Genomic DNA, 53,216 nt, shown 5'->3' on the forward strand with positions numbered 1-53,216 from the left:
GGGTCTCCTCAAGAATCGCCATAGCGAATATTTTTCTGGTCGTGGTGGACTTCGGTTACCAACTGCTTGAAAACCTCTTCTGCTTCTTTCTTTTCAAGGCCGAATTGACGCACCATAAACTCAATAATTTCTGGATGGCTTTTCTTGAAAATTATTTGGTGCTTGATGATTTTTAAATCGTCACTGCATAGTTTTTCGTTCATGCCACATCCTCTTTTTCAAATTCGTTTTCATCAGCGTTCTGAAACGGCTCACACGATGAAGTGCAGCCGTCGCCGTCGTCAGGGTTGGTTTTAGTCAGATAGATAAGCCGTTGCCGGTCTTCAAGCTGTGCATCGGCCATAAGCTGATCGGTATCGCGCTTACGCCGCCACCATGTGTGTCCGCTGACGGCCTTCACCATGCCGAACTTCTGCTCCATCTCCCGATTCCATGCGAACCACTCCGGATGTTCATGGGCGATCAGGTACAGCTTTGCATCGCTCTTCTTGAAGCAAGTAAGGCAGTTTCCATGGTGGGGTGGGATGTTCAGCTTGAACGGCATGGCGTCCCAGAAGTCGTTCACGTCCTGCTTGTCGAATCCGCCCCAGTGGCAGAGCGGATAAACAAGGTTGTAGCGTTTCGTTGATGCCTTATCCATATCGGCCCGCTGAGGCTCATCAGCACGCATACCGATCGCCGTCTTTGCAGACCAGCCGCGGCGAGCCAGGCCAACTTCACGCATCCATGACCTGATCGTCTGGGTTTTCAGATAATCGCTGCACTTCTGCCGAGACACATTGGGGATACCTTCGACGCTGATCAACTGCTCGAATGGTTCGCCGTTCCGCGCTGCGGTTTCGAATGTCACGGTATTATGCCTAACGCCTTTGCCGTGCTCACTAGTAACCACAGCTTCCAGCCAACGTAGATTAAGCTTGAAATGCCTATCGCAAGCATCAACAAAAGAAAGAGTCTCGTCATGTTCGCGTCCTGTATTGGCAAAGACAAAATGGAATTCATAGTCATCGGCATAGTTCTGCAGCAGGAAGTCGCACATGAACGCCGACGACTGGCCGCCGGAGAAGCTGACGACCATCGGCTCTTTTGGCTTCAGTTCATTTGCTGGCATCACGCACCTCCACCCTGTCCATGAATACCGCGCGCGATGGCGACCAGTCGCAATATGTGTCAGTTTCAACGTGGCCGAAAATTGCCTTGCACCGGCGAATATGCGCACAGTCTCCGCACGTCTTGCCAGAAGGGAGTTTCATCTTGTTCGGATCGGTTGGGTCAAAGTTGAGCTCTTTCATTTGGCCTCCGTCTCTACATCCGCCAATCGCATTTTAATGACGGGAATCAGAGCACGATAAATTTGACCATCAACGCTATCGCTATGACGCTCATTAACCGCAGATTCAAATTCATCGATCGTGCCGGAGAAACAACCGCGGCAAACCACAATGGAGTTGTCGCGCTGTCTGAATGCGGTAAGCATTCCGTTTTCAGAGCCGATTGGGCCGATAGTAATAAAGTGCGCATCGCCGGACACCCACGCATCGCCGGACACCCACGCATTGCCGTACACCCGCGCATTGCCGGACACCCGCGCATCGCCGTACACCCACGCATCGCCGGACACCCACGCATTGCCGGACACCCGCGCATTGCCGTACACCCACGCATCGCCGGACACCCACGCATTGCCGGACACCCACGCATTGCCGTACACCCGCGCATTGCCGGACACCCGCGCATCGCCGTACACCCACGCATTGCCGGACACCCGCGCATTGCCGTACACCCGCGCATCGCCGTACACCCGCGCATTGCCGGACACCCGCGCATCGCCGTACACCCACGCATTGCCGGACACCCGCGCATTGCCGTACACCCACGCATCGCCGGACACCCACGCATTGCCGGACACCCGCGCATTGCCGTACACCCGCGCATCGCCGTACACCCGCGCATTGCCGGACACCCACGCATTGCCGGACTGATCCAGAGACTCCTCCTTTTCTATCCAGCCGCCCAAATCACCTTTCTCTACATCACCAAAAGAAATGAGAGCGCGAATGCGGAATAATTTTTTACCGAAAAACTCTTTTGTCATTTCGGCTACAAGTTCAAATTTTTTCATTTTATTTTCCATTATTTGGCCTCACGCAGCTCAGTGGTGATATAGCAGCGAGCCATCATCTCTGCTGCGCTCATGCAGCTTTTAGTCCGACTGTCTGATGTGTCGATGGCGCGTTGATGCATCACATCAGCGAAACGCTCAATTGTCCGTAACTCTATAGCGGCAAGTGCTGCGGAGGTGGCTGGGGTTTCGAGTTCACGAACGGCCTCATTGACCAGTGCTGATATCGGGTTAGGGTACGTGTTGCGGTTACCAGTGGATTCCATTAGCCCGCGATGCAGCGCCGGGCTGTGATATCCGGCGGAGAACACGTCATTGCAGGTTTCCAGTGCATTCTTTGCAAGAGTCTCGCGCGACAGCTTCAACGCCGCATTCTCGACAGTCAGCGCATCGCGCTCAGCCTTCAGGGCTTCATAGGTCAATACTTCTGTCATAGGTCATCCTTAGCCCGCACCACAGCATCAACTGGCAGGCATTCGTAAGAAGAGGGGAGTTTTTGCGCGGCGATGTCAGCAGTGCAGTTCTGGTAATCCGGGTAGATGTAGCCAGCAGATTGATAGCTGCAGATATCCGCGCCGGTAGTGCAGATGAGAAGAAATAGTCCGAACATGATGCTTCCTATTCAGTTTCGCTAAAGCGCCATTTCTGATGCCTTTCAAGCGACATGCCGAGCGCCTTGGCCTTCTGGTCAGCTTTCCAAAAATCAGGGATTCTCTGGCCGTCTGGGAACTCCCAGCAGCTTCCGACGATGCGAACTACCGATATGGTTTTGGTGTTTTTATCCATCTTCGTTTTCTCACTGGCAGGTCGAAGTTCAGGCAATAAAAAAGCCGCGTTTTTAGCGGCTGTCCTGGTCATCATCTTGTTGGAGCGTTCGTGAGTTTCTCCGCGCTTTAGGCTGTCAAAAGCCGCAAGGCATCCCGCGACTATTTCCGCGTATTGTTCTTTCATGAGTGGTTACCTGCGGCTTTGAGTTACCTAGAAGGGAATATCGTCGTCGAATTCCATAGAGTGTTCGCTATCCTGCTTATGCTGTTGTGTCTGGCTATTTTGTTGCTTTGGTTGGCTATCTCGTTCGCGCTTTCCTCCTATCATTTGCATCGTGCCTCCAACGCCAACCAGAACCTCTGTAGAGTACCTCTCGACTCCTGACTGATCTGTCCATTTGCGAGTGCGCAACTTTCCTTCCAAATAAACCTCAGAGCCTTTCCGCAGGTACTCGCCGGCAATCTCTGCCAGCTTCCCACTCAGTACGATACGATGCCATTCTGTATGCTCTTTCTGCTCTCCTGTTTGCTTATCTCGCCATTGCTCTGATGTGGCAACTGTAAGGTTGGCAAACGCAGCGCCAGAAGGCGCATAGCGCACTTCCGGATCCTGACCTAATCGACCTACGATGATTGCCTTATTAACGCCTTTGCTGCTCATGCTGTTTGCTCCAGTTCTGCTTTTCTTAATTGGTAAACGTGTTTCGCTTTATCGTGCTCCGGGTGGCCCAGGAGGCGTCGATCTGCGCTTTTCCAGTATCTCTCCAGCGCGCCAAGGTCGGCTTCAGCTATTGCTGAAGTAAAGCCGTTCAAAATCTCTTCGCTAGGGTTAATTCCGGATTCCAGCCAGTCGAGAAGCATTTTTCCGGTCGATTCGCTGATAACCAGCGGGTCTGAATTGGAGAACAGCTTTGTACGGTCTTTACTTGCGATCGCATGATGCGTTTCATGGGCAATATCCAGCACGGTGGTGAACTCATATTCAACGCCGTCACGCTGCTCAGACTTCATGCCAAGTTTCGCGACCTTCTTACGGCCGTTCTCTTCTACCTGTGCCGTTTCAGTCTTACTGCGCATGGTTGCAATGATGTGCATAGGCGAACGTAAAATTGCGTCGAGGAACAAGCGGTGGCGAGGGTTGATTTCACTCCATGCAGACCAGCTGTTGCCGCGGTATTTTGCCTTTGCGATGGTATCGACCAGTTCCAGGCACCCGCCGACACCGCCCCATTCGTGGGTGATACTATCGATGATCAACGTCTCATACCCGGCATCCTCGGCTGCCTGGATAGCCTCAATGAAGCGCTCAGGTGAAAAGGGTGGCTCCAGCTCCAAAACGTCAAACTCTGCGATGTCAGAATAGAGCGAGGCGCTACCCTTTTCGGTATCAATAACAGCTATCTTGCCGCCGATCCCCTTTGCAATTAGGAGAGCGCTGTATGTTTTTCCTGAACCGCTCGGCCCGGTAAGTGCCAGCCGTAGCTTGGCTTTCTTTCTCATGGCTTTTTCAAATTTCATAATTGCCTCTTAGCTAAAGTTTCCTGCAAATTCATCCCAAGTAACGGATGGGCTTTGACGATCCGAACCGTTCCAGCGAGTGTCTGTCTGCGCCTGTGATTCGGTGAGTTGTCTCTCCAGTTCTGACGTCATGTGAGAGATAAATTTCTCATCGCTATCAAGCACTGCGCTGCTCATGCGACCGCCTTATTTTCTGTGACCGTATATCCATTCTCTGCAAGCCACTCGAACACAGGTTTGAGGTCGAGTTGGTTCATGATCTGCTTCTCATCGACATGACCGAACAAAGCGACGCCGTCCGCCTCAATGCGAACCTCACCTTGTCGCTGTCCGGCCTTGGCGTGATACTCGGTGCATACGAATGTCATCTTCATTTCATCCCCCGATAGAAAAGGTGGTTAGAAACCTGGAACAGGTCTTTGTCGCCTAGCCTCACTGACTCGCGGGCTAGCAGGCTGATAACATGCTGCAGCTGTGTCATGCGAATGCCTCCCGATTTGGCTTTGCGCCAGCGATTAAATATTGATGGATGCGGTCGAGCAGTGTTTTTGCGACGCCAATAGCGCCGCCGATAGCTTTTGCCATTGGCGTTTTCCTGTTGATTGATAGGTATTCATTGCTGAACCAACTCGTAAATTGGCTTAGCGATGGGAATAAAAAAGCCGCACTTAGGCGGCTGATATAAACTTGACGTCCGCAGGAAGAAACTCCCTGATGGTTCCATCTTCTAGCTCGACAATGGCTACGGAGTAATTCCCCGGACCATTATCAAATTCCTCATAGCAACAGCCCCACTGATGGAAAATTCCTGAAAAAACCTCCTTTGTTTCTTTTCTGGTTCCATTTTCGTATGAGTACTTAGTGGGCGTGCATTCAACTTTTCGCATAGATACTCCGGTTAAAAAAATGGCCGCACAATGGCGGCCTAAAGGGTGTCGAGGCTTCTCTAAACATCATCAAGCTCACTGTGTAATGAGCTTTGTGATGGTCAGTTACCTAACGCTTTTTTGATTGCTTTCTCTGCCATTACATGAACCCTGTCGTATTCCTTCACGCTTTCAGGCGAGAGGAAACCGCCTTCAGGCTTTGTTGTATCCCACAACCTTCCATAGAGGCGGCTGAACTCATGAAGAGCCTCAAGAAGCTCTGGCGCAGCAGCTATCAGCTTGGCATTGGCAATTCTTACGTCATAGCCAAGTTCAGTGTAATCTCCTGCCCATTTAGTCAATCCAACTGCACAGTCACAGATTTGCCAACCATCGGTTTCGTCTGCGAATGCCCCATCACCGCTATCCCCGCCAAGCTGGCTAAATACATCGGTTGAGTTCATTACCTCCCAAGGCCCCGGAGTTCCTTTAAATCCTTCCATCACATAACCCTCATAAATCCAATAACCCCGCCACACCAGAAGAGGGCGCATGAAACCAACATACAAAACCAAATCTTTCCTCTGAAGCTCATGATCGCCTCCAAAAATAAAGGCCGCGTTATGCAGCCTCTTCGGTTTCGGGCTCGTTAACCCATTCGGGGTGCTCACCAGCGCCAAGATAAAAATCGATAATTTTCAGCAGGCGCGGATAGAATTTCAGCGCCTTCTTGCCGTCCATTTCTGCGATTTCTCGTTTGGTGAATTTGCGCCATTGTTCAACGGTGTGGTTTTGGCAGCCTGCGCGAACATATTCGCCGTTCGAAATCTGCAGATAGTAGGGCTCACCCATGATTACGAATGTGTGATCAGGAAGGTTGGCACCGCACAGGTTGGCATCGCGCAGGTTGGCACCGCGCAGGTCGGCACCGCACAGGTTGGCATCGCGCAGGTTGGCACCGCGCAGGTTGGCATCGCGCAGGTCGGCATCGCACAGGTTGGCACCGCGCAGGTTGGCATCGCACAGGTCGGCATCGCACAGGTTGGCACCGCGCAGGTTGGCATCGCACAGGTTGGCATCGCGCAGGTCGGCATCGCACAGGTTGGCACCGCGCAGGTTGGCATCGCACAGGTTGGCATCGCGCAGGTTGGCACCGCGCAGGTCGGCACCGCACAGGTTGGCATCGCGCAGGTTGGCATCGCACAGGTTGGCACCGCGCAGGTTGGCACCGCGCAGGTTGGCACCGCGCAGGTTGGCACCGCGCAGGTTGGCTCTTGATCCGCTTTCGCGTAACGACGTTACCCAGACCTTGTGAAGTGACAATATTTCTTTCAACTCAGTTGTGTTCATATACACCCCGTATTTTTAAATTCACCATGTAAAATTTCTGAATATTTTGAGTGCGCTTCAATTGCCGCTATCTTTTCCTCAAACAAGCCAATGGTCTTCCTTACACCGTTAGCGCATATATCAACTCGCCACTTCTTAGCCCTCTTGCTCCAGCTAACTCCTTTAAATCCAGATGTGTTATTTTTGGGTTTTTTCCTATTCATCTGATTTTGCGAATGAGTGGCTATTCTTAAGTTACTTATTCTATTGTCATGCTTAACTCCATTAATGTGGTCAATTTCAACCCCATCTACGGAACCATTCACATATATCCATGCGAGACGATGTGCGTAATATCTCTTCCCACTGATAACCATCGAGTGGTAACCAGACCGGCCAACACTTCCTGCGATATCCCCAGAAACTCCGGTAGGACTAACAGTCTTGACCCATCTGAAGTCTCCAGATAGTTCGTCGTACTCAAGAATCTTGCGTAAATCAGTGGCGTTCATATTGACCTCAATAAAAAAGCCGCCGAAGCAGCTTGATGAAAAAGAAAAGCCTCCGAAGGGGCTTTGTGTTTGCGCTTTCCCCAGACATAACATCCGTGTTAATCGACTATGTGCACTTGATTTGATCTTTTGAAATCTGGTTTAGCTTGTTAAAAACATCTCGGAAAATTGGATATTCTTCTTTAGGTACCTTGCTCAAATATCGGTGAGCAATAAGTCCTGTCTTTTCATCCAGAACTATTCGACCACTAGTGACGCCGGTTACGAAGAAGAAGCGCGGAAACTTTCTCCACTGTGTTATCAGTCCGTCGCTTATTGCCGACTGGATGTAGTCAGGCAGACTCACAGATTCAACTAGCGTGATTTTTAATTCTTCGCGCTCTATAGCCTCTTTGGTCCTTTTGATGCTGCTGTCCAGCGCTCGAAGAGAATCGCTTTGCTTATCCCACTTATCGAGAGTGGCGCGGCCGTTGCGCTTATCATTAAGGGGCTGTCCGTTGGCCTGAGCTACGGTATCGAAATGATGCTGTAGCTTTTCATTAAACAGAGCCTCTTTCTTGGATAACGACACCCTAAGTATTTCAAGTCGGCGACTCATCACTCACCCCTTCATAACGTGATATGGATGCTCGTATTTCTCGCTGCGATGCCCGGCTGCGAACATCGCAACTTCTGGCAAGCACATCGCACCTCCTTTGTCTGACTCGTGAACCGGCCGAGGACATGCTTTGTTTTCAATGAGTGAAAGCGCCTTGGCAACTCGTGCATTCCCAACCAGTGCCGAGGCCACATTGCGAGCCAGGCTGATGTCTTTGTTGCGCTCTGCCCGATGTGCGATTGCACGAGCCAGCTTCTTACGTTCTTTGCTGTTCATGTGGATTTCTCCGTTAGTTAGCTTTGGCGTCGCCGTCGCCTTGCGTGGGCGCCATAAGACGCCTGCTGCCTAGCTTCCGTGTCCGAACTAACGCTTGTCGGAAACAGCGACCCAAAGCCAACTTCACTTTGGTGAGACCGAATCAGTCTCAATCTTGATTGTTAAAGAAGCAGCCTGACTTCATGTCTGGCGCGGCTGGTTGTTCCGGTTGCCGCATCGATGTTTCGTTTCGATGGGGTAAGAATACTCAAGGTATTTATTATTGTAAATACCCAGAGTATTTATTTTTAATGGAATTTATGATGCCTATGATTTTTCTAGGTATTTATTTTCACTATCCTCCACCCACAACCCATCGCACCTAGCCAAAAGCAGGTATTCGGGCGTAAAGTTGGATGAAATTCAAACGGAGGTTGATATGGAAAAGACAGATGAGTTTTTCGAACAGGCGCACCCGCACGTAGTTTCGGTACTGGGAACAGCGCTCATGCAGTTGTTGGTCGAGGAAAGGGAGTTATCGAGAGAGGCGTTAGTAGAGATGATTCAGGTGCTGTATCAGGATGATGATTTTGACTTAGCGGCTGAGTTGGCTATCGATGTGCTGAGGTTGCCGAAAGAGGGTGGTTAACGATGTCACCAATGGTTAACGGTTTTCCAGAAGTGATGCCGTTAACCAGGTGCGGTGTCTATCAAGCCTATAGATAGACATAGTGTCGATGGTGTCGGTCATGGTGACCGGTAGACACAAAAAACCCGGCTCGGTGGCCGGGTTTGTGGGTTAATCCTTTGATATTGTCGAGGCATTACCTTTCTCTATGACGCCAGCGCGAATTGTATAACTTCCCAATATCCTCACGGATTTGTTTTCTTTCATGGCATCGAACAACAACGAAATTTCATCTTTGTCATCGATAAACGATGTGTCGACGGAGACAGGGAAGCTTTCATCACTTGATGGCTCTCGACAGCTAAGAGTTAATTTTTCTGATGTCCTCTTGATGCTATCAATAACTACTTCGAGATTCCGTTCTTCCTTCTTTGCTTTTTCGATGGGGTTTTTAATAAGTTCATGGACATCCTTTTGAGAAAGGTTAACCTTGGTCGCGCCTTCAATTTCGATTCTATCAGCATCACTAGCTGATTTTAGCACGCCAGTATAGGCTTTGGTCACATGCTCTTGAATGCCCTCAGCTCTCTCAATGGTATCTACGCCAGCATTTTCGCGCATGGACTGAAGCATGCCGTCTTTAAGGATGGTTAGTCTCTCATTCTCAGATTTAATCTTGGCTTCTTGTTGTTTTGTCTCTTCTTTTTTTACAGCGATTTCAGTCTCTGAGTTTAGATATGACGTGCCAGCCCATGCTCCGCCAAATAGAGCTATGGCAAAGAGAAAGCATGTTGTCTTCTGGGTTGGGCTCATCCCTTGCGTCACCTTGTCAAATGCATTGCCACAAGCCTTGGCTAGATCAGTAAGCGCAGTTATAATTTCTGTGCATCCTGGGTTTATGGAGAAGATTATTTCAGCATCTTCTCTATCGTCACTGCCTAGTCTCTGAAGGTTGTCAGTTTTATACCTGATTAGAGTATAGACTTTATACATCTCTGTTTGAAACTCGCAAAGCCCTTGTGCGAGCGATGCTGGCAGCGTCCCATTATAACGTGCGGGATCACCAAAAATCTTGATTTTTACAGAGTCAAATAACTCGACCTTTAGCTGCTCAATCAATATTTCCTCGCCTGATTGCAGGCGGTTAAATACGTTTTCAAGCGAGTCTATGCTGTTTATTGGTATGATATTATTCACTTATAATCCTTTTCCTAGCCTCACCACCCCACCTACCCGAACACCTTTTCAGGCCACTAGCTATGGCAGGCGCTCCCACTTGATATCAACAACCACGCCGATGATCTTGCAGTCACCGTTGATGATTGTTGGCGGATGGTGTGGGTTCAACGCTCTAAGATATCTGCGCCCAGCGTCAACCATGTACTGCTTGAAGGTTGCTTCGTTGTCATTGCTAAGCTTGGCCACGACAAGGTTTCCACTGACATGCTCTTTCCCTGGGTCTACCAAGATGATCATGCCTTCTGGGACAGTGAACCCTGATGGCGCTGTCATAGAATCGCCTTTTACTCGCAGCCAGAACGAATCAGGGCTGGCATCCACGGTCGTTTCCGGCCATGTATCTATCTCATCCTTCCGGTAGGGCTCTATCGCCTCTAGCCAGCACCCAGCGCTTACCCAGCTAATCAACGGGAACTCTCTGGATGGTTTCGATTTACCTACATAGCTGACATTGTGATCTGTTGTATCGGCAAATTTTGCAGCTTCTTCGGCAAGTGATGGGCTGAATTCGGAGATCGAAACTTGGAGTAATTTTGCAAAGCCAGAGGCTATAGAAACGTTCAATGCGTTCCTACCATTCAAGTAGTGACCGACAGCCCCCTGCGTAATGCCAAGATCGTCTGCAATCGTATACTGGGTAATGCCCAAGGCTTTCTTTTTTGACTCATACAAAGCTTTAAGCCTAGAAGCGTCTTGAAGCTGTTCTGTCGTCAGCGATTTCTTGTTTTCCATAACCCCTATTCTAATACCACCGATATTCAAACTAAAAATACCCACCATATTGAAAGTTATAAATACCCATGGTATTCTTTTGGTGAGAATAGCAATGGAGCGTAACTATGAATCGAATGACGCTAGAGGATTACGCAAAAATTCACGGACAAGCGAAGGCTGCAAGTGATTTCGGCGTGATCCAGTGTGCAATCAGTAAGGCAATCCGCGCGGGCCGTAACATTTTTGTCACTGTAAATCCAGATGGCAGCGTGGAAGGCGAAGAAGTTAGACCATTCCCGAGCACCAAGAAACAAGCAGCATAAGCACCACCGCTCTTTAAACAACTTAACCGCGACTGTTTCGGTCGCACAAACCAAAGTGGCAATCCCCACGGATGCCGCACGTAACTATTTAACCAACATGGACATTCTACGAAATGGACTTAGCAAACTACAGCAAACCAACAGAACAAGAGATTAACCGGGCCGAGACTGACTTACTTCTGACGCTATCACTGGTCAGCAATAGGGAGTTCGCTCGCATGGCTGGATGCCATGAATCGAAGATTAGCCGCACTGACTGGCGCTATATCGCAACCATTCTCTGTGTAGCCAAGAAGTCACTGGAGTTTAGTCCTCTGGGGATGATGGTGCAGGAGGTGGTAAATGCGGTGAACGCCAAAAAGAAGAAAACCCCGGTGGCAGCCGAGGTTTCTGAACAACAAATCACTATCAATTTCTGAGGTAATTATACATGCAAAAATCATCGGCAGCAAAAAACAAAAAGGTCGTGTGCTGGGTCATTCAGGAGGAGGACGAAGGCGGTTGCGAGATCGTTTTCCATCACCACGGACTTGCAGCACGTCGCATTGGCATTAACGCGCATGGTGGTTGTGATAGTGACACCTATGGATACACGATTCGCCGCGCCCCTGAGTTTGATTGCTTTGTTGAGAAGGGTTTTGTTCCTATCAAGGCGCAGCTTGAGGCGGGGTGGTGGGTTCATACCAGTGGCGAAGGAACGCGCATTTGCCACGACGACGTTGATGATGATGAAAGTGAGCTCATCCTCGATGCCTTGGTTTTCACGCAGGACGAGAAGGGGGTTTACCTCAATATCGATGAATGCCATCAGCATGCCCTAGATATCAACGCCAGAGACGATAAATACAGGGTATTCAAAAAGCAGATAACCGAGGCTTGGCCTGAGCTTGAATTTACCAAGTGGCAAGGTGGTTATCCGTGGATAACGTTCAGCGTGAGCTTTATGTTTCCCGGCGCTCAGTATGGCGGCTCAATCCATTGGGATTCTGATAAGCCAGAAGAGCCAACGAATATGTTTATGTCCAATGGCGACAAGGACGCATGGGTGACTTTCTACAAGCAAATTCGCCCGGAGGCTGCCGCCTGATGAGCACAGCAAAATTCTATGACCTAAGCGCGGAACGTGAGCGCAGGAGCAACAGGATGGAGAACCAGAAGCTTGGTTATGTCCCGTTGTACCGAAGCATCAAGAAGAAACCATGGGCGAAGGATGTTTATCTCCGAACCCTTTGGGAAAACCTGCTACTGGAAGCGCAACGGCAGCCACGTACAGTGAATTTCAAAGGCAACCAATGGAATCTTCAAGCCGGTCAACTGGTCGTGACAGCGGCTGATTTGGGGCTTTCTCTGTGCGATAGAGATGGCAAGCCAACGAGCCGTGATGCGGTGGGCAGGATGCTCTCATTTTTTGCAAAAGAAGGGATGATTTCTATCGATGGCGAGAAGAGGAAAGGGACGGTGATCACCATCCTGAATTACTCCGAATATGCCGAAAAAATAGACAATTTACCCGCACATAAGTCCGCACAAATCCCCGCACATAGCGAAGCCAGTAATGGCGCGGGTTCAAATGGTGGTGCCGCACATAAGTCCGCACAAATCCCCGCACATCATGAACAAGAAGGTAATAACAAGAATATTAAAAGACTATCGTCCGAGAATTCTGGCGAATCCTCAAACGCCCGCTTGGAAAAATTTCTATCAGCCCATCCGGATGCGTTTGTCTACTCACCCACTGGTGCTAAGTGGGGAACCGAAGACGACGAGAAAGCTTGCCGTTGGATGTACAGCCAAATCCTCACAGTCAATGCCGCAGCCAAGGAGCCAACTTGGGCAGACTGGGCAAACGCAGTTAGGCTGATGAGACAGCAAGACGATCTCACCCACAAAGAAATTTGTGAAGTTTTCCGCTGGGCTAACCGAGATGTTTTCTGGTGCTCAAACATCCTTTCCCCTGCAAAGCTCCGAGAAAAATGGGGAACCCTGTCAGCCCAGAAGGGGCAGCCTAACCGAAAACAACGTCCGGATGCAGAACCTGTGCCGCACTGGAACAGCCGCGAGTCGTGGGAGGAGTTCATATGACCAAGAAGCTGATGACCGCCATCGCCAGCCGAGACGGGGCGACACTGGCAAAACTCTACGGTAGTTCCCCTGCACCCGTGCAGAGTATCGTAAACCCGGAAGCAGAAAAGCTCGTAGACGCGCTATTCAGGCAGCTTAAGCAGGTATTCCCTGCGGCCAGCCAGACCAACCTGAGAAGCGAAGCGGACGAGTCAGCAGCGAAGAAGCAGTGGATCGCCGCATTCGCCGAGAATGGAATCCGCAGCCGTGAACAACTGTCCGCTGGTATGCAACATGCCCGCGCCAGTGAATCACCGTTCTGGCCTTCGCCGGGTCAATTCATCGCGTGGTGCAAGCAGGGAGTTATCAGAGCATCAGGGCTACCAGACGACAGTGAGCTGTACGAAATGGTGATGGTTTACAGCGCTAAACGCGGCCTGTATGACACGCCAGAAGCTTACCCGTGGAAGAGTAACGCCTGCTACTGGATGGTGACGAAGCTCTACAGCGAAATGCGCGGACTCAACCTGGCAGAGGCAGAACTGCGCAAACGTTGCAGCAAAGAGCTGTCCGCAATGTCGAAGCGCATCGAAGCTGACGAGCCAATCCCGGCACCGGTAGTGCAAATCCCCAAACTGCATACGCCGGTAAGCCAAGAGAAAGCCTTGGACAAAATCGCAGAGATTCGCGCCAAGCTAAATCTGCCACGAAGGGGATAACGGTAATGCCAAGAAAAAACTGGAAGCAATGGGAGCTCGACTACCTCAATGACTCCCTGGATTCGAAACCTCGCCCGGAAATCGAGCGAAAGTTAGGACGCAGCTGGAGAGCAATTTGCCAGCAGGCACGCAACCTCAACCTCGATCACAAAATACCACGCCGTCAGCACATGAGCATTTTCGATCACTGCCGGTGCAACAGCCGGGTTTATAAGCTCGATCTGCTGCTGAGAACTGTAGCTGACCTGCTACGCAAAGGAGATAACCAGTGCTAGGCCAGTACATCAAGCATCAAATCCGCCAGAAAGAACAGCAAGAATCCGACCACCGCTTTAACACCCTATGCAAGCTACCAGCCAACACCTTCGCAGCCATTTACGATGACTGTGCACCAGTTTGGGCCGGATGTCGCTATAACGATGAGTATTACAGCGAGTGGGAAATTTACGCAGCATCACTGAAGCGCGATGAAGGATACGAGGATTTTCTATGAGCAAAGAGCACACCGAATTACCGAAGCACATAGCATTCGCACTGCTGGCCGATCAGCGATTTTCACAGTGCTTGGATGAGAGCCTTAAAACTGAGGAACTTGTCGAACAGTTTGAGCGGTTGTATGGCGTTGCTCGCCCACGGAGAGCTACCAACCACATGGTGGCGATGGTCGATAAAGTTACCGGCTATACCGATGACCAGTATCGCAAGTTCTTTTCCGTCTTCATCCCGTTCGTCTACGACTGTGTTTACACCCGCATTTGCGAGAACCCGATTTTACCCGAGGTTAACCATGGATAAGCTACGCCATATTGCAAACACGATTTTCGGCATGTACCAATTTCCATTTTGCCCAATGTGGGATGAAGTGCTGAACAAAATTATGGACGATTGCGAAGTAACAGAGTTTTGTGAACACACAATTACCTTCGGCACTAACCGCGTCCAGGTTTGCGTTTGGTGCTCGAACAAGTGGTATGCGTTCGGACATGTATATCGAGTTAATGATGAATGGGTTGGCAGTGAGAACGATAGACGCCCACGGTTCACAACAATGCAAAGGCTTCATCGCATTCATTCAAGGTTGTGGAGAGAAAAACTAAAATCCGAATATAGCAGCATAATGGAGAAGGTAAGTGACTAAACAGGTCTTCTACCTAAGAAGCCCACAGATACGCCAGAACCTGATAGAGCATATCAAAAACCTACCGCTAGACCAGTCCAAGCCAATCGAAGTCGAAGTATCCACACCTAAACGAACACTTTCACAGAACCGCAAGATGTGGCCGCTGCTGCATGACCTTGCGCTGCAAGTCGTTTGGTATGGCGAACGATACGACGAAGATGACTGGAAGGACATGATCACCGCCCTTGTAGCCAAGACCCAGAAACAGGAACAGAGAACCGCACCAGGTATTGGCGGTGGCGTTGTGATGTTCGGTCAGCGTACTAGCAAGATGCGTGTAGGGCAGATGGTTGATGTCATCGAGGCAATCTACTGGTTCGGCACTGAACAGGGCGTGAAGTTCAGCGATGAGTCCCGCGAGCGCATAGAGTGGGCGCAGCGCTGGGGCGAGGCAAACAAACAGAAACAGGTGGCCTAATGACTCGAAGGCGTAAATCAGTCTGGGACAGACTAGAAGAAAAGCTGATATTCAAACCAACAACCCGCACTCCCCGCAAGAAGCAATTACTACCAACCGAAATAATCACATTTAATTATACCGCGACGCTGATAGACAGCATGTGGCTGCGTCGTCGCGCCCGGAGGAAGCCATGACCGATTACAGCGAAATTAATGACCACGTAATTAACTGCAAAGTCGCAAAAATAACAGGCGATTCAGCGCCAGTGGTAGAAGATTGTGGGATAAGTCGTCGGGTTCCTGATTATTGCAATGACCCTTCCTATGCGTGGCCGATTATCGAACAAAATTATATCAGCCTAACTTTTGACGGGATTTCATGGGATGCATCATCCGCGCTGAGTGAAATCACCTATAACGCTTGGAAAACCCACCCATACCAGCCTCTCAGGCTAGCGATGGTCGTCTTCCTCATGATGAAGGAGTCCGAACAATGCTCATCCTAACCATATTGGCCTGCACCTACTGCTTTGTGGCTGGTCAGTGCTACGAATTTTACAGCAAAGGGTACCCACCGGTACCGGCCACAAAAAACCTGTTACTCAGTTTGGCGTGGCCCGGCAATGTCGTCACGTTTCTGGTGATGAGGTGCGGGCGATGATCTGCGCCGATTGCGGAAAGGAACTGCAGGACACGGAAGTTTATGTGTGTGATTCCTGCGACCAGGAGCAACGGAAATTCATCGACTCAGTGATGGGAGAGGATAACGATGGCTAAAGGCATCAAACTGCCTAAGCCGAAGAAATGCCGAATGTGTCCCATCAAGTTTACCCCTCGTAACTCCCTCCAAATCGTCTGTAGTCCAGCATGTGCAATCCAACACGCCAAGAAGAAATCAGAGCGCAAGCAAAAGCAATCTGAGGCATCTGCACGTCGTGAGTGGAACAAGCGCAAGGCTGACGTGAAGCCATTGAAACACTGGGAAGATTTAACTCAGCGCGTGGTTAACGACTACATCACAAAGGGTCGGGACGTTAACGAACCGTGCATCAGTTGCGGAACGTGGGAGACGGTGCAATGGGAAGCAGGGCATTTCAGGTCAAGAGGCGCGGCATCTCACCTTCGGTACAACGAAGACAATATTCACAAGCAGTGTCATCGGTGTAATGACGAGCTATCAAGCAACGCTGTTCAGTACCGCATCCACCTTGTGCTGAAAATCGGACTTGATCGCGTCTTGGCGCTTGAAAACGACAACAACCCTCACCGATACACCCGCGAAGAGCTAGAGGCGATTAGATCGCGTTACAGAGCGAAATTGCGGGAACTGAAAAAACTCCAGGAGGCAGCCTGATGTTCACAAGCATACCTGCAGCAATCGAAGAGGCGAGATTTCTCCGCGCACTCACCGGCAGATGTCATGGAGTGGTTCAACGCCCGGGCGGGAACATGGTCGTCAGGGTAATCGACCGGCGAGGAATGCATACGTTGTTCACCACAAAACAAGACCGGCACGGAACGGTTAAGACGGAGGGCATATCGTGAACATCAGCAAATTTGAGCTGGATGATGATCAGCACCAGTGGGTAAACGGCTGGCTTGAGTTGTGGGGTGCATGGGTTTACTCCGGCCGACTCGAGCGACGCATGAGCAACATGATCGCCAAGTTCATGGAAAGCGTAGAGCCAAGCAAGAATCCAAGCAGGCCAATGTGCAATGACGATGATGGAATGTTGATTTCTCAGGTCGTAGATTCCGTTATGTACATTGACCAAAAAGCCTATGGCATTTTACTCAGCTACTACGCGCATGGTTCTTCTAAACGAGCCATTGCATCTTACTATCACGCGACTGCAAAGCCCCGCAAGTTCGTCAGCGGCAGGAAAGGAGATGGTTGGCGACGGCCATCTATGGGAACTTGCAGAAACGAGGTAGAACAGATACTCAATGCAAGCCTGTTCATGTTGTATCAACCGCTACAAAATGCATTCATCAGCCGCAAACGCGTCGATAAAATTACGCATGTTGGAGATAAGTGGCTTGACAAAGCTTTAGCCATTTAGCCATAATATCCGTATATGGTGTGACAAGTGTGTCCATAGCTTGCAACCTCCCAAACTTTAAGGCTGCCTCAGGGCGGCCTTTTTTCATTTCAGCCCCAGCCAACAGCGACACACTCCATGGCATCCTATTAGTAGCTGATCGTCTACGGCTGTGGGCTGAACCTATTCGACTACATCACAGCCAACATAAACGTTGGAGGTGAAATCTATGGCCAAGAATATGCAAGACAAAGAAAGCGTTGCTGGCATTAGTTGGCTCTTGCTGCTGGTTCTCGCGTGCTGGGGTGGAATCGTTCGTTACCTCATTGACGTGAAACAAAACAGGGCATCCTGGAGTTGGGTTAATGCCATTGCTCAAATTGCTGTGTCTGGATTTACAGGCGTAATTAGCGGCCTAATCAGTATTGAGAGTGGGCTTAGTATTTACATGACGCTGGCTGCAGCCGGAATTAGCGGGGCGATGGGTTCTGTTGCCTTAACATATTTCTGGGAGCGTCTTACGGGGATAAAGACAGATGCAAATCAGTAATAGAGGCATCGACTTCCTGAAGCGCCAAGAGGGTGAAAAGCTCTCAGCATACAAAGACACGCGCGGCATCCCCACGATCGGCGTCGGTCACACTGGGCTGGTAGATGGCAAGCCGGTTGCAATGGGCATGACCATCTCGAAAGAGAAATCATCCGATCTGCTGCGCCTTGATCTGCAGTGGACAGAGCGAGCTATCAATTCGGCGAATGTCGGGCTGAGCCAGAACCAATACGACGCGTTATGCAGCCTGGTTTTCAACATCGGAGCATCGGCATTCAACGGCTCGACACTGCTACGCAAGCTTAAGGCTGGAGATTATTCTGGTGCTGCAGATCAGTTCCTGGCATGGAAGCGAGCAGGTAACGATCCGGATATTCTTCTTCCTCGCAGGCAGCGGGAACGATCGCTGTTTCTGTCATGAGCAGGCTAACAATAATCGTCACTGGCCTTATCGCTTGCCTGACAGTTTCGCTGGGATGGGTGGTTAATCATTACCGAGATAATGCCACCGAATACAAGCGTCAGCGCGATGAGAAAACTAATGAGCTGAATCAGGCGAACGCCACCATCACTGATATGGAAACCAGGCAGCGCGATGTTGCCACACTGGATGCCAAATACTCGCAGGAGTTAGCGGATGCAAAAGCTAAAAATGATGCTCTGCAGCGCAAGCTTGATAATGGTGGTCGGGTGCTCGTCAAAGGCAAGTGTTCTGTGTCAGCCACAACCGAAGCTGCCAGCTCCTCCGGCATGGGCAATGATGCCTCCATCGAACTCTCTTCAACTGCTGGAAGAAACGTTCTCGGTATCAGAGCCGGTATCGTCAGCGACCAAACAGCACTGAAAGCGCTGCAGGAATATATCAACACGCAGTGTTTGAAATGAATTCCCCCCCCGAAAAGGAATAAGACTGTGTTACCTAGCAGGAGGTGATCACGTCTTGGCAGCCGGAAAGACGGAAGTGGCGAGGCAACTCCGCGAGGTGTGGCTGATGCTGCGATTTGAAGGAGAGAAGAAATGAATCTGACACTAAAGCAAGAGGCTTTTTGTCAGGCATACATCGAAACTGGTAACGCTTCGGAGGCGTACCGGTCATCGTATGCCGCCGAAAACATGAAGCCAGATGCTATACACGTACAAGCCAGCAAATTACTCAATAACCCTAAGATCGCCCTAAGGGTGGCAGGATTGAGGGGTGAGATTAAAGAGCGCCACAGCGTGACAGTTGATTCGCTTTTGGCTGAACTCGAAGAGGCTCGACAGGCAGCCTTAACCGCTGAAACACCGCAGTCTTCAGCCGCAGTAGCCGCAACCCTCGGTAAAGCAAAATTAACTGGGCTTGATAAGCAAATCATCGAACTTACTGGCCCAGGCGGTGGCGCTATCCAGATTGAAACATCACCAATGAGCACTCTATTCGGCAAATGACAACGATTAACCCTATCTTCCAACCGTTCATCAATGCGCATCGCTATAAGGTCGCTAAGGGCGGTCGAGGTAGCGGAAAGTCGTGGGCTATGGCTCGTTTGCTTGTCGAGGCAGCAAGACGTCAACCGGTGCGGATCCTGTGCGCTCGTGAGTTGCAGAACAGTATCAGTGATTCTGTTATTCGCTTGCTTGAAGACACAATCGAGCGCGAAGGATATGCAGCTGAGTTTGAAATTCAGCGTTCGATGATTCGCCATCTTGGCACTAACGCTGAATTCATGTTCTACGGTATCAAGAACAACCCGACGAAGATTAAATCTCTCGAAGGTATCGACATCTGCTGGGTAGAAGAGGCCGAGGCAGTAACGAAGGAATCATGGGACATCCTTATCCCAACCATCCGAAAGCCTAATTCTGAAATATGGGTCAGCTTCAACCCGAAAAACATTCTCGACGATACCTATCAGCGCTTCGTTGTCGACCATCCTGATGACATCTGCCTGCTTACGGTTAACTACACCGATAACCCGCACTTCCCTGAAGTTCTCCGACTGGAGATGGAAGAATGCAAGCGGCGTAATCCAACTCTGTATCGTCACATCTGGCTCGGTGAGCCGGTAAGCGCAAGCGATATGGCAATCATTAAGCGTGAATGGCTCGAGGCCGCAACAGGCGCGCACAAGAAGCTTGGCTGGAAAGCACGAGGGGCAGTTGTTGCATCTCACGACCCGTCAGATACCGGACCGGATGCCAAAGGCTACGCCATGCGTCATGGTTCAGTGGTGAAGCGCATTGCTGAGCCGCCTGATCAAGTCGATGTAAACGACGGCGCAGATTGGGCGACGGGTCTGGCGATTAACGACGGCGCAGATCACTTCCTCTGGGATGGTGACGGCCTCGGTGCTGGATTGCGTCGTCAGGTCACTGACTCATTTGCCGGGAAGAAGGTCACGGCAACCATGTTTAAGGGTAGCGAATCCCCGTTCGATGAAGATGCGCCGTATCAATCCGGGGCTTGGGCCGACGAAGTGGTGCAGGGCGACAATATCCGCACCATCGGCGATGTGTTCCGTAACAAGCGCGCGCAGTTCTATTACACCCTGGCTGACAGGCTCTATATGACGTACCGCGCCGTTGTTCACGGTGATTATGCAGACCCTGACAACATGCTGAGCTTCGACAAGGAAGCTATCGGCGAGAAAATGCTTGAGAAGCTATTCGCAGAGCTCACACAGATACAGCGCAAATTTAACGGTAACGGCAAGCTTGAGCTAATGACCAAAGTCGAAATGAAGCAAAAGCTAGGCATTCCATCACCCAACCTGGCTGATTCATTGATGATGTGCATGCATTGCCCGGACCCAACGGTGCAACCTGATTACTCAAATATAAAAATTCCTTGCGGAGTAGGCTAATGGCTGATGACAAATCACTAAAAGAATGGCATCGCAAAGCGCTCTGCAACTTCGATAATGCGTATTCGTCAACACAGGACATGCGCGAGCAAATCGTAGAAGCTCAGCGTTTTGTTCGAGTGTCCGGCGCTCAATGGGAAGGCAGTACCAACGCAGGCTACTCATTCGATGAGGGCCGATTTGAGCATTACCCACGGTTTGAGTTGAACAAGATTGCGCGCGAGTGTGATCGCATTATTGGCGAGTATCGACAGAACCGCATCAGCGTGCGATTCCGCCCAAAAGACAGTCAGGCATCTGAGGCGCTTTCTGAAAAGATGAATGGCAAGTTCCGCGCTGACTATGAAGAAACATCTGGCGGCGAGGCTTGTGATAACGCCTTTGATGATGCAGTAACCGGTGGTTTTGGTTGCTGGCGCATGTGTGCTGATTACGAAGATGAGATGGACCCTAGCAACGAGCAGCGGCGCGTTAGCTTGCTGCCAGTCTACGACCCGGCGACATGCGTATTCTTCGATCAGGACAGCAAGCAGTACGACCGTTCTGATGCGATGTGGGCGATGGAGATGTTCTCCATGACACCGAAAGCATTTGAGGTCGAATACCCTGATTCAATCGCCGCCAGCCTGAGCAAGGATGACTCCGGCACTCAATATGACTGGTCAACCCCTGATGCTATTTATGTTGGGCGCTACTACGAAGTGCGAATCGAGAAGGCTAAGCTCAGTGCATGGCGCAATCCGGTTACTGGTTCCACGGCCATCTACGACGATGAGCAGATCAAAGAAATCGAGGACGAACTGACTGCAGGTGAGTTCGAGATGGTCGGCGAACGAGAGGTAAAGCGGCGTCGCGTTTACTGCGGCCTTATGTCTGGTGCTGAATGGCTGGAAGAACCGAAGCGCATTCCAGGAGAGCACATTCCACTCATTCCTGTCTATGGCCGCCGGTCATTCGTTGATAACCAGGAGCGCATTGAAGGCCACGCAGCAAAAGCGATGGATGCTCAGCGGCTGGAAAACCTGATGGTCTCCATGATTGCTGACAACGCCACGCAGGCAGGCGGAGATGGAATCCCGGTAGTAGATGTTGACATGATTCCAGGCCCGCTTGCTGGTCACTGGGCAGAGCGCAATAAGAAGCGACCGGCATACTTGCCAATGGTTAGCCTGAAAAACAAAACAGGTGATATCACTTCTCCCGCACAGGTCAGCAGCTATACGCCGACAACGCAAATGCCACCTGCACTGGCTGGGCTCCTGCAATACACCGGCACAGCTATCCAGCAGATCACCGGCGCATCGCAGCTCGAAAATATGCCGAGCAACGTCGCCACTGACACCGTGGATAGCATATTTAACCGCATGGATACGCAGTCCTATATCTACATGGACAACATGGCGAAATCCATGCGCCGTGCCGGTGTAGTCTGGCTTTCTATGGCGCGCGAGGTATACGGCAGCGACACACCGACGCGCATCGTTAACGAGGATGGCTCTGATGACGTAGCCCTGATGAATGGCGCAGTCATCGATCGCCAAACGGGTGAAGAGGTCGCACTCAACGATTTATCGCAGGGTAACTACGAGGTGACTGTAGATGTCGGCCAGTCGTTCTCTACTCGTCGTGATGCCACTGTTAAATCTCTGCTCTCCATGCTCGCGCTTATTCCTCCTGGCACACCTAAGCACGACCTAATCTCCTCAATGATTCTCGACAATATGGATGGAGAGGGCATTGATGACATGAAAGAGTACAACCGCAATCAGCTGCTGCTCTCTGGTGTTATCAAGCCACGGACTCCTGAAGAGCAGCAAATGATTGCTAAAGCTCAGCAACAGCAAGCCAATCAGCCAGACCCAGCTATGGTTGCAGCGCAAGGACAGCTCTTTGCTGGTCAGGCCGAGCTGCAGAAAGCGCAGAACGAACAAGCGGCAATTCAGGTTAAAGCATTCCAAGCGCAGACCGATGCGCAAGTAGCTGCTGCCAATGTCGTCAAGATTCTTGCAACGGCTGACAGCCAACAGAAATCTGATATCAGGGAAGCCCTGAAGTTACTGAGCCAGTTCCAACAGCAGAGCGGAGATAATGCCCGCGCTGATGCAGAGCTGGTGCTTAAAGGACAGGCTCAGGGCCACTCACAGCGCATGGACACCGCTAACGTCATCCAGAACTCATCGCAACAACAGCCACAACCTCAGTAACTGCAATCAACCTATCAAGCGATGGTCGTCATTAAGAGGCCGGGAAACCTATTGCCTTCCGATGGGCATAACATCGAGTAAATCAGGGGTAAAAATGGAAAATCAGGCAGAACAACAATCACCAGAAGTGGAACTTGAAGAGAAATCATCTGAGCAAATTCCAGATGATGAAGTTCAGCAGGAATCGGAAGAAGGCGCTGATCAACAAGAAAGCGGTCAGCAGCAATCTGAGGGTGATGGCGAAGAAGAGTTTTATTTCGGTGATGAAATGCTGGGGTCGCCTACCAGCGAAGAAGGAGCAGATCACGGCCTTGTTAAGCACCTGCGAGGGACGATTAAAGAGAAAGAACGCGAGCTGAAAGAGCTTCGTCGCCTATCTCAGCAGCAACCTCAGCAGCAAGTTATCAATCAACCACCTCAGATGCCGAAGCTCTCTGATGAGGGAATCGACTATGACGAGGAGGTCTTTCAGAAAAAGTTAGATCAGTGGTCGAAAGATAGCGCGCAATACCAAAGCCAGCAGCAAGCGAAAGCACAACAGGAACAGCAACAGAAAGATCTGTATCAGCAAAAGCTATCAAATTACCAACAGAGGGCTAAAGCGCTAAAGGTAAGTGGATATCAAGAGGCAGAGCAGATTGTTTTAGACGAAGTTCCTGTTGAGATTCAAAACGCCATCCTGCTTGAGGCTGAAAAGCCAGAGATGGTGGTGCTGGCTTTAGGACGCAATGCAGAACTCCGCCGTGAATTGGCATCAGCTACCAACCCCATAGCTGTAGGTCGATTAATCGAACGTATCGAATCAAAGGCCAAAACAATGCCAAAACCAAAATTAACCGCAGCCACCGTACCAGAAGTAAAAGGCGGAAATGGCGCGGTAATCAACAATCTCGACAAATTGAAAGCAAAAGCTTTGGAGACTGGTGATTGGAACCCGTACTTCGCAGCGAAGCGTTCTAAAAAATAACCTATCGGAGCAAATGCAATGGCTAACCAATTAGCAAAAGACCTAGAGATCATGTTTGAAAACTACGTGGAAGGCTTTGAAGCTGCCTGCGTGGTTTCCCGCAACGCCAAGAAATTCCGCCCTGGTGATACATCCATGCAGCGGGCTGGCGATGTGATTTATCGTCCACAACACTACCACATGAACGTAGAGGATGGTCTTGATCTGACTGGCAAGACCCCAACCGATCTCGTTCAGCGCCTGGTGCCTTCGGTGTTCAAAGAACCGAAGAACATTCTTTACACACTGGATGCGCGCGAGATGCGTGACCCAGAGCATAAAACTGAAGCGGGGCGTGCGGCCGGACAGCGCCTGGCGGCACAGATTGATTCTGACCTGATCACTACGGCAACTCAGCGCGCTACAAACGTTGTGGCCATGGCAAACAACACTTCTGGTGGCCAAGGCCGAGACCTGTGGAACGCAGCCGCTGGCATCGATGCAATCATGACCTCAATCGGTGTGCCTCAAGGCATTAACCGCCGCAGCTTCTGGAACCCGTTCAACTACAAAGATCTAGCTGGCGAGCTGGGCATGCGTGCGTATGCGCAAGGCGTTACCCTGACCGCGTACGAGAAAGCACAGATCCCTCCAGTAGCAAGCTTCGACAGCTACAAAACCGATATCTCTGGCCGCGTTCCTGCTGGCACGGATACGGCAATCACTCTTGCTGCAGCTCCCGCGCACAAAGTGGTAGCAAAAGATGCCAATGGTATGCCTGTCGATAACCGACAAGGCACCATCACCGTATCTGGCGCAGGCCTGCAAGTTGGTGACGCTTTCACCATCGCTGGTGTCAATTCGGTACATCAGATCACCAAGGACACCACTGGTCAGTTGCAGACCTTCCGCGTCTTGGCGGTAAGCGGCACCACCATCACCATCTCACCGCAAATCCTGCCGCCAAACAACGCAGACGTGTCATCACGCCCTTATGCGAACGTTGATGCCAACGCAGCTAACGGCGCAGCGCTGACGCTGCTGAACAACAACGCCGCCCCAGCGAACCTGTTCTGGGCAGACGGTTCCGTTGAGCTGATGTATGGGAAACTGGCATTCCCTACTGGCCAGGGCCCGCAGGTAATGACCGCTACGACTGAGCAGGGTGCAACGCTCATCATGTCGTATGCGTTCGACCATATCAAAGGGTCAACCACTGCGCGCTTTACAACCCTGTATGGCTGCTCAGTTTTGGTTCCTGAATATGTTGGCCTGGTTATCGCTGGACAGTAACAGAAAGGGGCTTCGGCCCCTTATTTTTGGAGGCCGCATGTCGAAAACAATGCTCTACAAACCGGGTGCAATGATCGCCTGTGGGAAGCATCAGCTCGATTATGTGATTGTCGATGAAGATGAAATAGCCAATCACTTAGCATCTGGATGGAAAAAACATCCTGATGAAATATTGGCGGGAACCCCAGAACCTGAGCGAAAGAAACCAGGCCGCAAGCCTAAGGCGGTAGATGATGGCGAAAACAAAGGGTGATTTAGTCCTCAAGGCATTGCGCAAGGCCGGACTGTATTCAAATGCCACGTTAACAGACGCCGAGCCTCAGGCAATCGAAGACTCAATTACTGACCTTGAAGACATGATGGCTAAGTGGCAAGTAAAAGGTATCGAGCTAGGATATTTGTTTACTGAACAACCACTGCCTGATGACGACTCGGGCATCCCTGCCTGGGCAAATGATGGCGTGGCGCTAAAGCTAGCTGTGCAAATGTGCCTGGATAATGTAATTCAGCCATCGCCCGAGCTTCTATCCCAAGCTGACGAATCGTATCAATCAATCTGCATCGCATTAACTACCGTGCCATCACTTGAGCGCAGGAATGACATGCCTCGAGGCAGTGGTAATAAAAATACATTCACCTGGAATCGCTTCTATATCCAGAAAGATGATTCTGCAATGTGAGGTCTACATGCCAATCCAACAGCTTCCATTAGCCAAAGGCCTTGGCAAAGACTACCGCAATGCTGATTACGTCGATTTGCTGCCTGTAAACCTGCTAGCCACCCCAAAAGATGTGCTGGGCGCTGCTGGGTATATGCGTTCTTATCCTGGGGTTGTTAAGCAACGAGACGTGGCAGGGATATCCCGAGGCGCGCAGACAAACACTGTGCAAAATATTGCGTATCGGGTGGCGGGAGGAAAGCTATATAAGGGCGCGGAGATACGCGGAGATGTCGCTGGCGGTAGTCGCATTAGCATGGCACACAGCGCGACTAGTCAGGCAGTAGCAGCGGAGGGGGTGCTTACCCTATACCGTTACGATGGCACCAACAAAACGCTGCAAAACTGGCCTGAGCGCATTGTTGAGCAAGAGGGGTATACTCGCACGGTCAAAGAGTGGGCGCATGTGGATGGGAATGAAGATTTTATCCATTTCACTGCAGTCGATATCGACGGCGAGACAACAATCACGATCACCCCGAAAACTGCGAGCGGCGCCACAGGAGCGCCGATCACAATTCCCGAATTTATGTGGAACATTTTCCAGTCTCAGACACCGCCAGCTGTCGGCACGCCGTACCTGACAGATTTTGTCGTAACGGGGAAAAAGTCTGACGGTGCGATGATTAAAATCACTTATTTTTTCCACCATAACCAGGCGCCTGAAACCCCTGTTGAGAATCTGGTTGATGTAACCACGTTCAAAGCTGTGCAGGTAGTTCCCGAGGTTGCCACCGAGTATGCGCAGTATGACATCGGCTATGTCCGGGATGTTTGCCGAAATCGGGGGCGGTATATCTGGGTTAAAGACGGGACGAACACATTCGGCGTAACCGATCTAGAAGACGAATCGCACCCCGACCAATTCAGACCTTTCTACAGCGCAGAGTCTCAGCCTGACGGTGTGCTGGGTATCGCAGCATGGCGCGATTTTGTGGTTGCGTTTGGCTCAACGTCGATCGAGTACTTCAGTCTTACTGGTGCGCCAGATGCCACATCACCTATTTATGTTGCCCAGCCATCGCTCATGGTAAACAAGGGGATCGCAGGAACCTACTGTAAATGCCCGTTCGGCGACTCGTTTGCGATACTGAGCCATCCCGCTGGCGGAGCGCCATCGATTTACATAATCAACTCTGGGCAAGCGTCACCAATTGCCACGTCGACCGTAGAAAGGCTGCTGCGAGAGTACACTGCTGATGAACTGGCAACAGCGGTTCTGGAATCGGTACGGTTTGACGCTCACGAACTGCTTATCGTTCATTTGCCGCGCAATGTGTTGTGTTTCGATGCCAGCAGTACGGACAACGGACCGCAATGGGCGGCCTTGAATACGGGGTCCGCACCGCATGGCGGCGTGGATTACCTCTTTGAGGGTAATGTCCTGACAGCCGGTGATAAAAACGCAGGTCGTGTAGGTGAGCTGCGATTCAACACGGCCGAGCAGTACGGCCAGTCGATGGAACATATCTTATTCACGCCGATGTTTAAAGCGGACAATGCCCGGGTGTTTGATTTTGTGCTCGAGGCCGCAACCGGCGTTGCGCAGCATGCTGAACAACTTTTCCTTTCTGCAACTACTGATGGCGTTATTTACGGCCGTGAGCAATTAATACCCTGGGCAGCGCCGTTTGTTTACGACCACCGCGTCTTGTGGAAACGGATAGGGCGGGTTAGAAAAAACATCGGCTTCCGCATCAGGATTGTAACAAGGTCTCCCATCACGCTCTCCGGGGCCAGCATAAGGGTAGAATAATGGCGGATGACAAACTGAAAACGCCTGTTGAAATTCAGCAGGTGCGTATCGACTCATCCATTCTGCCGCCTGGCTTCCCAATCCCTTACAAGCTCTATGTAATCCAATCTGGCACCGACATGGGGAACACGGCAGCCAAGGCCAATCAGGCTGCTGGCGGAGCATGGAGCGCCCAGCAGAGAAATGATGAGCAGGATGAAGAGCTGGACGAGCACTCTCGGAGAATTGGTGCTGCTGAGTTGACGTTAGCGGACCACGGCCAGCGTCTGTCCGCAGCCGAAAACACAATTTCTGAACAGGGAACCCGGCTGACAGCAGCAGAGGAGACCATCGAAACCCAGGGCACCCAGATACAGCAGATCGCCGAGGACTACGTATCGAAAACCGCAATAGGGGTTCAAACGCTGACGTCGTCGCTAAACGTCGTCGGCGGATACCGCGTGGACGGAGTTCAGGTCGTGGGCCCGCGCCAAATCGGCTGGACGGCGGCGACGGGTACAGCGTTACTCGGTGGGTTTGACGCAGACGCGGCGCTCTCCGCTGGAGCAACGTACTCGCAAGCTGAAATTCAGGCGCTTGCCGATGCGCTGAAAGAGGCCCGTCAGCGTATCAAGGCGCTGGAAGATATGGCGCGCGCTCACGGGATGATTGACTGATGATAACCTTCAAGCCAACACGGAACATCGACCTGATAGAGGCTGTCGGCAACCATCCCGACATTATCGCCGGTAGCAACAACGGAGACGGTTTTGATTATCAGCCCGGACATCGTTATTTCGAAGTTCATGTGCACGGTCAGTTTGGCGGCATTATCTATTTTCACGAAATCCAGCCGATGACATTCGACTGCCACGCGATGTACCTGAAAGAGGTGCGCGGTTTCAGTCAGAGAATCGGCTTATCTTTTTGGCGCTTCATTCTGGCTAACTTCAACGTGCAATGCGTCACCTCATTCGCCGCGCGCAAATTCCGGCATGGTCAGATTTACTGCACGATGCTGGGTCTCAAACGAGTCGGCACCATCAAGAAATATTTCAAGGGCGTCGATGATGTGACCTTCTATTCGGCCACGCGTGACGAGCTGAAAGAGTTCCTCGCTAAGCACTCCAAATAGGAATCACGCTATGCATTTTGCTATGACATTTAACCGCAAATACATGTTGCGGGAAGAACCCGTGCGCGCTGAAAAAGGCGGAAAAGGAGGTGGGGGCGGTGATGGTGGCGCTGGCGCTGCGGCAGATGCGACAAGATACGCAGCCGATCTGCAAAACCAGCAGTTTGAGCGCATCATGGGAAACCTAGCGCCACTCACTCCGCTGGCTCAGCAATACATCGGCCAGTTGCAAGGGCTTTCGACTTTAGAAGGTCAGCAGTCATCCCTTAACAGCTACTACAACTCAGACCAATACAACGATCTGGCAAATCAGGCTCGTTACCAGCAGCTGGCCTCTGCGGAAGCTACTGGCGGTCTCGGTAGCACTGCAACATCTAACGGACTGGCGACTATTGCGCCTACACTCGGCCAAAACTGGTTGTCTGGACAGATGAATAGCTTCAACAACCTGGCAAATATTGGTCTTGGCGCAATGCAGGGGCAGGCCAATGCCGGGCAGAACTTCGCAAACAACGCTGGTCAGCTCTCGATGCAAGGAGCTGGGTTAGCTGCGGCAGCAGGGAATCGACCATCATCTCTGCAGCAGGGCATTAGCGGTGCGTTGGGCGGCGGTGCGCTGGGGTATGGCATCGCTGGCATGCTGGGCACATCAACACCGTGGGGTGCTGGCATTGGTGCTGGGCTTGGCCTGCTTGGGGGGTTGTTCTAATGGCTACATGGCAAGAAGGTAGTGGCGCTCGTCTACTGGGTGGCATTGGTCAGATAAATAACAATGCGCCCCAGGCAAGCGACATCAATCCCACATTAGGGCTCATCCGCGAGAATAACGATCTGGCACGTTCAGGAGCAAACAACGTAGCTCTAACAGGCCTGCGTGGTGTGGCTGATATTGCTGGAATGTATCAGCAGGAGCAGCAACAGAAAGCGCAGAATGCTTTTAACCAGGCCCATGCCAACGCGTGGCAATCTGGCGACGTATCATCGCTTCGTGATTTTGCTGCAGCTAACCCGGCTTTCGTGGCGCAGGCGCAGCAGGCTGTAGTCGGTTTGGACGAGCAGCAGAAACGTGACATGACGAATCAGGCTGCGGGATTACGGCTGGCATTATCACAGGGGCCCGAAGCCTATGGCCATTACCTGCAGAAAAACGCAGGTGATTTGTCGCGAGTTGGTGCTAACCCTAATGTGTTAGCACAGATGGGAATGCAGAACCCACAAGGAGCGGCGCAACTTTTCGACACGCTTGGCTTAGCAGCACAGGGCGATAAGTATTTCGATATCGTCGGGAATAACGCCAAGCTGCAGCAGGCAGGGCAGATTGCTCAGGCTAATCTCAACCTTGGACAGCAACGACTTCAGCAACAGGCGCTATATCAGCAAGGCCAGTTGGATCAAGGGCAGCAACAGTTAAATCTGACTGCTCAAAAGAATCAGGCAGACAATGCGAACAAACGTCTCGAGCTTAGCCTGAAAGCTGGAGAAAACAGCGCAAAATCCTTAGCCACTCAACAGGCATCAGTGCAGAAGATGCAGGACTACGTCGGATCTCATCAAAGTAGCGTTAATAATGTTGCTGGGATGTATGACACCTTGAATCAGGTCAAGTCAATACCTCCAAACGTGTTTGATGGGGTTTTCGGCTTCGGCGGAGCCGTAAATTCTCGTATCCCTGGCACCGATTCAGCCGACGCATGGGCAAAAATAGAACAGATGCAAGGCCAAGCGCGGCTAATGGGAGTTATCGGCATGAAAGGTACTGGTCCCGTTTCTGATTCAGAAGGCCAGGCGGCAGCGCGCGCATTCCTAGCTGTTAACCAAAACATGTCACCTAAAGCAGCGAGATCGGCATTAGATAATTGGCAGCGCGTTTTGGAGCGTCAGACGTCATATCTGCAGAAGCAACAGCCTGTAGTTGAAACTTATCAGCGGAAGATCGACACCTTCAATAACTCTCAGAATGCTACCGGAACAGGTCCACGCGCTGGCATTAGCGAGGGAGGGTATACCTTTCTTGGTGGAGACCCAAGTAATCAGAACAATTGGAGAAAAGACTAATGGCAGGCCCATGGGAAAAGTATCAAAACGCAGTTACGGCCGAATCCCCTTCCGATGGGCCATGGACTAAATACCAGCAGCCTCAACAATCGCCACCACAGCAAGGTGGCGATGTTGTTTCTAATGCTGAGCATCGCTTTGGAATCCCCGCTGGATTGCTAGGAGCGGTAATCAGCAAGGAAAGCAGCGGCAATTCTAATGCCATGAGCGGCAAAGGTGCTATCGGCCTTACGCAGGTGATGCCTAACACGGCTCGCGGTATGGGTTATGACCCAGAAGAGCTGAAACGCAATCCTGCTATGCAAGTAGAGGCCGGGGCGCGTTATTTAAAGCAGATGATCGACGCTCACGAAGGCAATGTGCCTGCTGCTTTAGCTGCTTATAACTGGGGGCCAGGTAACGTCCAAAAATATCTTCGTGGTGAGAAGACTCAGGTTCCAACCGAGACGGTAAATTACATCAATGATCCACGCTTTGCTCAGTGGACTCAGCAGGCATCGCCAGGATCTGATGACGAACTTGCTCAGTTGGCTCAGCAATCATCGCAGCCATGGGCGCAGCAAGCGCCTTCACCAACTGCATCGCAGAATATTGAGCAGGCGGCAAGGGGCTTGGCGAACATCCCGTTCGACATCCTTCAGGGCGGGGCAAACCTCGTAAATGCTGGCAGCCGGGCAGTTGGCGGCGGCGATGTTCTTGATCCGGTTTACAGGCCGGTAAATCGCCCAACAGACCCTTACGCACAGGCTGGTGAGGCCATCGGAAACTATCTTACTCCAGGCGTTGGTCCAGTGGCTGGAGCAATGATTGGCTCTATTGCTAACGCGGGCAATGAGCAGGGGGATTTCGCGGCTAATGCATCCAAGGAGATGCTGCTTAATGCCGCATTACTTGGCGCGCCTGCAGCGCTGCGTGGTATCAGAGCTATGTCTGGGGCTAGAGCTGGTGCTACACAAGCAGCTGCTGCAACTCCAGCGGCAATTGAGACCGCGAATGACGTCTCCAATCTTTCCAGGACAGCAGCAGGGCGTGACGTTCTTTCCGGTCAGGCGGCTAATGTCGCCGACGACATCGCAAGAGCAGCAGAAACCGCTGGAGTGGATATCAATACCCTAACGCCAGGTATGCGCTCAGGAAGCCGTGGAGTTGCGCAGGCGGAGGGAGCGCTAGCATCGACGCCAGGAGTTGCTCAGGATGCGCATCAGGCTGCATTTAACGAGATCGCTTCTAAGTTTAACCAAAACCTTGACGACCTTGGCGCAGCAGCAGGTACTGCATCAGAAAAAAGCTCATCCATAAAGCAGCGAATCATGGGAAACCTTGATGAGATGAAAAATGCGGAACGCGCCGCGTGGGATGACGTAAGGGCAACAATGCCCAATCAGAAAATGCCACTAAGCAACGCCAACGCCGTTATCCAAGGTGAGCGTTCTGCTGGCGTTCCGCTTAGCTCTGAAATGAAGCAACTCTTGGGGGCAAATCGCAGCGGGGTAACGTTTGATGGGATGAAGGCTTGGCGGGCGAAGTTTGCTGACGCAGAGCAGAAATATATCCGCAGCGGAGAGGCTAACGCAGCTCGTCGAGCTGGAGAGGTGCGCAGGGCGATCACTGATGATATGCGCAACATGGCAGAGCAGGGAGGGTTTATTGATGATTGGACGCGTGCCAATGACCTTTCCAAGGCGAGATTGACAGCGCAGGAAAATGCCGAATCAATCTTTGGTCGAGGGCTGGCGAATGACGTTCTGGTAACTAATGGAGTTAAGGCTCTGCAGTCATCATCGGCTAAAGGCCTTAATGGACCATCAGGTTTCCACTCGATCATTTCTGCACTCCCAGATGCCGAGCGAGTTCCTGCAATATCTTCAATCCTGCAAGATGCCATATCTCACGGCGTGAGAGGAGGGAAGTCCGATGCTGCGGGAATTAACCATATAGCGACGCTGCTAACCCCACAGAACATTAATGCCATCAATCGATATTCTAAAGACTTAGGTCGAATCGCTGATGCATATGGAACCCTGGCAAGAGCTGCAGTTAAGCCTCAGCAATACGTTGAAAGAACTGGGCGCACTACTGAGGTTTTGAAGGCGCTAGATTCAGGCCTTCCAAAAATCGCTCAAACCGTTCTTGATGCGACGGGAAACTCTACTGCTGGCGCTGTTGTGGGTGCAACTGGGGGTGGAGTTATAGGCGCTACGGTGGGGGCTACTGCTGGCGCAGTAATCAAGAGCGCAGTAGCCAAGATATCCAAAACAAGGAGTGGGCGATATGCAATTGAGAAAGCAATCCAGGAGGCAACAAGAGCGGTTAAATCTGGCGCTACTCTTCAGGCAGTCACCGAAGCAGAGCGCAGATTCCTGGCTAACAAGGTAGCAGTGAAAGCGATTCGTGATGCGGTAGGAAGTGAAGAGTTCGAGAGGTTATCAAGAGCAGGAATTGTCGCCACTATCAGTGGAATGAATGATAGTGGCGGATAGTAGTTACTTCATTAGTGAGTTAATTATTTTTTTATGGCGCTCCATCTCGCTATAAATAATCTTCTGCTCTAATTTTATGTCGTCAATTGACAAGTCTGTTGCTTCATTAAAAGATGCCAACATTCCTAATTTGATTTCAATATCAGATATCCTATCTGAGATTATTGATTCTAGTACATCAACCTTATTGTTAAGTTGTTTGTGCTTTTTTGATATTTTTGCAATTGCAATTGAAATCGCTATAGCAAATGCCAAAGATATTAAATATATTTCCACAATAACCTCCGCCAAGGATGGCTAGCTTTCTTCAGATATACGTTTCATTTCGTTGTAATTCTGTATTGCCTTGGTGCAAAGCTCTGTGAACTCCTTGAGAGTCATCCCAAGCCTAGCAACTTCAGTTGCCCCAAAGCGATTGATGAACTCATCACCCCCAGGCATTTGAGTAGCGCTTTGGAACTCAGCCATTTGCTTATAAGCTGCACAAGTTCCTGCAAACTTTGCATTGACTATAGCATCAGTAAATAGCTTATTCCCTTCATCTTGGGAAGCTGAGGCTCCGAAAGAGATGGCGATGAAGGCAAGAGCAACAACCTTTTTCATTTTATCCCTCCATGGGAATCGAGATTTCAATGATGCCCAGCTTAGGTGGGCTTTATGTTAGGTGAAAAATGAATAAAACTGGCCGCCTTCCTCGTATGAAAGTTCCGCTTTTTGATAGCGGAGATGTGATTTTTTGCAACAGTATAGAGGCATGGAAAGCGTTGCACAATCAGCTGAGAGCCGATGGAGGTAATGGGCTGACAAATGGTGCCTCACACACCATAAGCAGTGGAGCAGGAACCCTGCATATCATTGGTGTATTCAATGGGAAGGCTTCAACCCTGGCTCATGAGTGCTCACACATTGCATTCGATATCTGCGGGATTGTAGGTGTCCCTGTATCGCCGGGAGAGGCTAACGAAACCTTCTGTTATTTGATTAGCAGGCTTGTCGATTTCGGAAGCAAACATATGCAGAAACCGGCAATTAATGCCGGTTAATTAAGCTATTTTTTGCTGTTTGGAGTTCTCTCGGTAAGAACCCACTCATTACCCGGTTGAGTTGTTGGCGGCAATTTTTCGTTGTCGCGGACGGTGGCGTAGTTATCTTTCTTGCCACCGCGTGGGCCAACTTCTTGGTAGATGCCACCATCTTTTCCGGTGTTTTCACCTGGTTTCTTAGACATGCATACATCCTCTAATACGCCCACCATTGGGCAAGTAGATCATCTCTAAACCATAAATATCTGCAACATCATAGTTTCTTAAGTTTGGCTCAGATCACGATAACCAATTCACCCAAGCAACCCGGCCTTCGCGCTGGGTTTTTTATTGTCCAAAATCCAGGCGGAGTCAAAGCATGGCCGATAACGTCCCAAAAGCCCTTGTTTCGATGCCCACCCAACCGTTTACCCTGGCGCGCTCATTCAAGGCGGCAGCGAACGGCACGGTGTACATCGGCAAAGTTGGCATGGACCCGACGATCCCCGAAAATCAGCAGCAAGTTTTTGTTGGCGTAGTCCCTGTACCTCAACCGATCTCCATCAACTCCGGCGGCTTCCCTGTCTATAACGGTCAGGTATCCGTGTTCACGACCACGGGTAATCACTCGATGTTGGTGCTCGACGCGGAAGGGGCCCAGCAGCACTACTTTCCGGACATCTCCACGGTAGACCCACAGTCGCTATTGGCGCTGCTGGCAGGGCCGAATGGCAGCGACTACATCGGTACGAAAGACGGCACACTGACGGCCACAATTAACCGTATCGACACGACGGTGAACATCCCAACGCAGCAGGCGGTTGCACGGGCAGAAAACGCGGCGGAAAGGGCAGAAAACGCGGCAGACGAGGCGGAAGCGGTAGTCGACAACGACTACACATTTGCAAACACAGCTGCCGGGCTAGCTGGCACAACCGCGGGACAGTATTTCCGTGTGCCCCAAGGGGTAGGGGCCGATATCAGCTTCATCTACTACCTGAATAACTCCGGCATTGCCGTTCCTGTCGCTGAGCTTGTAGGCAAAGCAGCAATTGAGCGGCAGAAACAATTGCTTTGGGAACTCACTAACTCGGTGGGTCAAAACTATTTTGATTTCGTTAGTGAGGGCGAATTGAAAAGCACCTATGCCATCCCGCTGCGTGGCGATAATTCACCGGACCCGAAAGTTGTCGATGCGCTCTACTGGGGTTCACTGGATTTATGTGTGCCTATTTCTGCGCGCACGGCAATTCATAATGAAATCGGTGCAGGTCGCGACCCATATCAAGACTTTGTCCTTGACACAGAAAAAGGAATTGGGTTTTTACCCGACGCATTCGGGCGATTTCTGTTTGTATTAAAGCCAGATGGAAAGGTTTATTTTAAGGGCGGTATTGGCGGGATTGATACAGCAAGCACACTAACTGAAATTAATGGCGACGTTAACTCTAAGCTGCGGGCTAAATGCGCAGCTATTAAAACCGCATCGGTGTCAAACGTTAACCCGACGCTGCTTTTAACCGGCGATTCGTACTCGGACAAAATCACTATTCCTTTGGTGTTCAGGGATAAATTGCAGGCTAAATATGGCGATGGCGGTACTGGTTACGTTTCATTTAACCCCAGCGAATTACTGCCCGGTGTTAATGTCACCAGTTCTGGATTTACACTAAGGAACATTTATAACTGTGTAACAAATGACGGCACAGGCATTAATGGGCAGTCTATTTATGCAGCATCGGCCACAACTGGCAACGCGACAATTACTGGCCTGTCCGGCAGCAAGCTGTCACTGTATTACCAAGACCTGTCAGGCTCATTCACTGTTTCTGTGGACGGCGGTAGCGCAGTGACGATCAACGGAGGCGGCACGAACACCTTCAAGGTCTACACAGTCGATGTCACTGCTGGCACGCATAGCGTTGCAGTTGCGAAAACAGGCGCAGGCGTCGTTAATGTTTTCGGTGTACGAGCACTGCTTTCTTCTGGACGCGGGATTAGTGTGTTGCAGATGGGTCAAGGTGGAGCTAAAGCGTCGGACTATACAAAACTAATTCCCAATCTCGGTAATGTTGCTCCTATTATTGATGCTGATTCCGTAATCATAATCCTGGGAACAAACGATGTACGAACTAATGTAACCCCAGCGTTATACGGCCAGTATCTTTCTGCGCTCGTATCTGCGTGGAAAAACTCTGTTGGTCCATCTGTCGGTATTAATATTATGTTCGCAGAGGAAGTCAACAGAAATCTTCCGGAGTATCCTGAGTATGAGTTTGCTGCGCGTGGCGTTGCAGAAAATCAGGGGGTTGGATACATCGATCTTTTCAACTTATTCCCTGACAGAGCTAATACAGTGGCACTTAATATGTTTGCTGATGTTGACCACTTAAATGCGGCCGGTGCAACTCACCTGATGAATTTCACGCTTAACAATTTGTTGGAGATTTAATATGAATGGCATGCTGAATACGTGGCGTGGTGTAGTGTACCCCGGTGATAACTATGACAAATTGAGCGATTACATTAAGCCTATTTTCGTCCCGCCGGATACAAACGGGCTTGTAGGGGCGTATTATCCGGCGATGCTAAGCAAAAAAGGCGCGTTGTATAACCACTGGACAAAACAGAATAGTATTACGGCAATTAACAAACCTTTTTTGTTTGACACGTTTGCGCGATGCTCTGCCGATAACTGTTTTGATTTGAATATTAAAACAGGGAATAACACAGTTATGTTTGTTATCGCCCGTGCTCCGGCGCTGGGAGCATCAGCTACTGATCGTGGGCTAGCGCTATCGGATTGGACCGACGCGTCGTCGCCGAAAGGCGCCGCTATCGAGCTGCGTCGTGCCGCTGACCGCATTCAGTGCGTTGGCTATTTGTCGCGCGACGTTGGCGGTGGGGTAATCCGAGAGGACAGCTCAACGATAGAACTGCTCGCAAGCAGCGGCGCGGACCTCGATGGTTTCAACATTTATCTCCTGGCATACAATTCTGGATCATGGGCAGGCACTGGGGCGTACAGGCCAAACACAAAAGATTTCCCTATTGCCGCGATGCTCAGCGGGACGCTAGCCCCAACGGGACGCAATTTACGACTCGGCGGACACTACCCTGCGACCACTCCTGACACGTTGGCCGGGTGGACTGACGTGGCCGGTTGCCTGATCTATGAGGGCCGCACCGACGCATTCTATAAAACTGTGGGCGACTATCTGTACTACACGGCAATGCCGCAGCTCGGCATTCGTTAGCCGAACACGCCGGGACGGACCCCGGCTATTTGTAGAGTACGTCGAAATCGAAAGACATCACTGCATCAACGGCTCTGCCCTGGGTTTCAAACGGCGTTTCTGATACGAGTGGCCAGCGCCCTTTATGCCAGACATACAGCCAGTGCTGGTGCTCCTCGTCTTCGCGGATCGCGAACATCGGCGGGCTGTTGATCGTTGGCTCTGGGTATCTGTCGTTTTCATTCAGAATGAAGATCTGCCGCCCGGCTAGGGTGATGCTGCCCATTTTTGTGCTCCGGGGATGGTCATGGAGTAATGGTAGCAGAGGTGGGACAAACCTGGGACAGGGATGTTTTCACATCTGTTGATATGGTTTTCTAACTTTTTGCATCTTGGGACGTGTGAGCGCGGCCTGATGCGGTATCTGACTGTATTAAAAGGTGGTTCTAGGAACTTCTAAGCCGTAGGTCACAGGTTCGAGCCCTGTAGGGCGTACCATTAAGTTTCAACAAATCCCCCCTCAACACCCCTGGCTGCTCAACGTCCATATGGGCAGAATTGGGAGCAAACCCTCAACAATCGCTGCTATCTGCCCTGCATGCGCCATGACGCGGTTCGGTGCCGGGCGGCGCATATCTCTATGCCATTTCTATGCTCTCGAAAGAGAATGTGGGTCTATTGAGATGCCGGGTTTAAAAAAACTGTTCCCAATATTCGATAGAGCGAACATTGGCTTGAGATTAATCTTAAATTAGAACGTTCACTCCGCTATTTCACTTCATAACCACCCTCTCATGCTTAATAAGAATAATAAAACCCATCAGTAAGAACATTGCCAATTAAAATCGATAATATTGATGTTTTATACGTGACGTACGGAGTTTAAGAAAAAGAGCGCACCCAATAGGAATTATAAAAATCATGCAATTCTTGGCTTATTCTTATGATGTTTTCTTATTCGCTTTGTTTTGGAGTAAAATAAATATTTTATTTGTTTTTGTGGTTTTTTAATCTTTTTTATATCTATTTTTTGTTGTTTTTGTCTGTTTTTTGTTAATTGGAAAGCCTCTGGTGCTGTTTTTTGGGTCGGTTTGATAAATGATGCTGTTTCTATATATAGTGCGCCGTGTTCGGGCCGTTAACAGGGTCTGAGCTTGAAGTTCTTCAAAATGCACGCTTGGTTTTTTAGCGACTTTATTAATTAAAGCACCGGGGAGAGTTGGCACTCATCCTAATAAAACACTTATCTCAGTAATATTCCTATTTCCATCCCACTTGTGACGCAGTCTGAGCGCGCAAGGTAAAAACATATATGCAAAATCACCCCATAAAAATGAGGTGATCGATGTTTTGCCATCCATTTAAAAGGATAGATAATCTATGGCATCTTTAAATTTCCAAAAAGAAGCGGCAGCGTTGTTATATTCCGTCCTTGGCGAGAACGCTTCCCCGAGCACCTTTGACGCGATTGGCCATAGCATTGAAACTGGCCAGCTTTCTGCGGAAGACTACGTCGGTTCACTGCTGAACAGCGCCGCCGGCGTGCAGCTTTACGCTGGTAAAAGCGATTTAGATATCCTCAGCAGTATTTACAGCGCGACCTACGGCAAAGCTGCGCCGGAAGGCTATCTGTCCGGTTTACTGGCGAATGCCAATTTGGAAACGTCCGTGGCCACCCTGGTCAATACGCTGCTGAACTACAGCGGTTTTGACGCCGACATGCTGGCGTCACAGGCCAGCTACGATGAGCAGCTGAACCTTGTTTTGTACCCGTCCTATGAACTTGCCAACGGCGCCGCCGGCACTTCAGACGTTATGGCGCTGTATTATCTGGCGGGCGTCGATCCGGTGATGGGAACCGTCTACAGCGTGGGGGCGCAAATCAATGCAGGCACCACCAGTTTTGCGCAGGCGGCAAGCCAGTTCGTCAATGGCCGTCCTGAACTGAAATCACTGACGAACGACGCATTCGTCAAACTGGTATTCAGCGAAGGCTATGGCCGCGCGGCAACCAGCGCCGAACTGAACAGCTACACGTCTTTCCTGGCTAACGGCGGCGACCGTGGCCAGCTCATGGTAAATATTATCAATGAATTGCGCGGCACCGTAGGCGCGGGCGACAAGAACGCGCAGCAGCAGTTCCTGCATGACACCACTCCGCATGCGCCTGGCGTGATTGCCGATCTGGCCGCGCAAGAGCAGGTTGCTTCCATCTTCCTGTCTATCCCTGAACGCAACGTGGACGCTCAGGGCCTGGACGACTGGAGCAGCTATCTGGGGAAAAACGGCAACACGCAACTGTCATTGACGGCAAAGCTCATCACTTCCGCTGAATTCCAGCAAAAAGGCGCGCAGCTGAGCGGCAACGACTATATCCAGCATGTGTACACCGCCGTGCACGGCGTGCCGGCGACGGCGACGCAGTTGGCGCAATACGCGAAACTGGGTGCCGACAAAGCGCTGATCACCACCGCGATCATCAACGATCTGCGCAGCTCCACCGCGACGGATGCCGTGACCGTGACCCAGCAGCATGCGTTCGAATACGATATCGGCACCAGTCTGACTTATAAAACCGCCGCTACGCTGTCGGCGTCGGCGGCGGGCGGCAACGCCACCGGTACGGTAAACACCGGCGCGAGCCACGTGCTGACCAACGCGGAAACTGCGGTGCTGGTCAACGCGGTGCTGAATGCGGATGCGGCTACCACGGTAAACCTGAAGTTCGCCGATCACCTGGCCAACCTGACCATTAACGGCAACAAGGCCGCGACGGTCAACCTGTCGGACAACGGCGTGAATCCGGGCGTGGACATTACCGTCAACAACGGCAACGTTACCCTGAACGCCAGCTCCGGCAACGATGACGTGCAGGTGACCTCCGCCGCCAACATCGCCGCGGGCATTGCAAAGTTCAACCTTGGCGCCGGCAACGACAGCCTGAAGTGGGGCGGCAACGCCACCAATGGCTACAACGTGGTGAGCAGCAACGTGCGCGCTAACGGCGGAGAAGGGGTGGACACCATTTCCGCCAACTTCATCACCAAGCAACTGACGACGACCTCCAGCAGTTTCCTGTGCTGGACGACCACCAAAAGCACTATCAGCACCAACGCCGGTCAGTTCACCAGCTTTGAGAAGATCGATCTGGGCGGTTATATCGGCGGCACCAGCGCGACTCTGAACGGTAAAGCGGTCAGCGTGAACAGCGGCCACCAGTTCGACTACGGCGTGATCAACGGCAAAGCCACCGCCAACGAGATCGGCAATGTTGACTGCCTATACAACGTCAGCCCGTCCTCCACCTTGGGCAAACAGGGCTTTGTGCTGTCCGGCTTCGCCGACAACGTACACGTGATCAACGTCTCCGGCGGCAGCGTGGCACAGCTGGAAGTGACCGGCGATGCCACCGCCAACAGCAGCGTTGATTTCACTTTCTTGCAAGACGCTACCAACAAGTTCGACATCAACTTCACTGCCGTCAGCGATGCCGACGTCAATGCCGGCACCATTAAGTTGGCCAGCAGCAGCAGCAATGGCTGTTGGACGCCGGGTACAGCATTGTCCACGGTGAACGTCAATTCCGGCGGCGTCGGCGACTTCAGCAACATCCTGAAGCTGGCGGGCAGCAATAGCCAGGTCACCAAGGTAAACATTGCCGGCGACCATCAGCTTGAATTGCAATTGGGTGCCGGTTATTCCAACGTGAGAACGATCGATGCTTCCGCCAACACGCATGGCGTCGACATCACCTCCAGCGTTGGCGGCACCGGTGAAGGTTGCGTGCTCAACCTGCTGGATCTGCTGCCATTCAACAGCATTACCAAACCGTTGGCGGGCCTGTTCGGTTTTAAAAACGACGAATTGAAAATTATCGGCACCAATCAGGCCGATACCTTCAGCGTGGTGGGCAACACAAGCGTTACCGGCGGCGCGGGCGCAGATACCTTCAAGTTGGTCAGCAGCACCGCCAATGCGGCCGTCACCATCAAGGACTTCAATACTCATGAAGATACCCTGGTGGACGTGAAGTCTGGCCTGGCGTTGTCAGACAGCGATAGCGGCACCCGAGTGGCTGACTACGGTTACAGCTCCAACGACGTTATCAAAGGCATTTTGGGGAGCGCGCTGACCTGCGTCGTTTCGGCAAAAGTGGACTTCTTTAAAATGGTTCTGGGGATTCAGAAAGAATCTCTGTCGCATGTCGGCGTCGTCGGCACCAGCGCAGGCAGCTATGTGATTGTCGATCAGAATGGCAACGGCTCATTCGATAACCATGACACCATCTCGTTCCTGCAGGGGGTCAGCCATAATGACGCGGCGCAGATGTATTATGCGTCCAGCGTGACGACCAATGGCGTTCAGCAGCAAAGCGGCGAGCTGGCTTTCGCATAATTAATCTTGTTGTCGTATTTTCAGGCGGGGTTTACCCCGCCTTTTTTATTGCCGGCGTTAAACTTCGCAATGGGCCGGGGCAGGTACGTTAGGCTGAAGAAAACTCACATTTTAATATTTCGACCAGTTAGTTAGATGTCGATGTTTTCATTTTTCAAATTTGCCGTGCTTTTTTATTTTTCATCGGTGTCCCCTAAAATCTGATCTGTTCATGTCTAATTCCATGTTGTCTCAACCTATCAGCGGTGGGGCATTTTTTTTGCATTAAGGAGTATGTAAAGACAATAACGAGAACAAGATGAAAATTGGATTTTTATTTCCCGTCGCCATCATCGTGGCGGCTGTAGTTCTTCTCGGTGATATCAGTCATGAGCGGGGAGTAATCAATGAAAGACGTCAAGATAGCTACGAAAGTCGAATCTAACGATGAAGGAATAATAAAAGTAAACGCCAGAATGAGGTTGGCTCATTGCTGTAAGCCTGAGGTTTATTATGCGGTGAATTATACATTCACCGCATAATAACAAGGTCACTTAGTTGCAAGTTTCATTTCACGCTTGCTGTATGCGTTAATTTTCGACTCAATAAGGGAGTAACAAATACATCCGGCAATTAACGATATTAAAACCATTACTGCTGAATATAAGTACTGGCCAGAGTGCGATAAATCAACAAATGAAGTCTTGCTGGCCACTGCGTTTACTGCGCCCATAACAAGCCTGTGGCATAAGTAGATTGAATAGGATGCCAACCCTAAATAAGACACAAAGGACATCGTCAGGCCTTGTCCCGTAGTGTTTACAAATGTCGCTAACGCAAAAAGTAAAGACAGGGAGATGAAAAGAACTACTTCATTCAAGTTTGAAATTACGCAGGCAAGAATACCAATGATGAACACAAGGGCAACGAGAATCCCGTGGTCCGTCTTGGCTTTTATCTTGAACTGCAGAGCGCATATCACTATCCCGGAAACGAAATACAACATAATAGGAGACGTATAAAAACCAATTAGCGTTTTTTCGGAGTGTGGAACAATGGCGCCGTATAGACAAATGGCCGAGATGACTGCAATGACAAATAAGAGCCCTGTCAGCCTTCTCATCAATAATGAAATGGAAAACAGCAGATAAAAGAACATTTCATAGCAAAGAGTCCACCCCACAGACAGTGGAGTTACAAGCCTATTTGAGTTTTTCTCAAAAATATCAGGAATGAAAAATGCAGATAATATAGAACTTTTAGCGTTTATTTCAGTGGAAGGAAACCAGTTTCTATTTATTATGAAGGCCAAAATGGTTATTATTGTGAACAAGTAATACATTGGGGCAACCCTGAAAAAACGCTTCTTCATAAAGTTCAGCGATTTATTATTTTTGAAGTCCCCCCAATGAACATAGGTCATTAAATAACCACTAATCATGAAGAATATAATTACACCCAGCTCTCCAATCCTGCCACCATATCCAAAAAGTATATCAAAACCGTCAACTGATAGTTTTTGGGAGAATGACTGTGAGTGACATACAACAACAAGTAGACATGCTAAGCATCTCATGTATGTAATAGACATTAAGCTATTTTTTTTGACTGGTGGTTCCACTGCTTTCATTGATACTCCCAAATAAGAATAAGATTGTTCTTATTTCTCGATGGTTTAGTCGATGGTTTTATATTTAGCAGCTTTAACGCTGCAGAAATTTGACCGGTATGACCCCAAAAAAATATTGGTGATAAGTATGTTAATGCTCCATGGCGAGGGGTGTTAAAAATTGATGTGAGTGCAACCAATGGCCATGTTGTTAAGGAAGCAAAAGCTAACCTTAATAGATGAAAAATATGTTTATTTTCTTCGTTTGACATGATGATTCCATTGGTACTTTTCGCATGATGTCAATATACATGCGGAAGTGCGAAATTTCTAGCTTTACAATCAATCTCTTCCTCATTTTGTAAAAATTAAGAATTTATTTAGATAGAGAGTCTATCACTAGACTACTTATCTTATAGTTGCGGGTAAGGTCGAGCGACAGCACTGCTACGCACCTCGGTGATAGGCTGCATGCGGCAAGTGCCCTCTGCCCTCTGGTGAGTGCGAGAGCGGTGGGTATCATTTCGTTCGATAGCGTGCAGGCCGGTGTCTGGAGTATGACAGGGCAACATTTTCTAGCTGCGTGAGTGGCGATAGTAAATATTCTATTCCCAGGGGAAGGAAAGGCATTGCTTCTAGAGGGCGTGCAATTTCGTTTGCTGCATCTTTGCAGATGTCTATAGATTTCTTTTGAAATAATATTTTGATAAATATCTTCTCTTGGCTTTTACTCAAGGGGAATTTCAAATTCAAGATAATGACAGGCCTGACCGCAACAGGGTGAGGCTAAACTTGGCTCACCTAATCTTTCGTACCCCAATGTCACAATGGAGATATGGCCTTAAACGATGAAACAGGTTTTGACCAAGTAGGGCAGGTAGAAACTTTCGATCGATTGAGAAGTATCAGGCCGGATCGTTCAGGCCAGCGTATCTTATTGAGATCCTACCTAAAAGATAAAAATTTAGGTGACGGTGAGTTTGTTGGCACTATCGCAGCAGGGGTTGACGATAAAGGTTTTATCGCCGCAGGTGATGGGTTTTATTAGGCACGTGTTGAACAAGAGCTAAAAATGGAGAACTTCGGCGCGTTCCCTGATGACTATTCGTTTGATAATACGGTCGCTTTTCAATCGGCATTTAATGCAGCGGCGAAGAAAGGCGGTGGTGAAGTAATCGCTGCCGGAAATCTTTTGACGCGTTTGATAGCCACAGACTTGTTCATCATGGTTTTTTATTTTAATTTTCTATTTTTTGTTTTTCTGAGTTATGCCCCTGAGGGTAAAACGATAAATAAGAAAGTATCTCGCTCATGCTCCGGGTGAGTTTTTACTGAGGTAAATAGATAGTGGCAGGGGTTCTGAAAAAATCATTTTGTATATGTTGGGTTACCGGGGGGCAGTTGAGCTTTGGTTTATCCCGGCGGGTTAATATGTAGCCAACTATCCATTGGGGAGCTTCTCATGCGCAACGCTAAATTCTTGCTGGTTTCCTTTGTCTGCCTGTGCGCCGCTACTGTGCTCTATGTGTTGGCCTACCGCGCTTTGGGGCATTACCTCAGCGGTTGTGAAAAGGCCTACTCGAGCATCGGCATTACAATGCGGTAATGCAGACGGCGGCCGTTGCGACTTTTTCACGATGATTTAGCTGCTATTTACCCGGCCTCGGCAATGATGGCCTCGCATCTCCACATTGTGTGGATCCTTCGGGCGGAATGCGGCTATGTCTCTGCAACAGATATCAAATGCGCCTCTTGCGGGCAACCGGTTGAAAGGTATCGGCTATAAACATTACGTATTGCTGATCCTGCTGTTATCGGCCGCGATCCGCTTTACTTCCCTGACCGACAGATACTTGTGGTGTGACGAAGCCTCCAGCGTGCTGACCAGCCGCTATGACGTGGCGGCGTTGTTGTACCATGCGTCTTTCGACGTTCATCCTCCGCTTTATTATTTGCTGTTGCATGGCTGGATGGTGCTGTTCGGCGACAGCATCCTGGCGGTGCGCAGCCTCAGCCTGGTATTTGGCGTGGCGACGGTGGCGCTGGCCATCAGGCTGACGCGCTGGCTGGCCAACGAGCGGGCGGCGCTGCTGGCTGGCGCCCTGATGGCGATAATGCCGATGGCGGTGCGTTACAGCCAGGAAGCGCGCATGTATGCGCTGATGGGCATGTTGACGCTCGCCGCCACCATGGCGCTGGTGCTGTGGTTGAAAACGCCGGCCAATCGGCGCTATCTGGCAATATATGCATTGCTGATGGCGCTGAGTTTTTATACCCATTACTTCACCATCTTTGCCTCAATCACCCATTGGGGCGTGCTGCTGGCGCTTGCCTGCCGACGTGACGAGCCATGTCGCTATCTGAAACAACCTGCGTGGTGGCTGGCCAACCTGGCTATAGGGGGGGCTTATATTCCCTGGCTTCTGGTGCTGCTGGATCTGCTGGCGCATATTACGGAGCTGAAAGCCGGTGGGGATGTGGGGTGGATCCCGCAGGTGACTTGGAGCGATCTGCCCGCCATGTATTGGCGTTTATTCAGCGGAAACGACGGCAGAGGCTACCCTGGGATAATTTTTTGGCTGTTGCCGCCGTGTTTCTTCGGGCTGTCATGCCTGTGGCTGCGGAGGCGAGGGGGGGACAGGAAATATCCGCTGCTGTTGTTTTGCAGCGTATTTGTGCCTGTGACGCTGCTGTTTATTGTTTCACTGCGGACGCCGCTGTTCGTCGATCGCTATTTGTTTTTCGCCGCATTAGGTATTCCGGTGATCCTTGCGATGATCATTACGGAAAGCGAAAGCAGATCGCGCAAGATTTCATTGCTGTTGCTGGTGGGGCTGCTGTTTGGCAGCGGGCTGCGTAATGATTATCCGCCGGAGAAAGACGAGTTCAAGGCGATGGTGCATTATATCAACGGCAACTATCAGGCCAACGACGCCGTGGTGGTCAGCAATATGTTCAATTACCTGAGCTATGTCTATTACAACAAAAAGGGCTATCGCGCCCTGCTGTATACGCCGGCCAACCCCAACGGCATTTCCGGCAAACCCAACGCCTACGGTTTTGGCACCTTCTTCCACGATCGCGCGGCGCAAACCTACGTCGACAACCTGCATGCTCTGGCGGGCAATCACCGCCGGATCTGGCTGGTCAGCGGCGGCGATTTTAATCAGGACTTCGGCCGGCTGCCGCCGGAGTGGGTTAATACCGGCACTTTCAAGAGCGGCGGGTTCGAGACACGGCTGTTCGTGGCCCAGCCCGTTCGGTAAGCGAGGGGCTACTTTTCTCTCGGCAGGAAGTAATGGCCGCATTTTGGGCAAATCAGGGTGACATTCTGGCGAACCTTGCTGCGGCTCTGGGTCGAGACATAAGCGCACTGCGGGCAGGTGACCTTTACCCCCGAGGCGCTGAACATCTTGAAGGCATCGAAGATAGACATATCTTTTACCGGGTAGATGCATGAAACCCCAGATTAACACCCAATGCGGCTAATAGTTTATTTTTCAATCATTTTTGTGATGATGCCGCGTGGGGCTGTACGTTTCTGCCCAGGCGGCGCGGCGATAAAATGTCATATTTCCCATTTGGCGTTACATCTGCCGGAGCAAACTTACTCAGGGATGACAGTTCTATACATTGGGATTGGTAGTGTAGCTCTACCCGATGATGTTGTGTGTTATCCATTCCCTGTAGTGTATTACCCCATCCCTGTTAAGTTTATCCCGCCTTGTGCGGGATTTTTTTTATCTGCGCGTCCCCAGGTGCGGTTTTTTTGAATAACTTTGTCAGTTAAATTTGGTATGCGTCCGGGGGGCGGTTAGTTAGATTGGAGCTGTTTATCGGTGAGCGCCGTCGGCGCTCTAATCCAGCTACCTGGGAGTCCCTATGGCGAAGACAGTAGTTATTTTTCATTCCGGCTATGGCCATACCGAGCGTTTGGCGAAAGTTGTGGCGGAAGGCGCCGAAGCGGAACTGATCGCCATCGATCAGGAAGGTAATATCAGCGATGAAGCCTGGCAGAAACTGGATGAGGCGAATGCCATCATCTTCGGATCGCCAACCTATATGGGCGGCCCGTCCTGGCAGTTCAAGAAATTCGCCGACGCCAGCTCCAAGGCGTGGTTTACCCGTAAATGGCAAGACAAAGTGTTTGGCGGCTTTACCAACAGCGCCAGCCTGAACGGCGACAAGCAGGTAACGCTGATCGCGCTGCAGACGCTGGCATCTCAGCACGGCGGCCTGTGGGTCAGCCTGGGCCTGATGCCGGCGAACACCAAGGCGGCGCAGCGCACCGACGTCAACAACCTGGGCGGCTCCGTTGGCCTGCTGGTGCAGACGCCGGCAGACGCCGGGGTAGACGAAATGCTGTCGGGCGATCTGGAAACGGCCAAGCTTTATGGCCAGCGCGTAGCAGGTTTTGCCACCAAACTGGCGTAATTCCCCCCTCCCTCCACCAGCGCGGTGGGGGGAGCTTTTCCCGTTCAGCTCGTCCCGCCGTTCATTTTTTCTGCACAATTGCCACGTAAACTGCCCGATGTTATTAGCCTGCTTGGGCTAACACTGCATTTCGTACGAATATTCCCGGTTCCTAGACCGGGTTTTTTGTTGCTAAGGCTCGCTTAAGGTTTCAGCTATACAATGAACAGCGGCGCAGATATGCAATGGCTCGCCGTAACTGTCAATTAGCTGCTCTTCAAGCGAGCCCGCACTGTGCGGGCTTTTTTTATGGGGCCTTATTTCACGGGTTCTAATTGCTCTTCGCGGCCAGTTACAGGAAAATAATATTAAACGGCGAGCAGGAAGGGTTAATGAATGATAACCTTTCCATTTGCGTGGCCTCTCTCTTTCTGCTGGCATTGTGTGGTTTGCGCTATGCTGTCAGAGTGCGCTGAACATTATTTTCATTTTCCGTTTTCACGCCCGCCATAATCTGCCGACGGGGCTGGACTAGGAATATTCTGTTAAATAAAGTTTAACATAGTTGTATTATTGATTTGTCTGGCTTTTTTGGTTGAAATCCGAATAGTTTATCCCTCATTACGCCGGGCGAGAGAGTATGCATACTGTTATTCTGGTTATTATCAAGGGATGGGCGAGGCGATGAACGCCAGAATAAATGCCAAACATGGTCTACCGGTCACCGTTCAGCTAATCAATCTTTTCATGCTGACCTTTTTGCTTTCCCTGTTGGGCATCCTTTCCAGGCCGATTGGTTCGCTTTCGCTGTTCTGGCCGGTGAACGCCATTTTACTTGGTTTGCTGTTGCGTAAACCGGCTTACGCCACTCCTTTTGGCTGGCTGACTATCTATTTGGGGATGGTGGTTGCCGATCTCAGCGCCGGCGACGGCGAGGGGCTGTTTTTAGCCATGTGGCTGAACGCCTGCAATATGTCGCTTATCGCCACCGGCTATGGCGTGATGCTGCTGCTGCCGCAGTCGCAGCGGCGGATGGGCAAGCCCCAGGCGATCCTCTATATGTTCACCGCCAGCCTGGCGGGCGCGGCGGTGGCGTCGACGCTGTCGGTGTTGCGCAATGAAAGCCTGTATAACAACTCGGTGATCATCGCCTGGCTGGCGTGGTTCAGCGAGCAGTTCTCCACCAACCTGTTGTTGTTGCCGGTGATCCTGGCGGCGCCGCGGCTGAAGCAGCTGCTGCGCATGCCGATCCGCTGGCGGTTGAGCGCCGGTGCCCCCTTGCTGGCGCTGGTGGTTTCGTTGGTCTTCAGCGTGTATATCGGCGGCCCCGGCGCTATCGCTTTCCCTATTCCTGCGCTGCTGTGGTGTGCGGTGCGCTACCAGCTGTTTACCGTCACGCTGTTGACCTTGCTGACCGGCATGACCGAGATCAGCAGCATTTCGGCCAATCTGATGCTGTACGAAACGCCGAATAACCACAATGCATTCCTCGATACCCTGATGTCCGCCCGGCTGGGGATCGCCATGCTGGTGATGGGGCCCCTGATCCTTTCCAGTTCGATCGCCGTCAACCGCAAGCTGATGCGGCGCCTGGAACACAGTGCCAATCACGACTTCCTGACCGGCGTGCTGGCGCGCAGCGCGCTGACGCGCAAGGCCGGTGAACTGTTGGAGCACAAACACAGGTCCGGGGAAGCGGTGTCGCTGCTGCTGATCGACATCGATCACTTCAAACTGGTCAACGACACCTATGGCCATGCCGTCGGCGATCAGGTGTTGGCGTCGTTCGCCCATACCCTGCGGCGTGAACTGCGGCGCGATCAGCTGTTTGGCCGCCTGGGCGGCGAGGAGTTCGCCATTATGCTGCCGCGCGCGTTGGCGGCGCAGGGCGTGGCGCTGGGCGAACATCTGCGCCAACTGGTGGAGAAGGCCGATATGCATCCAGGCGGTAAGGTGCCGCTGAAAATAACCATCAGCGTCGGCGTCGCCAGCCTGGCGATGAATGAGGTGAAGTCGCTGGAGCAACTGATGAATATGGCGGATATCGCGCTTTACCGTGCCAAGACGCAGGGGCGCAACCGGGTGGAGTCGTTCAACCTGGTGAGCGGCAACAGCATCGGGCACATCATGTTCCGTTAGCGTTTCAGCCCTGCCGGGGTTCAAATTCGGCGCCGCAGTTGGGGCAGATCAACATCACTTTTTGCCGTAGCGTCGCGCATTTCTGGCGGGTAACGTAGGCGCATTTGGGACAGGCGATTTGGGTGGAGCGGTTGATAAAGCCATTAACGCTGGGAGTGTCGGACATATCGGCGGCCTGTGTCAGGTGAAAACCCACGCTAACACAGGCGGTAGCAAATAGCCCTGATTGTTTTTTATACCGAAACGCTTACAGGCTCTTCAGCGCCTTGAGGGTGTCGTCCATATCGATTTCGTGCTCGGAGAAGGTATGGGTCGCGTTCTGGAAGGTGGTGATGGTCAGCATGCGCAGCGTCTGCATGGTTTGCGGCGCTTCTTCAGACTGCGGGCGGATGCGGTTCATCAGCAGGCCCACCGACAGCACGGTATTCTCTTTGTCCACTTCTGCCTTGACCGGCACTTCTTTGGTGAAGGTGTTGAAGGACTTGATGCTGGAAATCTTGATTCTTTCGTTGGCGATGATGATGTACTTGCTCGGCGCCAGCACCTTGACCGCAAAGGCGGACGGGCCTTTGGCGTTGTTGGTCGGCTCGAAGGTCACCGCCGCGTTTTTCTTAATCAGCTCCGGGTTTTGCACTTTAATCACGTGAAAATAACGATTTTCCCCGTTCTCATCGGTAATAAAGCCGAAGCCTTTGTCTTCAAAAAAAGTCGTTATCTTGCCGTTCATCGTCATTCTCATAAATTCGTTTGATACAGCGCTTATGATAGCGCGGAATACCCGCCAGTAACAGATTGGGCGCGCCCGCATTTAATAATGCGATAACGGCATTTAGCGCATTTTCGGCCACATGCTATTTTTCATCCTGACTTCATTCAATGCGGAAAGGGAAAATCGATGGGAATCAAACGCCTTAATCACGCGGTGCTGTACGTCAGCGATGTGCAGCGCAGCGCAGAGTTTTATCACCAGGCGCTGGGGTTTAAGCTGAAACCGACCGACAACCCGGACAACGCGGTGTTTACCCAGGCGGCCGACTCGGATAACGACCACGATCTGGCGCTGTTCAGCAAGAACCTGGGGCAGCAGCGCGCCGGAGTCTTCCGTGCCAACGGCGAACCGCCGGCGGAACATGAACCGCCGGCCGGGCTGTACCACCTGGCCTGGGAGGTGGACAGCCTTGCGGAGCTGGAGCGCATTCGCGATCGGCTGGCTGAGCGGGGCATTCTCGGGCTGGAAGAGGATCACGGGGTGCACAAGAGCATCTACGGCCACGATCCGGACGGGCTGCTGTTTGAGATCGCCTGGTTTATCCCCCCGGCGCTGTTGACCGAGCAGGATAAAAATCAGCGGGGCATTCGGCCGCTGGACTTCGCCGCCGAGAAACGCCGCTTCGCCGTTTGATGTGCCGGGGCGCCGCCGCGCCCCGCAGGTTACAACACCTTATTGAGAAAGTTGATGGTGCGCTGGTGCTGCGGTTGGTTCAGCACCTGCCGCGCCTCGCCCTGTTCGACTATCTGCCCGTCGACCATAAACACCACCCGATCCGCCGCCTCGCGCGCGAAACCTATCTCGTGGGTGACCACCACCAGGGTGACGCCCAAATCCGCCAGCCCCTTGATCACGTCCAGCACTTCGCCGACCAGCTCGGGATCGAGCGCCGACGTCGGCTCATCGAACAGGATCACCTTCGGGTTCAGCGCCAGCGCGCGCGCAATGGCGATGCGCTGTTGCTGGCCGCCGGACAAGTGGCGCGGGTAGGCGTCCGCTTTGTGGCGCAGCCCGACGGTGTCCAGCAATTGGCAGGCCACCTCTTTCGCCCGTTCGCGGCTGTGGATTTTATGCACCACCGGCGCTTCAATGATGTTTTCCAGCACCGTCAGGTGGGGGAACAGGTTAAAGTTCTGGAACACGTAGCCGACGTTGATGCGCTGGCGCAGAATGGCCTTCTCCTTCAGCTCATACAGCCGGTCGCCCTTGCGGCGGTAGCCGACGTAATCGCCGTCGATGCGGATAAAGCCTTCGTCAACGCGCTCCAGGTGGTTGATCGCCCGCAGCAGGGTTGATTTGCCGGAGCCGGACGGCCCGAGGATCACCGTGACCGTACCCGGCTGCAGCGTCAGGCTGACGTCGTCCAGCGCCTTGTGGCGGCCGAAATACTTGCTCACGTTGCTGATTTCAATCAGGCCGCGTGCCGGCACCGGCTGGATGTGACGCACCGGCTGTTCGCGTAATGCATAATAATCAATGGCTTCAGACATAGAGAGTCTCCTAACGTTTTAGCCAGCCGGCCAGTCGCTGCCACGGCGTTGGAGGCAGTTCGCGCACCGCGCCCCGGGCAAAGTAGCGTTCGATGTAGTATTGGATCACCGACAGCGCGGTGGTGATGAACAGATACCAGACGGTAGCGACCATCAGCAGCGGTATCACTTGCTGGGTGCGGTTGTAGATGACCTGGATGGTGTAAAACAGTTCCGGCAGCGCCAATACGTAGACGATCGAGGTGCCCTTGGCCAGGCTGATGATTTCGTTGAAGCCGGTCGGAATGATCGAACGCAGCGCCTGCGGCAAAATGATGCGGAAGGTGCGGCGATAGCCGGGCAGGCCGAGCGCCGCCGCCGCTTCGTGCTGGCCGTAATCCACGCCGAGAATGCCGCCGCGGATGATTTCGGCGGTGTAGGCCGATTGCACCAGCGTCAGGCCCAGCACCGCGACGGAAAACTGGCCGAGAATATCAATGGTCGGGTAACTGGCGAACACCCACGAGGTAAAGGGGATACCCAACGAAATAGAATCGTACAGGTACGAAAAGTTGTACAGAATGATCAGCACCAGGATCAGCGGCAGCGAGCGGAACAGCCAGATATAACCCCAGGCCAGCGAGGCCAGCAGGTAAGAGCGCGACAGCCGCGCCAGCGCCAGCAGGGTGCCGAAGATGATGCTGAACAGCGTGCCGAGCAGCGTCAGCAACAAGGTTTGCCCCAGCCCGGCCAGCACTGCGGGAGCGAAGAACCACTCGGCGAACACCGGCCATTCCCAACGTTCATTGGCCGCCACCGATTGTATTATCGCCGCCAGAATAAACAGTGAAAACAGCGCGCCCACCAGCCGCAGCGGATAGCGTGCGGGAACGACTTTCAATACTTCTTGTTTGGACATCTCAATGCTCCTGAAACAGATAACGGGGGCCTTA

General features: G+C 51.4%; 71 protein-coding genes (1 of these 71 only partly in view). 41 read left to right on the plus strand and 30 right to left on the minus strand.

The features are described from left to right. Positions 1-8: 8 nt before the first annotated feature. From KHA73_RS05745 to KHA73_RS05820, 16 genes are all read right to left on the minus strand, one after another. Complete coding sequence (locus KHA73_RS05745) at positions 9-203, minus strand: hypothetical protein (RefSeq protein ID WP_234589459.1); 195 nt, start codon at positions 201-203, stop codon at positions 9-11. Beyond that, positions 200-1,111, minus strand: a complete 912-nt coding sequence (locus tag KHA73_RS05750) for a phosphoadenosine phosphosulfate reductase domain-containing protein (RefSeq protein ID WP_234589460.1) — start codon at positions 1,109-1,111, stop codon at positions 200-202. Before KHA73_RS05750 ends, KHA73_RS05745 begins: the two co-directional genes overlap by 4 nt. Further along, positions 1,098-1,292: a hypothetical protein gene (locus KHA73_RS05755; RefSeq protein WP_234589461.1), complete on the minus strand. Its 195-nt coding sequence runs from the start codon at positions 1,290-1,292 to the stop codon at positions 1,098-1,100. The genes KHA73_RS05750 and KHA73_RS05755 overlap by 14 nt, the downstream gene beginning before the upstream one ends. Continuing rightward, entirely contained in the window at positions 1,289-2,122 is an 834-nt protein-coding gene (locus KHA73_RS05760) for an LbetaH domain-containing protein (protein WP_234589673.1), read from the minus strand. The genes KHA73_RS05755 and KHA73_RS05760 overlap by 4 nt, the downstream gene beginning before the upstream one ends. 11 nt (positions 2,123-2,133) lie before the next feature. After that, positions 2,134-2,556, minus strand: coding sequence for a hypothetical protein (locus KHA73_RS05765; RefSeq protein ID WP_234589463.1), 423 nt, complete (start codon positions 2,554-2,556; stop codon positions 2,134-2,136). Continuing rightward, positions 2,553-2,732 carry a hypothetical protein gene (locus tag KHA73_RS05770; RefSeq protein ID WP_234589464.1) on the minus strand — a complete coding sequence of 60 codons (180 nt, stop codon included), beginning with the start codon at positions 2,730-2,732 and terminating at the stop codon, positions 2,553-2,555. Before KHA73_RS05770 ends, KHA73_RS05765 begins: the two co-directional genes overlap by 4 nt. Positions 2,733-2,740: 8 nt before the next feature. Then, positions 2,741-3,073: a hypothetical protein gene (locus KHA73_RS05775; RefSeq protein WP_234589465.1), complete on the minus strand. Its 333-nt coding sequence runs from the start codon at positions 3,071-3,073 to the stop codon at positions 2,741-2,743. A 27-nt stretch (positions 3,074-3,100) separates the two neighbouring features. Further along, positions 3,101-3,550, minus strand: a complete 450-nt coding sequence (gene ssb / locus KHA73_RS05780) for a single-stranded DNA-binding protein (RefSeq protein WP_234589466.1) — start codon at positions 3,548-3,550, stop codon at positions 3,101-3,103. Next, entirely contained in the window at positions 3,547-4,407 is an 861-nt protein-coding gene (locus KHA73_RS05785) for an ATP-binding protein (RefSeq protein WP_234589467.1), read from the minus strand. Before KHA73_RS05785 ends, ssb begins: the two co-directional genes overlap by 4 nt. Before the next feature lie 9 nt (positions 4,408-4,416). After that, positions 4,417-4,584, minus strand: coding sequence for a hypothetical protein (locus KHA73_RS05790; protein WP_234589674.1), 168 nt, complete (start codon positions 4,582-4,584; stop codon positions 4,417-4,419). Then, entirely contained in the window at positions 4,581-4,781 is a 201-nt protein-coding gene (locus tag KHA73_RS05795; protein WP_129992929.1) for a hypothetical protein, read from the minus strand. The genes KHA73_RS05790 and KHA73_RS05795 overlap by 4 nt, the downstream gene beginning before the upstream one ends. A gap of 614 nt (positions 4,782-5,395) precedes the next feature. Then, positions 5,396-5,776 (minus strand): hypothetical protein, encoded by a 381-nt coding sequence (locus KHA73_RS05800; protein WP_234589471.1) that lies wholly within the window; start codon positions 5,774-5,776, stop codon positions 5,396-5,398. 118 nt (positions 5,777-5,894) lie between these two features. Then, entirely contained in the window at positions 5,895-6,623 is a 729-nt protein-coding gene (locus tag KHA73_RS05805) for a pentapeptide repeat-containing protein (protein ID WP_234589675.1), read from the minus strand. Continuing rightward, positions 6,620-7,114, minus strand: coding sequence for an HNH endonuclease (locus KHA73_RS05810; protein ID WP_234589474.1), 495 nt, complete (start codon positions 7,112-7,114; stop codon positions 6,620-6,622). Before KHA73_RS05810 ends, KHA73_RS05805 begins: the two co-directional genes overlap by 4 nt. Positions 7,115-7,220: 106 nt before the next feature. Further along, positions 7,221-7,712, minus strand: coding sequence for a hypothetical protein (locus tag KHA73_RS05815; RefSeq protein WP_234589475.1), 492 nt, complete (start codon positions 7,710-7,712; stop codon positions 7,221-7,223). 3 nt (positions 7,713-7,715) lie between these two features. Beyond that, positions 7,716-7,988, minus strand: coding sequence for a transcriptional antitermination N peptide (locus KHA73_RS05820; RefSeq protein ID WP_234589676.1), 273 nt, complete (start codon positions 7,986-7,988; stop codon positions 7,716-7,718). Positions 7,989-8,406: 418 nt separating this feature from the next. Here KHA73_RS05820 and KHA73_RS05825 point away from each other — a divergent pair, with 418 nt between their 5' ends. Next, a complete protein-coding gene (locus tag KHA73_RS05825) occupies positions 8,407-8,616 on the plus strand; it encodes a hypothetical protein (RefSeq protein WP_234589476.1) in 210 nt (69 codons plus the stop codon). A 150-nt stretch (positions 8,617-8,766) separates the two neighbouring features. On the opposite strand, the gene KHA73_RS05830 is transcribed toward KHA73_RS05825, so the two are convergent. Together KHA73_RS05830 and KHA73_RS05835 are read right to left on the minus strand one after the other, a co-directional pair. Next, complete coding sequence (locus tag KHA73_RS05830; protein WP_234589477.1) at positions 8,767-9,792, minus strand: hypothetical protein; 1,026 nt, start codon at positions 9,790-9,792, stop codon at positions 8,767-8,769. Between the two features lie 60 nt (positions 9,793-9,852). Then, entirely contained in the window at positions 9,853-10,566 is a 714-nt protein-coding gene (locus tag KHA73_RS05835) for a LexA family protein (RefSeq protein WP_234589677.1), read from the minus strand. A gap of 107 nt (positions 10,567-10,673) precedes the next feature. Between KHA73_RS05835 and KHA73_RS05840 the strand changes: the two genes are divergently transcribed. The 28 genes from KHA73_RS05840 (at position 10,674) to KHA73_RS05980 (ending at position 33,232) form a co-directional block, all read left to right on the plus strand. Further along, positions 10,674-10,871: a Cro/CI family transcriptional regulator gene (locus KHA73_RS05840; protein WP_149572822.1), complete on the plus strand. Its 198-nt coding sequence runs from the start codon at positions 10,674-10,676 to the stop codon at positions 10,869-10,871. Between the two features lie 113 nt (positions 10,872-10,984). Beyond that, complete coding sequence (locus KHA73_RS05845; RefSeq protein ID WP_234589480.1) at positions 10,985-11,290, plus strand: CII family transcriptional regulator; 306 nt, start codon at positions 10,985-10,987, stop codon at positions 11,288-11,290. A gap of 11 nt (positions 11,291-11,301) precedes the next feature. Then, positions 11,302-11,958 carry a hypothetical protein gene (locus KHA73_RS05850; RefSeq protein WP_234589481.1) on the plus strand — a complete coding sequence of 219 codons (657 nt, stop codon included), beginning with the start codon at positions 11,302-11,304 and terminating at the stop codon, positions 11,956-11,958. A gap of 56 nt (positions 11,959-12,014) precedes the next feature. Continuing rightward, a complete protein-coding gene (locus KHA73_RS05855) occupies positions 12,015-12,953 on the plus strand; it encodes a replication protein (RefSeq protein WP_234589482.1) in 939 nt (312 codons plus the stop codon). Then, complete coding sequence (locus tag KHA73_RS05860; RefSeq protein WP_234589483.1) at positions 12,950-13,651, plus strand: replication protein P; 702 nt, start codon at positions 12,950-12,952, stop codon at positions 13,649-13,651. Before KHA73_RS05855 ends, KHA73_RS05860 begins: the two co-directional genes overlap by 4 nt. 268 nt (positions 13,652-13,919) lie before the next feature. Then, positions 13,920-14,144, plus strand: a complete 225-nt coding sequence (locus KHA73_RS05865; RefSeq protein ID WP_234589484.1) for a hypothetical protein — start codon at positions 13,920-13,922, stop codon at positions 14,142-14,144. Then, positions 14,141-14,446 carry a hypothetical protein gene (locus KHA73_RS05870; RefSeq protein ID WP_234589486.1) on the plus strand — a complete coding sequence of 102 codons (306 nt, stop codon included), beginning with the start codon at positions 14,141-14,143 and terminating at the stop codon, positions 14,444-14,446. The genes KHA73_RS05865 and KHA73_RS05870 overlap by 4 nt, the downstream gene beginning before the upstream one ends. A gap of 335 nt (positions 14,447-14,781) precedes the next feature. Beyond that, a complete protein-coding gene (locus tag KHA73_RS05875; RefSeq protein WP_234589488.1) occupies positions 14,782-15,249 on the plus strand; it encodes a recombination protein NinB in 468 nt (155 codons plus the stop codon). Continuing rightward, positions 15,249-15,425: a NinE family protein gene (locus KHA73_RS05880; protein ID WP_234589490.1), complete on the plus strand. Its 177-nt coding sequence runs from the start codon at positions 15,249-15,251 to the stop codon at positions 15,423-15,425. The genes KHA73_RS05875 and KHA73_RS05880 overlap by 1 nt, the downstream gene beginning before the upstream one ends. Next, the gene (locus tag KHA73_RS05885; protein ID WP_234589492.1) at positions 15,422-15,736 is read left to right on the plus strand and encodes a phage protein NinX family protein; all 315 of its coding nucleotides are present in this window, start codon (positions 15,422-15,424) and stop codon (positions 15,734-15,736) included. The genes KHA73_RS05880 and KHA73_RS05885 overlap by 4 nt, the downstream gene beginning before the upstream one ends. A gap of 263 nt (positions 15,737-15,999) precedes the next feature. Then, the gene (locus KHA73_RS05890) at positions 16,000-16,584 is read left to right on the plus strand and encodes a recombination protein NinG (protein WP_234589494.1); all 585 of its coding nucleotides are present in this window, start codon (positions 16,000-16,002) and stop codon (positions 16,582-16,584) included. Between the two features lie 187 nt (positions 16,585-16,771). Continuing rightward, complete coding sequence (locus KHA73_RS05895) at positions 16,772-17,293, plus strand: antiterminator Q family protein (protein WP_234589495.1); 522 nt, start codon at positions 16,772-16,774, stop codon at positions 17,291-17,293. 220 nt (positions 17,294-17,513) lie between these two features. Further along, the gene (locus KHA73_RS05900) at positions 17,514-17,822 is read left to right on the plus strand and encodes a phage holin family protein (protein ID WP_234591188.1); all 309 of its coding nucleotides are present in this window, start codon (positions 17,514-17,516) and stop codon (positions 17,820-17,822) included. Beyond that, positions 17,809-18,243 carry a lysozyme gene (locus tag KHA73_RS05905; protein ID WP_234589496.1) on the plus strand — a complete coding sequence of 145 codons (435 nt, stop codon included), beginning with the start codon at positions 17,809-17,811 and terminating at the stop codon, positions 18,241-18,243. The genes KHA73_RS05900 and KHA73_RS05905 overlap by 14 nt, the downstream gene beginning before the upstream one ends. After that, positions 18,240-18,707 (plus strand): lysis protein, encoded by a 468-nt coding sequence (locus tag KHA73_RS05910; RefSeq protein ID WP_234589497.1) that lies wholly within the window; start codon positions 18,240-18,242, stop codon positions 18,705-18,707. Before KHA73_RS05905 ends, KHA73_RS05910 begins: the two co-directional genes overlap by 4 nt. A gap of 132 nt (positions 18,708-18,839) precedes the next feature. Beyond that, positions 18,840-19,250: a terminase small subunit gene (locus KHA73_RS05915; RefSeq protein WP_234589678.1), complete on the plus strand. Its 411-nt coding sequence runs from the start codon at positions 18,840-18,842 to the stop codon at positions 19,248-19,250. After that, positions 19,247-20,665 carry a PBSX family phage terminase large subunit gene (locus tag KHA73_RS05920; RefSeq protein WP_234589679.1) on the plus strand — a complete coding sequence of 473 codons (1,419 nt, stop codon included), beginning with the start codon at positions 19,247-19,249 and terminating at the stop codon, positions 20,663-20,665. Before KHA73_RS05915 ends, KHA73_RS05920 begins: the two co-directional genes overlap by 4 nt. Further along, positions 20,665-22,869, plus strand: a complete 2,205-nt coding sequence (locus tag KHA73_RS05925; RefSeq protein WP_234589681.1) for a portal protein — start codon at positions 20,665-20,667, stop codon at positions 22,867-22,869. The genes KHA73_RS05920 and KHA73_RS05925 overlap by 1 nt, the downstream gene beginning before the upstream one ends. 94 nt (positions 22,870-22,963) lie before the next feature. Further along, positions 22,964-23,836, plus strand: a complete 873-nt coding sequence (locus KHA73_RS05930; RefSeq protein WP_234589683.1) for a scaffolding protein — start codon at positions 22,964-22,966, stop codon at positions 23,834-23,836. 18 nt (positions 23,837-23,854) lie between these two features. Continuing rightward, positions 23,855-25,108, plus strand: coding sequence for a P22 phage major capsid protein family protein (locus tag KHA73_RS05935; RefSeq protein ID WP_234589685.1), 1,254 nt, complete (start codon positions 23,855-23,857; stop codon positions 25,106-25,108). A gap of 37 nt (positions 25,109-25,145) precedes the next feature. Further along, a complete protein-coding gene (locus KHA73_RS05940) occupies positions 25,146-25,361 on the plus strand; it encodes a hypothetical protein (protein WP_234589687.1) in 216 nt (71 codons plus the stop codon). Then, the gene (locus KHA73_RS05945; protein ID WP_234589695.1) at positions 25,342-25,788 is read left to right on the plus strand and encodes a packaged DNA stabilization gp4 family protein; all 447 of its coding nucleotides are present in this window, start codon (positions 25,342-25,344) and stop codon (positions 25,786-25,788) included. Before KHA73_RS05940 ends, KHA73_RS05945 begins: the two co-directional genes overlap by 20 nt. A gap of 7 nt (positions 25,789-25,795) precedes the next feature. Continuing rightward, entirely contained in the window at positions 25,796-27,583 is a 1,788-nt protein-coding gene (locus KHA73_RS24600; protein WP_314725681.1) for a packaged DNA stabilization protein, read from the plus strand. Further along, positions 27,583-28,239 (plus strand): phage tail protein, encoded by a 657-nt coding sequence (locus KHA73_RS05960; RefSeq protein ID WP_234589696.1) that lies wholly within the window; start codon positions 27,583-27,585, stop codon positions 28,237-28,239. The genes KHA73_RS24600 and KHA73_RS05960 overlap by 1 nt, the downstream gene beginning before the upstream one ends. Next, positions 28,239-28,697 carry a DUF2824 family protein gene (locus KHA73_RS05965; protein ID WP_234589697.1) on the plus strand — a complete coding sequence of 153 codons (459 nt, stop codon included), beginning with the start codon at positions 28,239-28,241 and terminating at the stop codon, positions 28,695-28,697. The genes KHA73_RS05960 and KHA73_RS05965 overlap by 1 nt, the downstream gene beginning before the upstream one ends. A gap of 10 nt (positions 28,698-28,707) precedes the next feature. Further along, a complete protein-coding gene (locus KHA73_RS05970; RefSeq protein WP_234589698.1) occupies positions 28,708-29,406 on the plus strand; it encodes a DNA transfer protein in 699 nt (232 codons plus the stop codon). Beyond that, a complete protein-coding gene (locus KHA73_RS05975; protein ID WP_234589699.1) occupies positions 29,406-30,752 on the plus strand; it encodes a phage DNA ejection protein in 1,347 nt (448 codons plus the stop codon). Before KHA73_RS05970 ends, KHA73_RS05975 begins: the two co-directional genes overlap by 1 nt. Beyond that, entirely contained in the window at positions 30,752-33,232 is a 2,481-nt protein-coding gene (locus tag KHA73_RS05980) for a lytic transglycosylase domain-containing protein (protein ID WP_234589700.1), read from the plus strand. The genes KHA73_RS05975 and KHA73_RS05980 overlap by 1 nt, the downstream gene beginning before the upstream one ends. 3 nt (positions 33,233-33,235) lie before the next feature. On the opposite strand, the gene KHA73_RS05985 is transcribed toward KHA73_RS05980, so the two are convergent. Then, the gene (locus KHA73_RS05985; RefSeq protein WP_234589701.1) at positions 33,236-33,508 is read right to left on the minus strand and encodes a hypothetical protein; all 273 of its coding nucleotides are present in this window, start codon (positions 33,506-33,508) and stop codon (positions 33,236-33,238) included. A 21-nt stretch (positions 33,509-33,529) separates the two neighbouring features. Then, entirely contained in the window at positions 33,530-33,835 is a 306-nt protein-coding gene (locus KHA73_RS05990; RefSeq protein ID WP_234589702.1) for a hypothetical protein, read from the minus strand. Between the two features lie 68 nt (positions 33,836-33,903). On the opposite strand from KHA73_RS05990, the gene KHA73_RS05995 reads away from it, so the two are divergent. After that, the gene (locus tag KHA73_RS05995; protein ID WP_234589703.1) at positions 33,904-34,275 is read left to right on the plus strand and encodes a hypothetical protein; all 372 of its coding nucleotides are present in this window, start codon (positions 33,904-33,906) and stop codon (positions 34,273-34,275) included. 5 nt (positions 34,276-34,280) lie between these two features. On the opposite strand, the gene KHA73_RS06000 is transcribed toward KHA73_RS05995, so the two are convergent. Continuing rightward, positions 34,281-34,460: a hypothetical protein gene (locus KHA73_RS06000; protein WP_234589704.1), complete on the minus strand. Its 180-nt coding sequence runs from the start codon at positions 34,458-34,460 to the stop codon at positions 34,281-34,283. A 173-nt stretch (positions 34,461-34,633) separates the two neighbouring features. Here KHA73_RS06000 and KHA73_RS06005 point away from each other — a divergent pair, with 173 nt between their 5' ends. Beyond that, on the plus strand, positions 34,634-36,706 hold the full coding sequence (locus KHA73_RS06005; RefSeq protein ID WP_234589705.1) for a phage tailspike protein: 2,073 nt from the start codon (positions 34,634-34,636) through the stop codon (positions 36,704-36,706). A gap of 1 nt (position 36,707) precedes the next feature. Further along, positions 36,708-37,511: a hypothetical protein gene (locus KHA73_RS06010; RefSeq protein ID WP_234589706.1), complete on the plus strand. Its 804-nt coding sequence runs from the start codon at positions 36,708-36,710 to the stop codon at positions 37,509-37,511. Positions 37,512-37,536: 25 nt separating this feature from the next. Here KHA73_RS06010 and KHA73_RS06015 read toward each other — a convergent pair whose 3' ends face one another. Next, positions 37,537-37,776, minus strand: a complete 240-nt coding sequence (locus tag KHA73_RS06015) for a hypothetical protein (RefSeq protein ID WP_234589707.1) — start codon at positions 37,774-37,776, stop codon at positions 37,537-37,539. 1,094 nt (positions 37,777-38,870) lie between these two features. On the opposite strand from KHA73_RS06015, the gene KHA73_RS06020 reads away from it, so the two are divergent. Further along, positions 38,871-41,885, plus strand: coding sequence for a DUF4214 domain-containing protein (locus KHA73_RS06020; protein ID WP_234589708.1), 3,015 nt, complete (start codon positions 38,871-38,873; stop codon positions 41,883-41,885). 298 nt (positions 41,886-42,183) lie between these two features. After that, a complete protein-coding gene (locus KHA73_RS06025; RefSeq protein ID WP_234589709.1) occupies positions 42,184-42,309 on the plus strand; it encodes a YoaK family small membrane protein in 126 nt (41 codons plus the stop codon). 105 nt (positions 42,310-42,414) lie between these two features. Here KHA73_RS06025 and KHA73_RS06030 read toward each other — a convergent pair whose 3' ends face one another. Together KHA73_RS06030 and KHA73_RS06035 are read right to left on the minus strand one after the other, a co-directional pair. Further along, positions 42,415-43,494, minus strand: coding sequence for an acyltransferase family protein (locus KHA73_RS06030; RefSeq protein WP_234589710.1), 1,080 nt, complete (start codon positions 43,492-43,494; stop codon positions 42,415-42,417). Then, positions 43,491-43,745, minus strand: coding sequence for a hypothetical protein (locus KHA73_RS06035; protein WP_234589711.1), 255 nt, complete (start codon positions 43,743-43,745; stop codon positions 43,491-43,493). Before KHA73_RS06035 ends, KHA73_RS06030 begins: the two co-directional genes overlap by 4 nt. A 563-nt stretch (positions 43,746-44,308) precedes the next feature. Between KHA73_RS06035 and KHA73_RS06040 the strand changes: the two genes are divergently transcribed. The 4 genes from KHA73_RS06040 to KHA73_RS06055 all read left to right on the plus strand — a co-directional run bounded on the left by KHA73_RS06040 (position 44,309) and on the right by KHA73_RS06055 (position 46,739). Beyond that, positions 44,309-44,521 carry a hypothetical protein gene (locus tag KHA73_RS06040; RefSeq protein WP_234589712.1) on the plus strand — a complete coding sequence of 71 codons (213 nt, stop codon included), beginning with the start codon at positions 44,309-44,311 and terminating at the stop codon, positions 44,519-44,521. Between the two features lie 24 nt (positions 44,522-44,545). Beyond that, the gene (locus tag KHA73_RS06045) at positions 44,546-44,797 is read left to right on the plus strand and encodes a hypothetical protein (protein ID WP_234589714.1); all 252 of its coding nucleotides are present in this window, start codon (positions 44,546-44,548) and stop codon (positions 44,795-44,797) included. A 138-nt stretch (positions 44,798-44,935) separates the two neighbouring features. Continuing rightward, a complete protein-coding gene (locus KHA73_RS06050; protein WP_234589716.1) occupies positions 44,936-45,079 on the plus strand; it encodes a hypothetical protein in 144 nt (47 codons plus the stop codon). Positions 45,080-45,194: 115 nt separating this feature from the next. Continuing rightward, entirely contained in the window at positions 45,195-46,739 is a 1,545-nt protein-coding gene (locus KHA73_RS06055; RefSeq protein ID WP_234589717.1) for a glycosyltransferase family 39 protein, read from the plus strand. An 8-nt stretch (positions 46,740-46,747) separates the two neighbouring features. On the opposite strand, the gene KHA73_RS06060 is transcribed toward KHA73_RS06055, so the two are convergent. Further along, a complete protein-coding gene (locus KHA73_RS06060; protein ID WP_234589719.1) occupies positions 46,748-46,909 on the minus strand; it encodes a YnfU family zinc-binding protein in 162 nt (53 codons plus the stop codon). Positions 46,910-47,355: 446 nt separating this feature from the next. Here KHA73_RS06060 and KHA73_RS06065 point away from each other — a divergent pair, with 446 nt between their 5' ends. Further along, on the plus strand, positions 47,356-47,907 hold the full coding sequence (locus KHA73_RS06065; RefSeq protein WP_234589720.1) for a flavodoxin family protein: 552 nt from the start codon (positions 47,356-47,358) through the stop codon (positions 47,905-47,907). A 651-nt stretch (positions 47,908-48,558) separates the two neighbouring features. Then, on the plus strand, positions 48,559-50,025 hold the full coding sequence (locus KHA73_RS06070) for a GGDEF domain-containing protein (protein WP_234589722.1): 1,467 nt from the start codon (positions 48,559-48,561) through the stop codon (positions 50,023-50,025). A 4-nt stretch (positions 50,026-50,029) separates the two neighbouring features. Here the strand turns inward: KHA73_RS06070 and KHA73_RS06075 are convergent, their stop codons facing one another. Further along, complete coding sequence (locus tag KHA73_RS06075) at positions 50,030-50,191, minus strand: YnfU family zinc-binding protein (RefSeq protein ID WP_234589723.1); 162 nt, start codon at positions 50,189-50,191, stop codon at positions 50,030-50,032. An 81-nt stretch (positions 50,192-50,272) separates the two neighbouring features. After that, positions 50,273-50,752 (minus strand): cold-shock protein, encoded by a 480-nt coding sequence (locus KHA73_RS06080; protein ID WP_234591195.1) that lies wholly within the window; start codon positions 50,750-50,752, stop codon positions 50,273-50,275. A gap of 168 nt (positions 50,753-50,920) precedes the next feature. On the opposite strand from KHA73_RS06080, the gene KHA73_RS06085 reads away from it, so the two are divergent. Continuing rightward, a complete protein-coding gene (locus KHA73_RS06085) occupies positions 50,921-51,427 on the plus strand; it encodes a VOC family protein (protein ID WP_234589724.1) in 507 nt (168 codons plus the stop codon). Positions 51,428-51,456: 29 nt separating this feature from the next. Here the strand turns inward: KHA73_RS06085 and KHA73_RS06090 are convergent, their stop codons facing one another. The 3 genes in view from KHA73_RS06090 to KHA73_RS06100 are tightly spaced (at most 31 nt apart) and all read right to left on the minus strand, a layout consistent with a single transcriptional unit that may run on beyond the window. Then, a complete protein-coding gene (locus KHA73_RS06090) occupies positions 51,457-52,284 on the minus strand; it encodes an amino acid ABC transporter ATP-binding protein (protein ID WP_234589725.1) in 828 nt (275 codons plus the stop codon). Between the two features lie 10 nt (positions 52,285-52,294). Further along, complete coding sequence (locus KHA73_RS06095) at positions 52,295-53,182, minus strand: amino acid ABC transporter permease (protein WP_234589726.1); 888 nt, start codon at positions 53,180-53,182, stop codon at positions 52,295-52,297. Between the two features lie 31 nt (positions 53,183-53,213). After that, on the minus strand, positions 53,214-53,216 hold the 3' end of the coding sequence (locus KHA73_RS06100; RefSeq protein WP_234589727.1) for a GNAT family N-acetyltransferase. It continues 525 nt past the right edge of the window; 3 of the gene's 528 nt are visible here — the last part of the coding sequence; its start codon lies off the right edge, out of view; it ends in the stop codon at positions 53,214-53,216.

Origin of the sequence: Serratia entomophila, from assembly GCF_021462285.1 — a bacterium.
Classification (GTDB): Bacteria; Pseudomonadota; Gammaproteobacteria; order Enterobacterales; family Enterobacteriaceae; genus Serratia; species Serratia entomophila.

Excerpts from the sequence above, each read along its gene's own strand:
- KHA73_RS05745 (WP_234589459.1), bottom strand. The coding sequence starts at position 203 with ATGAACGAAAAACTATGCAGTGACGATTTAAAAATCATCAAGCACCAA.
- KHA73_RS05750 (WP_234589460.1), bottom strand. The coding sequence starts at position 1,111 with ATGCCAGCAAATGAACTGAAGCCAAAAGAGCCGATGGTCGTCAGCTTC.
- KHA73_RS05755 (WP_234589461.1), bottom strand. The coding sequence starts at position 1,292 with ATGAAAGAGCTCAACTTTGACCCAACCGATCCGAACAAGATGAAACTC.
- KHA73_RS05760 (WP_234589673.1), bottom strand. The coding sequence starts at position 2,122 with ATGAAAAAATTTGAACTTGTAGCCGAAATGACAAAAGAGTTTTTCGGT.
- KHA73_RS05765 (WP_234589463.1), bottom strand. The coding sequence starts at position 2,556 with ATGACAGAAGTATTGACCTATGAAGCCCTGAAGGCTGAGCGCGATGCG.
- KHA73_RS05770 (WP_234589464.1), bottom strand. The coding sequence starts at position 2,732 with ATGTTCGGACTATTTCTTCTCATCTGCACTACCGGCGCGGATATCTGC.
- KHA73_RS05775 (WP_234589465.1), bottom strand. The coding sequence starts at position 3,073 with ATGAAAGAACAATACGCGGAAATAGTCGCGGGATGCCTTGCGGCTTTT.
- ssb (WP_234589466.1), bottom strand. The coding sequence starts at position 3,550 with ATGAGCAGCAAAGGCGTTAATAAGGCAATCATCGTAGGTCGATTAGGT.
- KHA73_RS05785 (WP_234589467.1), bottom strand. The coding sequence starts at position 4,407 with ATGAAATTTGAAAAAGCCATGAGAAAGAAAGCCAAGCTACGGCTGGCA.
- KHA73_RS05790 (WP_234589674.1), bottom strand. The coding sequence starts at position 4,584 with ATGAGCAGCGCAGTGCTTGATAGCGATGAGAAATTTATCTCTCACATG.
- KHA73_RS05795 (WP_129992929.1), bottom strand. The coding sequence starts at position 4,781 with ATGAAGATGACATTCGTATGCACCGAGTATCACGCCAAGGCCGGACAG.
- KHA73_RS05800 (WP_234589471.1), bottom strand. The coding sequence starts at position 5,776 with ATGGAAGGATTTAAAGGAACTCCGGGGCCTTGGGAGGTAATGAACTCA.
- KHA73_RS05805 (WP_234589675.1), bottom strand. The coding sequence starts at position 6,623 with ATGAACACAACTGAGTTGAAAGAAATATTGTCACTTCACAAGGTCTGG.
- KHA73_RS05810 (WP_234589474.1), bottom strand. The coding sequence starts at position 7,114 with ATGAACGCCACTGATTTACGCAAGATTCTTGAGTACGACGAACTATCT.
- KHA73_RS05815 (WP_234589475.1), bottom strand. The coding sequence starts at position 7,712 with ATGAGTCGCCGACTTGAAATACTTAGGGTGTCGTTATCCAAGAAAGAG.
- KHA73_RS05820 (WP_234589676.1), bottom strand. The coding sequence starts at position 7,988 with ATGAACAGCAAAGAACGTAAGAAGCTGGCTCGTGCAATCGCACATCGG.
- KHA73_RS05825 (WP_234589476.1), top strand. The coding sequence starts at position 8,407 with ATGGAAAAGACAGATGAGTTTTTCGAACAGGCGCACCCGCACGTAGTT.
- KHA73_RS05835 (WP_234589677.1), bottom strand. The coding sequence starts at position 10,566 with ATGGAAAACAAGAAATCGCTGACGACAGAACAGCTTCAAGACGCTTCT.
- KHA73_RS05840 (WP_149572822.1), top strand. The coding sequence starts at position 10,674 with ATGAATCGAATGACGCTAGAGGATTACGCAAAAATTCACGGACAAGCG.
- KHA73_RS05845 (WP_234589480.1), top strand. The coding sequence starts at position 10,985 with ATGGACTTAGCAAACTACAGCAAACCAACAGAACAAGAGATTAACCGG.
- KHA73_RS05850 (WP_234589481.1), top strand. The coding sequence starts at position 11,302 with ATGCAAAAATCATCGGCAGCAAAAAACAAAAAGGTCGTGTGCTGGGTC.
- KHA73_RS05855 (WP_234589482.1), top strand. The coding sequence starts at position 12,015 with ATGGAGAACCAGAAGCTTGGTTATGTCCCGTTGTACCGAAGCATCAAG.
- KHA73_RS05860 (WP_234589483.1), top strand. The coding sequence starts at position 12,950 with ATGACCAAGAAGCTGATGACCGCCATCGCCAGCCGAGACGGGGCGACA.
- KHA73_RS05870 (WP_234589486.1), top strand. The coding sequence starts at position 14,141 with ATGAGCAAAGAGCACACCGAATTACCGAAGCACATAGCATTCGCACTG.
- KHA73_RS05880 (WP_234589490.1), top strand. The coding sequence starts at position 15,249 with ATGACTCGAAGGCGTAAATCAGTCTGGGACAGACTAGAAGAAAAGCTG.
- KHA73_RS05885 (WP_234589492.1), top strand. The coding sequence starts at position 15,422 with ATGACCGATTACAGCGAAATTAATGACCACGTAATTAACTGCAAAGTC.
- KHA73_RS05890 (WP_234589494.1), top strand. The coding sequence starts at position 16,000 with ATGGCTAAAGGCATCAAACTGCCTAAGCCGAAGAAATGCCGAATGTGT.
- KHA73_RS05900 (WP_234591188.1), top strand. The coding sequence starts at position 17,514 with ATGCAAGACAAAGAAAGCGTTGCTGGCATTAGTTGGCTCTTGCTGCTG.
- KHA73_RS05905 (WP_234589496.1), top strand. The coding sequence starts at position 17,809 with ATGCAAATCAGTAATAGAGGCATCGACTTCCTGAAGCGCCAAGAGGGT.
- KHA73_RS05910 (WP_234589497.1), top strand. The coding sequence starts at position 18,240 with ATGAGCAGGCTAACAATAATCGTCACTGGCCTTATCGCTTGCCTGACA.
- KHA73_RS05915 (WP_234589678.1), top strand. The coding sequence starts at position 18,840 with ATGAATCTGACACTAAAGCAAGAGGCTTTTTGTCAGGCATACATCGAA.
- KHA73_RS05920 (WP_234589679.1), top strand. The coding sequence starts at position 19,247 with ATGACAACGATTAACCCTATCTTCCAACCGTTCATCAATGCGCATCGC.
- KHA73_RS05925 (WP_234589681.1), top strand. The coding sequence starts at position 20,665 with ATGGCTGATGACAAATCACTAAAAGAATGGCATCGCAAAGCGCTCTGC.
- KHA73_RS05930 (WP_234589683.1), top strand. The coding sequence starts at position 22,964 with ATGGAAAATCAGGCAGAACAACAATCACCAGAAGTGGAACTTGAAGAG.
- KHA73_RS05935 (WP_234589685.1), top strand. The coding sequence starts at position 23,855 with ATGGCTAACCAATTAGCAAAAGACCTAGAGATCATGTTTGAAAACTAC.
- KHA73_RS05940 (WP_234589687.1), top strand. The coding sequence starts at position 25,146 with ATGTCGAAAACAATGCTCTACAAACCGGGTGCAATGATCGCCTGTGGG.
- KHA73_RS05945 (WP_234589695.1), top strand. The coding sequence starts at position 25,342 with ATGGCGAAAACAAAGGGTGATTTAGTCCTCAAGGCATTGCGCAAGGCC.
- KHA73_RS24600 (WP_314725681.1), top strand. The coding sequence starts at position 25,796 with ATGCCAATCCAACAGCTTCCATTAGCCAAAGGCCTTGGCAAAGACTAC.
- KHA73_RS05960 (WP_234589696.1), top strand. The coding sequence starts at position 27,583 with ATGGCGGATGACAAACTGAAAACGCCTGTTGAAATTCAGCAGGTGCGT.
- KHA73_RS05965 (WP_234589697.1), top strand. The coding sequence starts at position 28,239 with ATGATAACCTTCAAGCCAACACGGAACATCGACCTGATAGAGGCTGTC.
- KHA73_RS05970 (WP_234589698.1), top strand. The coding sequence starts at position 28,708 with ATGCATTTTGCTATGACATTTAACCGCAAATACATGTTGCGGGAAGAA.
- KHA73_RS05975 (WP_234589699.1), top strand. The coding sequence starts at position 29,406 with ATGGCTACATGGCAAGAAGGTAGTGGCGCTCGTCTACTGGGTGGCATT.
- KHA73_RS05980 (WP_234589700.1), top strand. The coding sequence starts at position 30,752 with ATGGCAGGCCCATGGGAAAAGTATCAAAACGCAGTTACGGCCGAATCC.
- KHA73_RS05990 (WP_234589702.1), bottom strand. The coding sequence starts at position 33,835 with ATGAAAAAGGTTGTTGCTCTTGCCTTCATCGCCATCTCTTTCGGAGCC.
- KHA73_RS05995 (WP_234589703.1), top strand. The coding sequence starts at position 33,904 with ATGAATAAAACTGGCCGCCTTCCTCGTATGAAAGTTCCGCTTTTTGAT.
- KHA73_RS06000 (WP_234589704.1), bottom strand. The coding sequence starts at position 34,460 with ATGTCTAAGAAACCAGGTGAAAACACCGGAAAAGATGGTGGCATCTAC.
- KHA73_RS06005 (WP_234589705.1), top strand. The coding sequence starts at position 34,634 with ATGGCCGATAACGTCCCAAAAGCCCTTGTTTCGATGCCCACCCAACCG.
- KHA73_RS06010 (WP_234589706.1), top strand. The coding sequence starts at position 36,708 with ATGAATGGCATGCTGAATACGTGGCGTGGTGTAGTGTACCCCGGTGAT.
- KHA73_RS06015 (WP_234589707.1), bottom strand. The coding sequence starts at position 37,776 with ATGGGCAGCATCACCCTAGCCGGGCGGCAGATCTTCATTCTGAATGAA.
- KHA73_RS06020 (WP_234589708.1), top strand. The coding sequence starts at position 38,871 with ATGGCATCTTTAAATTTCCAAAAAGAAGCGGCAGCGTTGTTATATTCC.
- KHA73_RS06025 (WP_234589709.1), top strand. The coding sequence starts at position 42,184 with ATGAAAATTGGATTTTTATTTCCCGTCGCCATCATCGTGGCGGCTGTA.
- KHA73_RS06030 (WP_234589710.1), bottom strand. The coding sequence starts at position 43,494 with ATGAAAGCAGTGGAACCACCAGTCAAAAAAAATAGCTTAATGTCTATT.
- KHA73_RS06035 (WP_234589711.1), bottom strand. The coding sequence starts at position 43,745 with ATGTCAAACGAAGAAAATAAACATATTTTTCATCTATTAAGGTTAGCT.
- KHA73_RS06040 (WP_234589712.1), top strand. The coding sequence starts at position 44,309 with ATGGCCTTAAACGATGAAACAGGTTTTGACCAAGTAGGGCAGGTAGAA.
- KHA73_RS06045 (WP_234589714.1), top strand. The coding sequence starts at position 44,546 with ATGGAGAACTTCGGCGCGTTCCCTGATGACTATTCGTTTGATAATACG.
- KHA73_RS06050 (WP_234589716.1), top strand. The coding sequence starts at position 44,936 with ATGCGCAACGCTAAATTCTTGCTGGTTTCCTTTGTCTGCCTGTGCGCC.
- KHA73_RS06055 (WP_234589717.1), top strand. The coding sequence starts at position 45,195 with ATGTCTCTGCAACAGATATCAAATGCGCCTCTTGCGGGCAACCGGTTG.
- KHA73_RS06060 (WP_234589719.1), bottom strand. The coding sequence starts at position 46,909 with ATGTCTATCTTCGATGCCTTCAAGATGTTCAGCGCCTCGGGGGTAAAG.
- KHA73_RS06065 (WP_234589720.1), top strand. The coding sequence starts at position 47,356 with ATGGCGAAGACAGTAGTTATTTTTCATTCCGGCTATGGCCATACCGAG.
- KHA73_RS06070 (WP_234589722.1), top strand. The coding sequence starts at position 48,559 with ATGGGCGAGGCGATGAACGCCAGAATAAATGCCAAACATGGTCTACCG.
- KHA73_RS06075 (WP_234589723.1), bottom strand. The coding sequence starts at position 50,191 with ATGTCCGACACTCCCAGCGTTAATGGCTTTATCAACCGCTCCACCCAA.
- KHA73_RS06080 (WP_234591195.1), bottom strand. The coding sequence starts at position 50,752 with ATGAACGGCAAGATAACGACTTTTTTTGAAGACAAAGGCTTCGGCTTT.
- KHA73_RS06085 (WP_234589724.1), top strand. The coding sequence starts at position 50,921 with ATGGGAATCAAACGCCTTAATCACGCGGTGCTGTACGTCAGCGATGTG.
- KHA73_RS06090 (WP_234589725.1), bottom strand. The coding sequence starts at position 52,284 with ATGTCTGAAGCCATTGATTATTATGCATTACGCGAACAGCCGGTGCGT.
- KHA73_RS06095 (WP_234589726.1), bottom strand. The coding sequence starts at position 53,182 with ATGTCCAAACAAGAAGTATTGAAAGTCGTTCCCGCACGCTATCCGCTG.